50 protein-coding genes and 4 riboswitches (1 of these 54 running past the window's edge) are annotated in these 57,671 nt (G+C 37.6%); of the genes, 41 read left to right on the top strand and 9 right to left on the bottom strand.

The window, feature by feature from the left end:
* The 4 genes from BLR36_RS12600 to BLR36_RS12585 all read right to left on the bottom strand — a co-directional run.
* A protein-coding gene (locus BLR36_RS12600; protein WP_093062104.1) for an SA1320 family protein crosses the window boundary here: on the bottom strand, positions 1-1,101 show its 5' portion. The gene continues 984 nt to the left of window position 1, outside the view; 1,101 of the gene's 2,085 nt are visible here — the first part of the coding sequence; its start codon is at positions 1,099-1,101; the stop codon falls past the left edge of the window.
* Positions 1,102-1,114: 13 nt separating this feature from the next.
* Complete coding sequence (locus tag BLR36_RS12595; protein WP_093062103.1) at positions 1,115-2,065, bottom strand: DUF1672 family protein; 951 nt, start codon at positions 2,063-2,065, stop codon at positions 1,115-1,117.
* A gap of 249 nt (positions 2,066-2,314) precedes the next feature.
* A complete protein-coding gene (locus BLR36_RS12590; RefSeq protein ID WP_093062102.1) occupies positions 2,315-3,262 on the bottom strand; it encodes a DUF1672 family protein in 948 nt (315 codons plus the stop codon).
* 51 nt (positions 3,263-3,313) lie between these two features.
* Positions 3,314-4,258: a DUF1672 family protein gene (locus BLR36_RS12585; protein WP_093062101.1), complete on the bottom strand. Its 945-nt coding sequence runs from the start codon at positions 4,256-4,258 to the stop codon at positions 3,314-3,316.
* Between the two features lie 283 nt (positions 4,259-4,541).
* Between BLR36_RS12585 and BLR36_RS12580 the strand changes: the two genes are divergently transcribed.
* The 21 genes from BLR36_RS12580 to BLR36_RS12480 all read left to right on the top strand — a co-directional run bounded on the left by BLR36_RS12580 (position 4,542) and on the right by BLR36_RS12480 (position 22,052).
* Positions 4,542-5,258, top strand: a complete 717-nt coding sequence (locus BLR36_RS12580; protein ID WP_093062100.1) for a nucleotidyltransferase domain-containing protein — start codon at positions 4,542-4,544, stop codon at positions 5,256-5,258.
* 17 nt (positions 5,259-5,275) lie between these two features.
* Entirely contained in the window at positions 5,276-5,731 is a 456-nt protein-coding gene (locus BLR36_RS12575; RefSeq protein WP_093062099.1) for an SRPBCC family protein, read from the top strand.
* A 231-nt stretch (positions 5,732-5,962) separates the two neighbouring features.
* On the top strand, positions 5,963-6,427 hold the full coding sequence (locus BLR36_RS12570; RefSeq protein ID WP_093062098.1) for a hypothetical protein: 465 nt from the start codon (positions 5,963-5,965) through the stop codon (positions 6,425-6,427).
* Between the two features lie 62 nt (positions 6,428-6,489).
* Complete coding sequence (locus BLR36_RS12565; protein WP_093062097.1) at positions 6,490-7,032, top strand: D-glycero-alpha-D-manno-heptose-1,7-bisphosphate 7-phosphatase; 543 nt, start codon at positions 6,490-6,492, stop codon at positions 7,030-7,032.
* A 26-nt stretch (positions 7,033-7,058) separates the two neighbouring features.
* The gene (locus BLR36_RS12560) at positions 7,059-7,613 is read left to right on the top strand and encodes a maltose acetyltransferase domain-containing protein (RefSeq protein ID WP_093062096.1); all 555 of its coding nucleotides are present in this window, start codon (positions 7,059-7,061) and stop codon (positions 7,611-7,613) included.
* 118 nt (positions 7,614-7,731) lie between these two features.
* Complete coding sequence (locus tag BLR36_RS12555; protein ID WP_093062284.1) at positions 7,732-8,010, top strand: DUF1292 domain-containing protein; 279 nt, start codon at positions 7,732-7,734, stop codon at positions 8,008-8,010.
* A gap of 62 nt (positions 8,011-8,072) precedes the next feature.
* A complete protein-coding gene (locus BLR36_RS12550) occupies positions 8,073-8,372 on the top strand; it encodes a DUF1292 domain-containing protein (RefSeq protein WP_093062095.1) in 300 nt (99 codons plus the stop codon).
* Between the two features lie 344 nt (positions 8,373-8,716).
* Entirely contained in the window at positions 8,717-10,945 is a 2,229-nt protein-coding gene (locus BLR36_RS12545; RefSeq protein ID WP_093062094.1) for an S-layer homology domain-containing protein, read from the top strand.
* Between the two features lie 199 nt (positions 10,946-11,144).
* Positions 11,145-11,627: a PTS sugar transporter subunit IIA gene (locus BLR36_RS12540; protein WP_093062093.1), complete on the top strand. Its 483-nt coding sequence runs from the start codon at positions 11,145-11,147 to the stop codon at positions 11,625-11,627.
* Positions 11,628-11,664: 37 nt separating this feature from the next.
* Entirely contained in the window at positions 11,665-12,489 is an 825-nt protein-coding gene (locus BLR36_RS12535; RefSeq protein WP_093062092.1) for a PRD domain-containing protein, read from the top strand.
* 61 nt (positions 12,490-12,550) lie between these two features.
* A complete protein-coding gene (gene nagE, locus BLR36_RS12530; RefSeq protein WP_093062091.1) occupies positions 12,551-13,993 on the top strand; it encodes an N-acetylglucosamine-specific PTS transporter subunit IIBC in 1,443 nt (480 codons plus the stop codon).
* Positions 13,994-14,086: 93 nt separating this feature from the next.
* The gene (gene nagA / locus BLR36_RS12525) at positions 14,087-15,241 is read left to right on the top strand and encodes an N-acetylglucosamine-6-phosphate deacetylase (RefSeq protein ID WP_093062090.1); all 1,155 of its coding nucleotides are present in this window, start codon (positions 14,087-14,089) and stop codon (positions 15,239-15,241) included.
* 20 nt (positions 15,242-15,261) lie between these two features.
* Positions 15,262-15,981, top strand: coding sequence for a sugar isomerase domain-containing protein (locus BLR36_RS12520; protein ID WP_093062089.1), 720 nt, complete (start codon positions 15,262-15,264; stop codon positions 15,979-15,981).
* A gap of 113 nt (positions 15,982-16,094) precedes the next feature.
* Positions 16,095-16,793: a glucosamine-6-phosphate deaminase gene (locus BLR36_RS12515; RefSeq protein ID WP_093062088.1), complete on the top strand. Its 699-nt coding sequence runs from the start codon at positions 16,095-16,097 to the stop codon at positions 16,791-16,793.
* Between the two features lie 416 nt (positions 16,794-17,209).
* Positions 17,210-17,680 carry a DinB family protein gene (locus tag BLR36_RS12510; RefSeq protein WP_093062087.1) on the top strand — a complete coding sequence of 157 codons (471 nt, stop codon included), beginning with the start codon at positions 17,210-17,212 and terminating at the stop codon, positions 17,678-17,680.
* A 222-nt stretch (positions 17,681-17,902) separates the two neighbouring features.
* A riboswitch (guanidine-I (ykkC/yxkD leader) is annotated at positions 17,903-18,001 on the top strand.
* Positions 18,002-18,062: 61 nt separating this feature from the next.
* Positions 18,063-18,404 carry a DMT family transporter gene (locus BLR36_RS12505; protein ID WP_093062086.1) on the top strand — a complete coding sequence of 114 codons (342 nt, stop codon included), beginning with the start codon at positions 18,063-18,065 and terminating at the stop codon, positions 18,402-18,404.
* Entirely contained in the window at positions 18,404-18,718 is a 315-nt protein-coding gene (locus BLR36_RS12500; protein WP_093062085.1) for a DMT family transporter, read from the top strand. Before BLR36_RS12505 ends, BLR36_RS12500 begins: the two co-directional genes overlap by 1 nt.
* Positions 18,719-18,839: 121 nt before the next feature.
* The gene (gene kynU, locus BLR36_RS12495) at positions 18,840-20,114 is read left to right on the top strand and encodes a kynureninase (protein WP_093062084.1); all 1,275 of its coding nucleotides are present in this window, start codon (positions 18,840-18,842) and stop codon (positions 20,112-20,114) included.
* Positions 20,115-20,129: 15 nt separating this feature from the next.
* The gene (gene kynA / locus BLR36_RS12490) at positions 20,130-20,960 is read left to right on the top strand and encodes a tryptophan 2,3-dioxygenase (RefSeq protein WP_093062083.1); all 831 of its coding nucleotides are present in this window, start codon (positions 20,130-20,132) and stop codon (positions 20,958-20,960) included.
* A gap of 12 nt (positions 20,961-20,972) precedes the next feature.
* Complete coding sequence (gene kynB / locus BLR36_RS12485; protein WP_093062082.1) at positions 20,973-21,602, top strand: arylformamidase; 630 nt, start codon at positions 20,973-20,975, stop codon at positions 21,600-21,602.
* An 18-nt stretch (positions 21,603-21,620) separates the two neighbouring features.
* On the top strand, positions 21,621-22,052 hold the full coding sequence (locus tag BLR36_RS12480) for a hypothetical protein (RefSeq protein WP_093062081.1): 432 nt from the start codon (positions 21,621-21,623) through the stop codon (positions 22,050-22,052).
* A 22-nt stretch (positions 22,053-22,074) separates the two neighbouring features.
* On the opposite strand, the gene BLR36_RS12475 is transcribed toward BLR36_RS12480, so the two are convergent.
* Positions 22,075-22,605 (bottom strand): helix-turn-helix domain-containing protein, encoded by a 531-nt coding sequence (locus BLR36_RS12475; RefSeq protein WP_093062080.1) that lies wholly within the window; start codon positions 22,603-22,605, stop codon positions 22,075-22,077.
* Between the two features lie 159 nt (positions 22,606-22,764).
* Positions 22,765-23,031, bottom strand: coding sequence for a hypothetical protein (locus tag BLR36_RS12470; RefSeq protein ID WP_093062079.1), 267 nt, complete (start codon positions 23,029-23,031; stop codon positions 22,765-22,767).
* Between the two features lie 161 nt (positions 23,032-23,192).
* On the opposite strand from BLR36_RS12470, the gene BLR36_RS12465 reads away from it, so the two are divergent.
* The 4 genes from BLR36_RS12465 (at position 23,193) to metH (ending at position 31,337) form a co-directional block, all read left to right on the top strand.
* The gene (locus tag BLR36_RS12465) at positions 23,193-24,584 is read left to right on the top strand and encodes a protoporphyrinogen oxidase (protein WP_093062078.1); all 1,392 of its coding nucleotides are present in this window, start codon (positions 23,193-23,195) and stop codon (positions 24,582-24,584) included.
* Between the two features lie 116 nt (positions 24,585-24,700).
* Positions 24,701-25,651 carry a nuclease-related domain-containing protein gene (locus BLR36_RS12460; protein WP_175454072.1) on the top strand — a complete coding sequence of 317 codons (951 nt, stop codon included), beginning with the start codon at positions 24,701-24,703 and terminating at the stop codon, positions 25,649-25,651.
* A gap of 225 nt (positions 25,652-25,876) precedes the next feature.
* Positions 25,877-25,983, top strand: a riboswitch (SAM riboswitch).
* 73 nt (positions 25,984-26,056) lie between these two features.
* Positions 26,057-27,916, top strand: a complete 1,860-nt coding sequence (locus BLR36_RS12455) for a bifunctional homocysteine S-methyltransferase/methylenetetrahydrofolate reductase (RefSeq protein WP_093062283.1) — start codon at positions 26,057-26,059, stop codon at positions 27,914-27,916.
* Positions 27,897-31,337 (top strand): methionine synthase, encoded by a 3,441-nt coding sequence (gene metH, locus BLR36_RS12450; RefSeq protein WP_093062076.1) that lies wholly within the window; start codon positions 27,897-27,899, stop codon positions 31,335-31,337. Before BLR36_RS12455 ends, metH begins: the two co-directional genes overlap by 20 nt.
* 175 nt (positions 31,338-31,512) lie before the next feature.
* On the opposite strand, the gene BLR36_RS12445 is transcribed toward metH, so the two are convergent.
* Both BLR36_RS12445 and tatA read right to left on the bottom strand, forming a co-directional pair.
* Entirely contained in the window at positions 31,513-32,277 is a 765-nt protein-coding gene (locus tag BLR36_RS12445) for a DUF817 domain-containing protein (protein ID WP_093062075.1), read from the bottom strand.
* Between the two features lie 128 nt (positions 32,278-32,405).
* The gene (tatA, locus tag BLR36_RS12440) at positions 32,406-32,609 is read right to left on the bottom strand and encodes a twin-arginine translocase TatA/TatE family subunit (RefSeq protein WP_093062074.1); all 204 of its coding nucleotides are present in this window, start codon (positions 32,607-32,609) and stop codon (positions 32,406-32,408) included.
* 184 nt (positions 32,610-32,793) lie between these two features.
* Here tatA and BLR36_RS12435 point away from each other — a divergent pair, with 184 nt between their 5' ends.
* The 4 genes from BLR36_RS12435 to BLR36_RS12420 all read left to right on the top strand — a co-directional run bounded on the left by BLR36_RS12435 (position 32,794) and on the right by BLR36_RS12420 (position 37,577).
* Entirely contained in the window at positions 32,794-33,390 is a 597-nt protein-coding gene (locus tag BLR36_RS12435) for a hypothetical protein (RefSeq protein ID WP_175454071.1), read from the top strand.
* A gap of 78 nt (positions 33,391-33,468) precedes the next feature.
* On the top strand, positions 33,469-35,052 hold the full coding sequence (locus BLR36_RS12430) for a catalase (protein WP_093062073.1): 1,584 nt from the start codon (positions 33,469-33,471) through the stop codon (positions 35,050-35,052).
* A gap of 114 nt (positions 35,053-35,166) precedes the next feature.
* Positions 35,167-36,108, top strand: coding sequence for an ATP-grasp domain-containing protein (locus tag BLR36_RS12425; RefSeq protein WP_093062072.1), 942 nt, complete (start codon positions 35,167-35,169; stop codon positions 36,106-36,108).
* 113 nt (positions 36,109-36,221) lie between these two features.
* On the top strand, positions 36,222-37,577 hold the full coding sequence (locus tag BLR36_RS12420; RefSeq protein WP_093062071.1) for an FAD-containing oxidoreductase: 1,356 nt from the start codon (positions 36,222-36,224) through the stop codon (positions 37,575-37,577).
* A 317-nt stretch (positions 37,578-37,894) separates the two neighbouring features.
* Here BLR36_RS12420 and BLR36_RS12415 read toward each other — a convergent pair whose 3' ends face one another.
* Positions 37,895-38,734, bottom strand: a complete 840-nt coding sequence (locus tag BLR36_RS12415) for a DUF1206 domain-containing protein (RefSeq protein WP_093062070.1) — start codon at positions 38,732-38,734, stop codon at positions 37,895-37,897.
* A gap of 237 nt (positions 38,735-38,971) precedes the next feature.
* Between BLR36_RS12415 and BLR36_RS12410 the strand changes: the two genes are divergently transcribed.
* The 12 genes from BLR36_RS12410 to BLR36_RS12355 all read left to right on the top strand — a co-directional run bounded on the left by BLR36_RS12410 (position 38,972) and on the right by BLR36_RS12355 (position 57,102).
* Positions 38,972-39,724: an exodeoxyribonuclease III gene (locus BLR36_RS12410; RefSeq protein ID WP_093062069.1), complete on the top strand. Its 753-nt coding sequence runs from the start codon at positions 38,972-38,974 to the stop codon at positions 39,722-39,724.
* A 97-nt stretch (positions 39,725-39,821) separates the two neighbouring features.
* Positions 39,822-41,102 carry an aminotransferase class I/II-fold pyridoxal phosphate-dependent enzyme gene (locus BLR36_RS12405; protein WP_093062068.1) on the top strand — a complete coding sequence of 427 codons (1,281 nt, stop codon included), beginning with the start codon at positions 39,822-39,824 and terminating at the stop codon, positions 41,100-41,102.
* Positions 41,103-41,247: 145 nt separating this feature from the next.
* Positions 41,248-43,467: an outer membrane protein assembly factor BamB family protein gene (locus tag BLR36_RS12400; RefSeq protein ID WP_254771406.1), complete on the top strand. Its 2,220-nt coding sequence runs from the start codon at positions 41,248-41,250 to the stop codon at positions 43,465-43,467.
* 273 nt (positions 43,468-43,740) lie between these two features.
* A complete protein-coding gene (locus tag BLR36_RS12395; RefSeq protein ID WP_093062067.1) occupies positions 43,741-45,936 on the top strand; it encodes an outer membrane protein assembly factor BamB family protein in 2,196 nt (731 codons plus the stop codon).
* Positions 45,937-46,196: 260 nt separating this feature from the next.
* Entirely contained in the window at positions 46,197-47,678 is a 1,482-nt protein-coding gene (locus BLR36_RS12390) for a nicotinate phosphoribosyltransferase (protein ID WP_093062066.1), read from the top strand.
* Positions 47,679-47,680: 2 nt separating this feature from the next.
* Positions 47,681-48,508 carry an ammonia-dependent NAD(+) synthetase gene (gene nadE / locus BLR36_RS12385; protein ID WP_093062065.1) on the top strand — a complete coding sequence of 276 codons (828 nt, stop codon included), beginning with the start codon at positions 47,681-47,683 and terminating at the stop codon, positions 48,506-48,508.
* A gap of 151 nt (positions 48,509-48,659) precedes the next feature.
* The gene (locus BLR36_RS12380) at positions 48,660-49,610 is read left to right on the top strand and encodes an AAA family ATPase (RefSeq protein ID WP_093062064.1); all 951 of its coding nucleotides are present in this window, start codon (positions 48,660-48,662) and stop codon (positions 49,608-49,610) included.
* On the top strand, positions 49,607-50,812 hold the full coding sequence (locus BLR36_RS12375) for a DUF58 domain-containing protein (protein ID WP_093062063.1): 1,206 nt from the start codon (positions 49,607-49,609) through the stop codon (positions 50,810-50,812). Before BLR36_RS12380 ends, BLR36_RS12375 begins: the two co-directional genes overlap by 4 nt.
* Positions 50,809-53,013: a DUF4129 domain-containing transglutaminase family protein gene (locus tag BLR36_RS12370; RefSeq protein WP_093062062.1), complete on the top strand. Its 2,205-nt coding sequence runs from the start codon at positions 50,809-50,811 to the stop codon at positions 53,011-53,013. Before BLR36_RS12375 ends, BLR36_RS12370 begins: the two co-directional genes overlap by 4 nt.
* A gap of 34 nt (positions 53,014-53,047) precedes the next feature.
* A riboswitch (purine riboswitch) is annotated at positions 53,048-53,149 on the top strand.
* A gap of 141 nt (positions 53,150-53,290) precedes the next feature.
* Positions 53,291-54,844 (top strand): glutamine-hydrolyzing GMP synthase, encoded by a 1,554-nt coding sequence (guaA, locus tag BLR36_RS12365; RefSeq protein WP_093062061.1) that lies wholly within the window; start codon positions 53,291-53,293, stop codon positions 54,842-54,844.
* A 362-nt stretch (positions 54,845-55,206) separates the two neighbouring features.
* Positions 55,207-55,344, top strand: coding sequence for a hypothetical protein (locus BLR36_RS18840; RefSeq protein ID WP_175454070.1), 138 nt, complete (start codon positions 55,207-55,209; stop codon positions 55,342-55,344).
* Positions 55,345-55,572: 228 nt separating this feature from the next.
* Positions 55,573-55,674: riboswitch (purine riboswitch) on the top strand.
* A 96-nt stretch (positions 55,675-55,770) separates the two neighbouring features.
* Complete coding sequence (locus tag BLR36_RS12355) at positions 55,771-57,102, top strand: NCS2 family permease (protein ID WP_093062060.1); 1,332 nt, start codon at positions 55,771-55,773, stop codon at positions 57,100-57,102.
* The last annotated feature ends 569 nt before the right edge of the window (positions 57,103-57,671 follow it).

The raw sequence follows: 57,671 nt of genomic DNA, 5'->3' as shown, positions 1-57,671 counted from the left end.
TTCTGCAGGCTTTGAGTTTAAGATAGAGTTTAGTATTCTGCATTTAGCTTCAGCGGCATCTAATAGAGCAATTAAGTGGTCGATACATCCTTTGATAAGCGTACCAGTGTTGGATATCCCGTTAAATAAAGGATCTCCCGCAGTTTCATCAAACATCATTTGAAAGGTTTGCTGTAAGGTCGTTACACGATTGCTAAACTGCATACTTTCATCTAAGACAATACTTACGGAGTTGTTTAGATAATTTTGGACATTCGTAATTCTACCTTTTACCTGATCTTGAATCCCGTTTGATAGCAGTAGCAAATTTTCTTTGTTTAAAACAATTTTTTCTGTTTGACCACCATATAAAGGGGAACCAGTCCAAAGGCTCGTGACGATATGATCATCTGCACCAATATAGATAAATCCATGCCCAGGTTGACCTTTTATCCCTACTTCAATTTTAAATTCACCATTCTCATCCGCCTTTACATAGCCGGTGTGATTAGAACCAAGCATCGAAAAGAGAGGAACGCCATTATTTATCCCAAATTTGTTTCCAGGAATCCTTGCACCTAAACCAAGCGATTCCTCCGTCCCTGTGAGGAAATCATACTGACTATAGTAATTTGTAATATTAGCATACTCTTTAGTAGGATCAACCATCCCATGAGGAAGAATAGCAGGATTAAGCGTCACTGCTTTTACTTGAGGATTCTCAATCGCAACTGCGTTTGTTAAAGCACCAGCAAGTGAATTTCCAGAGACAGAAGAAATTTCTCCATATTTATTATTCATTTGTTGGAAATAGATCTTGGCATCTAAAATTTGCTGTGGTGGAACTTTGCCTATTAGCTTTGTATTCGTTTCCAGCCAGTCTTTATCTAATTGTTGACTTCCTACGAAGACAACGGAAATTTCATTCGTTTCAAAATTTTGAACGGTTATTGCATCGAGTCCTGAGGAAGTATTGTAAAGTGTATTGATAACATAAAAATCTTTGTCATTAACTTGTAGTTTATCTTTAACATTGTATTTTTGGTAGGCATGATAGCCTGCTAGTTCAACTAAATCTTTGTCATTAGTATTCGGACTAGTTACGTTATTTATAGTAGTCATAGGTTATCTTCTCCTATTCCTTCATAATTTCATTAATAGTAGTTTCCTCAATACTGTTGTTTTTTGAACCACTTCCGTATTTACTATCAATTAAGTTATCGTGTAAAAGTAGAGTATAAGCACCTCTTGGCAAACCTTCCGTGCTTTCAATTTCAGAAACAATTTTTGAATACGTTTCTTTATCAGGTTCTACGTTCGATTCTTTCATGAAGAGGTTTATCGTAATCTTTACAGCTTCAGGCTCAAATTTATTTTCATCTAGAAAGCTTCTAAGCTGTTCCTTACTAATTTTTTGGTTTTCTAGATACTTAGAGTTAAGTTGATCGAAAACATCTGTAAAAAAGTTTAGATAATAATAAGGAGTAGAGTAACCAGAATCTGTCTTATCTACTGCTTCTTTGGTTTTCCCCACAACCGGATAATCTTTAGCTATTTTATTTACAAAACTATCTAAGGTAGTCATTTCTTTTTCATAAGCCATAGCGAATAAGCCACCTGAAAGTGCGTTTTCTACCTGTCCTTCTTGTGACCATACACTATCTGTTTTCACTGTTTTGCTTTTCACATCAATTGGTACAATTGCAAAGGCGTGGAAATGTGGTTCTCCTACTGATTCTACAAATACCGATACACCGTCTACAGCACCTACTAAATTATGAACAATTACTTCCGTTTTATATTTTTCGCTAAAGAATTTTTTTACGGCAACTTCTATTTCTTCGCGATTATCCTCAGCAATTTTATCCGTTTCTTCTCCGTCTCGTAATGCATAGCCTTCTCCGTTATAATCTTGTACACTAACTAGATTTTCGGTATTCATAGAAATTTCTTGTTCTTCACCTGCTTGTGCTACTGTTTCAGTTTCCGTTTCTGTATTTTTTACATTATCCGTCCCCATATTACATCCTCCTAACAAAACTGTTATGCCTAAACCAAATGCCAAGACTTTTTCGTTCTTATGCATATGAAGATCCTCCTTATGTGGATGTTAAAACCTTTTAATATAAATATCCTATATTTACTAATTGTATTAAAACGAGAAGAGATATGAAAATATAATCTAGAATTTTTGTTTGAATTTTTAAAAAACAGGAGAAAGGGTATGATTTAATAATACTAAATAAGGACTTTTGTTTTAGGTGAAAGGACTAAACTGCTAGACGTACTTTATAAATTGTGACTTACTTTAGCGTAAATAAGATAGCAAGAAAATCTATTCTTTCATGATCTCGTTCAGTGCATGTTTATTAATAGTGTTTCCTTTCGAGCCGCTTCCATATTTACTGTTGATTAAGTTATCATGCATTAGGAGAGAGTAGGAGCCTCTAGGAAATCCTTCAGATGTTTCAATCATATTGGAAATTTCATCGTAAACTTTTTCATCTGGCTCTGTATTGCCGTCTTTCATAAAAACGTTAAAAACGATGTTCACATCATCCGGATTGAACTTGCTATAATCCAAAATACTTCTTAGCTCTTTTCTATCTACATTTTGATTTTCTAGATACAAAGAGTTAATCTTATCGAAGGTTTCACCTATAGAACTAATGAAATAAAAAGGAGTTAAAAATCCGGTTCCGCCTACATTTTGAATAGCTTCTTTATTTTTTCCTATTAAGGAATAATCTTTTGATATTTGCTCTACAAAGTTATTTAAATTTTCTATTTCCTCTTCGTATGCCATTGCGTATAGTCCACTGGCTAGCGCATCTTCTACTTGACCGGCTTGGGTAAACATTTTGTCTGTTTCAATTGTGTTATTATTTACATCAATTGGTACAATTGCAACAGCATGAAAATGTGGTTCTCCCACTGATTCCACAAATACCGTAACACCATCCTTATTACCTACTAGATTGTGTACAAGTACATCTGTTTTATATTTGTCCATAAAGAATTTTTTCACAGCAACCTCAATATCTTCCCGGTTATCTTCTGCAATTTTATCTGTTTTTTCGCCATTTCTTAGGGCATAACCTTCCCCGTTATACTCTTGCACTCTTACTAAATTTTCTGTGTTTAACGTAATTCCATCTTTTTGATTTGTTCGGACTGACATTTCAATGTCAGTCCTTTTAGCAATATCTTTCTCGATATTACATCCGCCTAACAAAACTGTTATGAGTAAACCGAATGCCATAACTTTTTTGTTCTTAAGCATATGAAAATCCCCCTAACATGTATTTTGGAGTTGGTCAGAGACGTTAGATTCCTATTCCTTCATTATTTGATTTAAAGGGTTTTTATTTATTGTGTTATCGTTTGTATTAGTCCCATATTTACTGTTTATTGTGTTGTCATTTAATATCAAAGCATAGGAGCCTCTTGGTAACCCATCTGTAGTTTTAATCTTATTATATATCTCATCGTAAGCTTCCTCGTTTGGTTCAGTGTTTGCTTCCTTCATGAAAAAATTAAGGGTTACATTCACTCCATCTGGATTAAATTTACTTTCATCTAGAGTGTTTCTCAACTCTTCTTTACTAACATTTTGGTTCTTTAAATACAGGTTGTTAAGCTCGTCGAATACATCATCGAATATACTAATATAGTAGTGGGGGGTAGAGTGTCCTGAAGCAGTATTGTTGACAGCTTCTATATTTTTACCTATAACAGGATAATTCGTAATTACTTGATTTACAAAGTTATCTAAATTATTCATTTCTTCTTCATAAGCCATTGCATACAAGCCACCTGATAGGGCGTTTTCTACTTGACCTTCTTGTGACCATACACCATCAGTTTTCACTGTTTTGCTTTTCACATCAATTGGTACAATTGCAATAGCGTGAAAATGTGGTTCTCCTACTGATTCTACAAAGACCGAAACACCATTCACAGCACCAACTAGGTTATGAACAATTACGTCCGTTTTAAATTTTTCACTAAAGAATTTTTTCACGGCAACTTCAATTTCCTCCCGGTTATCTTCTGCTATTTTATCTGTTTTTTCACCATTTCTTAACGCGTAGCCTTCTCCGTTATAATCCTGAACTCTGACAAAGTTTTTGGTGTTGATGGAAATTTTTTGTTCTTCACCTGAAGATACTGCTGTTTCTGTTTCGGTACTTTTTGTATTATCATTTCCTAGGCTACATCCTCCGAATATTACTGATATTCCTAGACCGAATGCCAACATTCTCCTGTTTTTTTGCATTGAAAAAATCCTCCTTCTTTCGAAATTAACTAAAAACAAATTCCCTATTTTTACTAATTGTATTAAAAATCCAAGAGATAGGAAAATAAATCCTTTGAATTTTTCAAATACAGGTGAAAGGGTACGACCATTAATTTAAAAATCAGGACTATTGTTTTACAGAAAAGGACTAGTCTATACTTTGAGAAATATAACATGAGCGAAAAAAGGATTTATATTTTATGTATTTTCCGATTTAATAAAGGTATTTCTTCCTTATCATAGAAATTATTAAGGTAGGGGGATGATAGACGTGAAAAAAGATATTCCAATTAAGGTAGCTCAAAAATTTATAGAAAAATATTTTCCGAGTTGTAATGGTGCTTTGCTAGCAGGAAGTGTCATCAGGGGAGAGGCAACGGATACCTCTGACTTAGACATTGTGATTTTTGATGAGTCAGTTCCGTCTTCGTATCGTGAGTCATTTATAGAATTCGATTGGCCAATTGAAGTGTTTATACATAATGGAAGTTCCTATAAGGAGTTTTTTGAGAGTGACCGAGAACGTGCTAGACCATCTCTACCTAGAATGGTGTCGGAGGGAATTGTTCTAAAGGACGATGGAATAATTGAACCTATAAAAAAAGAAGCAGAGGATCTGTTGATGGAAGGTCCAGACATATGGTCAGAAGAAACTGTGCAAATTAAACGGTATTTCCTTACAGATGCACTAGATGATTTTATAGGTTGTTCCAATAGAGCCGAGGAAATATTCATCGCAAACAACTTAGCAGAACTTTTAAGTGAATTTGTTTTAAGGACTAACCGTCGTTGGATAGGAACTTCAAAATGGATTGTTCGCTCTTTAAAGGCATTTGATGAAGACTTCACCAATCAATTTGTCAAAGCATTTGATACCTATTACAAAACGGATGATAAAAGAAAGGTAATTAAGTTAGTAGAGTTAGTGATGGAACCTTTTGGAGGGCGATTGCTAGAAGGCTTTTCGTTAGGGAAATAAATGAAGGGGGTTAATAGTTGCCTAAAATTGTGCATAAACAAATCATAAATGCCCCGATAGAGATATGTTTTGATCTTGCCAGAAACGTAGAAGTACATACAAAAACAACCACTAAAACAAATGAAAAAGCAGTAGCTGGGGTGACGACAGGTTTACTAAAGGAAGGTGATACAGTCACTTGGGAAGCAACACATTTCAGTATTCGACAAAAACTTACTGCTAAAATAGTATGCATGGATAGACCAAATCAATTTAAAGATACGATGATAAAGGGCGCATTTCATTCGTTCATTCATACACATGATTTTATAGAAGTACCTGAGGGGACATTAATGATTGACACATTTGACTATAAGTCTCCTTTAGGAATTTTAGGAGTATTGGCAGATAAATTATTTTTAGAAAGATATATGAGGGAGTTTATTATATCCCGATCAATTGAACTTAAGAAAATAGCGGAACAAGAAAGATAAATTAATTTCTTAACTTTTTATTCTAGTGCTACTTCTAATAGCAATAGGCAGTCAGCTGTTTATAAAGTCGAATCACTGAAAGCCCTCCATTATGCTAGTACACAGGGGCAGCTAGGCAAAGTAATGCTGTTATAATAGTTGAAAATCAGCAGTGCTGATACCCAACTTTTTTTACTAAAAATGTAACGTTATTCTGTATTTATAGTCTAATCCTTACAAGGGGGTTATGTTATGAAACGTGTTTTTGCGATAACTTTACTAGGATTATCACTACTACTGCCAGCTTGTTCTTCGGAGTTAAGTAAGCAGGGAAGAGAAAATGAATTTCCTCCTACAATGACAGCAACTATAGAAGTAAATGGACAGTCATATGAAATGATGAAAGGGAATTATAGTTGGGAACGAAAACAAGGAATGGAAACACAGGTTATTCAAGCGGATACAGCTTCACCCTATCAAATTGCAGAAAATTATGATGCGATTGAAATTGATCAGAGCAAGACCATTCATATTAAAATAGAAGATGAACCAACATTAACTGCATATTTGTGGGATGCAAATAGCAGGCAACAAGAGGTACCCGTAAATGATAACCAAATAGAGGTGCCAAAAAGTGCTGGTAAGTATGTGTACGAGGTGCTTGCACAATGGGCAAATGGGGAAGTTTCTTATACATTTGTAATAGATAAGAAATAAGTGCAGTTAGTTTAGGGAATAACTATAGGCAGTAGTTGAAATTTTGACAGGGGTGTATTGACATGAAGACTGCCATATTCTTGGACCGTGATGGTGTTATAAATGAGGTGCTAACAGAAAGAGTTAAATTTGTGAACAAGCCAGAGGAACTTTACTTTTTACAAGGTGTCCCCGAAGCGATTAAGAAATTGAATGTATTTTTCGATCATATTTTTGTCGTTACTAATCAAGGAGGAGTTGGTTTGGGATTTATGAAGGAATCCCAACTGCAAAAAATCCATGACCATATGATTGCAACTTTAAAAAAGGAGGATGCCACTATTCATGAAGTGGTGTACTGTCCTCATAAGCCAAAATCTGGCTGTGCATGTCGTAAGCCAAACAGTAAATTAATTGTAGATCTTGGGAAAAAATATAATATCGATTTGTCTAAATCCTATATGGTAGGTGATACCGACACAGATATTATTGCGGGGAAGAGGGCAGGTACTAAGGGAGTTTTCTTAGGTAAAAGCGATCCATTAGCGGATGCTGTTTTTCCAGATTTATTAAGCGCAGCGGAATGGATAATAGAAGATGCCAAAACAAGTTTATATGATAATTAAGCTTTTCCAATTAAGGGGGAATTTATATGACATCAGAAAAAGAGAAGATGTTAAATGGGGAACTATATAATCCAGCTGATCCTGAATTATTTGAGGGAAGAATGAATGCAAGGCGTTTAACGAGATTGTATAATGAAACACTCGAAACAGAAGACGATAAACGTACAGATCTGATACATGAACTTTTTGGTTCCACAAATGGTGCTTTTTATGTGGAACCAACGTTTCGTTGTGATTATGGCTACAATATTCATGTAGGTGAAAATTTTTATGCTAACTTTGACTGCGTCTTTCTAGATGTATGTGAGATTAGAATTGGGGATAACTGCTTTATCGCCCCTGGTGTTCATTTATATACTGCGACGCACCCATTAAATGCACAAGAAAGAATAGCAGGTACAGAGTATGGTAAGCCTATACATATTGGGCATAATGTCTGGATAGGTGGTCGAGCAGTGATAAATCCTGGCGTGAAAATAGGGAACAATGTAGTGGTAGCTTCGGGAGCAATCGTTACAAAGGATATCCCAGATAATGTAATGGTTGGTGGAAATCCAGCCAGGGTAATAAAAGAAATATAATCGTTCATATTAAAGGTAGGATTTTGCTATAGGCTAACGAATATGAGATGATTTGAATAAGCAGGGAACTATGAATAATACTATTAAATAAAAGGAGGAATTTTGAATGGAAGAAAAAATGGGAAGCATTGAAGTGGGAGAAATTCTTACGGTATTAGATGAAGATGATCGTGAGCAAGAAATCGAAGTAATCGGGCTTTTAACGATTGAAGATAAAGAGTATGCAGCTGTTGCATTCGCAGATGATACGCAAGAGGAAACAGACGAAGACATGGACGTATTCTTTTTCCAAGTTATTGAGGGAGAAGACTTAGCGGAAATAGAAACAGATGAAGAATTTGAAAAAGTGTCAGCAGCATTTCTGGAAGCGGAAGAATCAGAAGATGATGCAGAATAGTTAGTTTGAGAATGAGAGGATGATTCCTCTTTTTTTCAATTTAAAGGTAGGAGGAAAAGGGAATGTTACAAAATGATGATAAACTGGAAGTTGGCGGGACGTTCAAGGTATTAGATGAAAATGACCAAGAACAGGAGATGAAAGTTTTAGGTTATCTTCGTGTTGAAAATACAGAATATGTAGCAGTTAGTTTTATAGAAGATATACAGCAAGACTCAGAAGAAGATATAGGTATTTTCTTTTTCAAAGTAGCCGAAGACAATAGCTTTGTCATGATGGAAAGTGAAGAAGAGTTTGAGAATGTGTCTGCAGCCTATATCAAGCTAGAGAAAAATAACTTTACTAAACAGAAAAAAAGATAATAACTTCTAAACTGGAGCATGGTACCTACACAAAAGGTACTGTGCTTTTTCAATAGCACACCACTGAGTATATTTAAAATATGAATGTTTACTTAATATCGATTTTTATAAGTTATATAAAAAGTGGATTTTGTTGATTGTAGCGCAGGACGGCGACTCCTGTGGGACAGCGCGAGGGAGAGACTACAGGCTCGAGCCGTGCCCACGGAAAGCGTCCGGCCGCAGCGGAAATCAACATTGGATTTCATTTCTATATACTTCAGTAAGGTTTACTAAAAAATAATTGGCATTTTCTTTCATCTGCAATCATAGAATTCAAAGACTGCAAATGAAGGAGAGATTTTATGGGTTTAAAACATGTTGGTATAATACTAGGAGCTTCTGCATTATCACTTGGACTATTTTCAACGAACGTGAATGCAACAACGACTTTAAACGAACAACCACCTGTGCAAATTCAAGCTGCATCCACTGAAAATGTGTTCACGAAGGATGACCTAATCAAGAAGTTCCGGGAATTTTTTCCGAAGCAATTCGATTTTTTAACAAAAGCTGATTTTCAAATGAATGGTGGATATTATTATCCTGGTGAGGAAACAATGCGTTATGATTTATACTTCACAAAAACAATCAATGGAAAACAATTATATGGGAATGTTTCATTTGTAGGGAAGGATTTACAAATAGAAAACTTCTATTATCAACCGGCAAATGTAAAGGATGCTCTATTTCCTGCTAAAGTTTCCAAAGTGGATGCACAGAAAATTGCAGGAGCTTTTATGAAAAAATATTTGGATGGCGGAGAGTACCAATTAGAAACAGACTCATATGGCTATTATCCAACTCAATTACTAACGGAGCCGATTCGATATTCATTTTCTTACAGTCGTTTGAAAAACAAGGTTCCCATTGCTGATCAACGCATAGAAGTCTCTGTTTTAGGGAACGGGGAGATTGTGGGTTTTTATAGAAATGCAGAAGCTAACAAGGCATTTACCTTTGACGATGTAAAAAAAGTAAAGGCAAAGGATGCTATCTTAAAAACAGTGAAAGAAAATATATTTGTTGAAAAGCAATATCAAGTAGAAATAGACTATCAAACTGGTGAACGTCAAGTTCGCCTGATATATCAGCCATCTCCAAGCTTACTTGGTGTTCATGCAACTACTGGAAAATATTTAACTTTAAATGGTTACTCTGCGAATTTTCCTAAGAAAACGAGCCTGTCTATGATTACTTCAAAACCTTTGCCGTCAAAGAATGTGGCTGGGACTACTGTAGAAGAGGTAAAGAAAAAGGTAGAGAAACTACTGAAGGTCGATATAAAGGACGTTAAATTGAACATCGAGTCCATTAGTGAAACAAAAAATTATAACGGGCAGCAAGTAATTAGTGTTCAATATATGTATAGCTTTCCAAATGGTGGTTTAGGAGCAAGCCTAGAAGTCAATAAAAAAACAGGCGAAATCATCCAGTACTATAATATGAAAAATCAGATTCTAGAACAGCTAGGAAAGAAACCGAGCGATGCAAAACCTATTTCAGAGAAAAAAGCGCTAGAAAAAGCGATTGAACATATGAAAAATTGGGCTCCATCTTATTTACATCATTATGCAAAGCCAACGGAGGCAGCATATGTAGACGACATGCAAAAAAGCTATATGTTTAATTTTCCGAGAGTTGTAAATGGCATTATTGTTGCGGGTGATTATATTAGCGTAGGAGTTGCGAAGGATGGTTCGTTAAATAATCTTTATGTGAATTATCAAGAGGTAGAAAATTGGCCATCACCAGCGAAAGCAATTGCTGAAAAAAAGGCGAAGGAAATTATCGGGAATTCATTAAGTTTAAAACTCAATTATATGAAGGCCAACTATAAACCAGATAATACTCACTATGAGCTTGTCTATTCTCCATTATATAATGATAGATCTTACAATACTTTAAACGCTCTAACTGGTGAGTGGATGGCTTTAGATGGAAACGGTAATCCGACTGTAGTATCTCATCCTTGGGCAGAGGAAGAGCTTAACTATTTTATAAATGCTAAAATTCTCGACGTAAAGGATCCAAAGAAATTTAACGGTGATGCTGCTATTGCGAAAGGGGAAGCCCTCCAAGTTCTAATGAAATCTCTGACATATATGTATGCAGATTACTATTATCCGGAACAAGAAAATAACAAACAATCATTCGATAATATCGGTCCAAAGCATCCGTTATACCAATCTGTAGAGCGGGCAGTTGAAATGGGTATTATAATACCTGATACGAAGAACTTTGCAATAGATGAACCTATTAGTAAAGAACAGCTATCAGTATGGTATATCCGTGCATTAGGACTTGACCAGGCAGCTAAGCAATCTACAATTTATAAGCTTCCATTTTCAGACGCTGATAAAGTACAACAAGAACTAATGGGGTATGTTGCTTTAGCTAACGCATTAGAACTATTAGAGGTGGATCATGGGGCATTCAATCCTAAAAAAGAAGTTTCTTATGCAGAGTTAGCAGTTTCAACTATTCGACTTGCCCACAAAATTTCAGAAAAAGGAAGGTCATTTCCTTACTAAGAACTTTGCATTGCAATTTTTAAGTTTTGATGATATTATCTGAATATAAGCACAAGCATATTGGTCACATGTTACTGAACTTTGCAGGCATGGTGGTAAACTGAGAGAGAATATTATTATTCTTTTCATTTGCCCCATGCCTTTTTATGTTCTTAACGATTAGATCCATTAATATATTTTATACAAAGGAGTTAAAACAATGTTTGCTAAATTTAAGAAAAAAAATATCGTACAAGTCTTCGCGCCACTAAATGGTCAGGTCGTTCCTTTGGAGCAAGTTCCAGATCCAGTATTCAGTCAAAAAATGATGGGTGAAGGAGTAGCTATAATGCCTACAGGAGGAAATGTAGTTGCGCCAATAGATGGAACGGTGGTGCTAATTTCCGAAACAAAGCATGCTATTGGTATTCGTACAAAGGATGAAACCGAGGTTCTTATTCACGTCGGGTTGGAAACTGTCGCACTAAAGGGTGAAGGGTTTTCTGTGTTTGTAAATGAAGGCGATAAGGTTTCTGTTGGACAAAAACTGATGGAAGTGGAATGGGAGCTTATTAAAGATAAAGTTCCGAGTATTATCACACCAATCATCATCACCAATAGTGCAGAGAGAACTGTAGAATATGTGGACGCTACAACTAGTACTGCGGGCGAATCGTTAGTAATGACAGTTTCTAAAAAATAAGTACTTGTGGGAAGTATGTGAAAGGAGCTGACTTTCCATTAAGATTACCAAAATACTTAATAATAATGCTGTGATTGTCCTACAAGATGGACGAGAAAAAATAGCAATTGGTTCGGGGATAGCTTTTCAAAAGAAACGAAATGATATAATCATCGGTTCCAAAATTGAAAAGATTTTTGTCATGCAAGAAAATGACAAGCTAGTGCAATTATTAAGTCGCATTCCTGAAGAGCATTTTACGATCTCAGAGGAAATAATCACTTACGCAGAGACGTATTTAAATACTAGATTAAATGAGCATATTCATATTGCTTTAACTGACCATATTTCTTTTGCTATTGAACGGGCTAAGGATGGCATTAATCTAAATAACAGACTACTCCATGAGATTCGCGTTCTATATAGAGCAGAATTTGAAATCGGTCTTTGGGCAATCCAGCATATAAATAATACGTGTCAGGTAGAAATGCCTGTTGATGAAGCGGCTTACATAGCGCTTCACATACATACGATGAAAATTCAGGGGGGGGATTTACATCAGACCATAAGACAAACGAATATTATCAAAGGTATGGTTTCATCGATTAAACAATACTTGAACATTGAGATTGATGAAAACGATATTTCCTATCACCGATTAATCACCCATTTACGTTTTGCATTAACAAGGTTAAATCAGTCTGAGCTTCACATGATGGATGAAGAAATGCTAGTGATGATTCAAAAGAAATTCCCAGTTGGCTATAGCTGCGCAACCCAACTGGCAAAAGAACTGAAGGATGCGCATGGAATTGAGTTTCCAGAAGAAGAGTTAGGCTACATTGCATTGCATATAGAACGTTTAAGAACACAAGTTTCGTAAATTGGCATTATTTTATACTATTATATTTTAATTATGACAGGAAAAAGGAGATGAATGAGTTATGATGAAATTTTTACAAAAGCTGGGACGTTCTTTAATGCTTCCAGTAGCTGTATTACCGGCAGCTGCAATACTTATGGGTATTGGATACTGGATTGACCCGACTGGTTGGGGATCTGGTAACGTACTTGCAGCCTTTCTGATAAAAGCTGGTGCCTCTATTATCGATAATATTCCTATTCTATTTGCAGTAGGGGTAGCGATAGGAATGTCCAAGGAAAAGGATGGAGCCTCTGCTTTAAGTGGGTTGGTAGCTTTCTTAGTTGTGACAACGATGCTTTCCAGTGGAACAGTTTCCTTGTTACAAGGAATTGATGTAGAGAATGTGGATCCGGCATTTGGAAAAATTAATAATGCTTTTATAGGTATTCTATCTGGTATTATTGCTGCATTAATGTATAACCGCTTTAGTCACGTAAAACTACCTGATTTCTTAGCATTCTTTAGTGGAAAACGTCTAGTACCTATTATGTCAGCAGTTGCTATGTTAGTTGCTTCTGCAGCATTATTTTATATTTGGCCAATCGTTTTTGGTGGTCTAGTTAACTTTGGTGAAGCAATTAGTAGTATGGGTGCTGCAGGTGCAGGTCTTTACGGATTCTTTAATAGACTTCTAATACCAACAGGCTTACATCATGCACTAAACGCAGTATTTTGGTTTGATACAATTGGTATTAATGATATCGGTAAATTCTGGGCAAGTGAAGGTGTTAAAGGTGTAACTGGTATGTATCAAGCTGGATTCTTCCCAATTATGATGTTCGGATTACCAGCAGCAGCTCTAGCAATGTATCATACAGCTAAAACAAAACGTAAAAAACAAGCAGCTTCTCTTATGCTTGCAGCTGGTTTTGCAGCATTCTTTACAGGTGTTACAGAGCCACTTGAATTTTCGTTCATGTTCTTAGCTCCAGCACTTTATGTTGTTCATGCAGCATTAACTGGTTTATCATTGTTCATTGCAGCTTCCTTTAACTGGACAGCAGGCTTTGGATTTAGCGCAGGGTTTGTCGATTACGTATTAAGTTTACGTATTCCTATTGCAAATATGCCGCTGATGCTATTACTTCAAGGATTAGTATTTGCAGTTATTTACTATTTCTTATTCCGTTTCTTAATCGTGAAGTTTAACTTAAAAACTCCAGGTAGAGAAGACGACACAGATGAGAATGAAGATACAGTTGTAGTTTCATCCGATTATAAGTTTTCAAATATGGCAACTAGAATCTATGATGGTCTAGGTGGAGATGCGAATGTGGCATCTGTAGATCACTGTACAACTCGTTTAAGAGTAGAAGTATTAGATATGGATAAAGTCGATCAAAAGAAAATTAAAGACACTGGCGTACCAGGTATTAATGTAGTAGGACCGAAAAGTATTCAAGTTATTGTTGGCACAAGTGTACAATTTGTTGCTGATGAAATTGAAAAAATTCGTAAATAGTTATTAATTGAAAAGCTGTTTAATCTGGGATTCCATATTAAACAGCTTTTCTTTATTATATGTATAGATAAGTAAACTACGGAGGTGCTGTAAATGAACAGAACTATACTTATATCGAATGTTACTATAGTGAATTATGATCAGGAGAGTAATGGGGATATATTTATCCGGGACGGTAAGATTGAACAAATGGGGCAAGCTTTAACAGTAGAGTCTGATATCTATTTAGATGGAGCTTCAAAGAATTGGATAGTTATGCCAGGGTTTATTGATATGCATATTCACGGTTCTGCTGGATTTGACATGATGGATGCCACGGAAGAAGCACTTAGAGGAATGGCGCGCTCATTAGTTAAAGAGGGTACTACTAGCTATTTGCCGACTACGATTACGCAACAGGTCGATGCAATTGAAGCAGCACTCAAAAATGTAGGCAAATTTGTTAATAAGGAAGATGAAGCAGAGATTTTGGGCATCCATGTAGAAGGTCCTTATATTTCAACTAAATGGGCTGGAGCACAGCCAGTAGAGCATATAACTGAGCCCTCTATTGAGCAATTTCAAAATTGGCAAAAGCTGAGTGGCAACCGTATTAAACAAGTGACAGTGGCTCCAGAAGTAGCTGGTGGCTTTGAATTTGTGCAAGCTATGAGTAAGGAAGGGATTGTCGTTTCAATCGGACATTCAGATGCCACTTCAGAAGAGGTAGAAAAGGCAGTTCAATTAGGAGCTAGACAGGCGACCCATTTATATAACCAAATGCGACCGTTTCACCATCGCGAACCAGGTATAGTCGGATCTGTCTTAATGGAAGACAGAATGCAAGTGGAAATTATCGTCGATTATATACATAGTCATACAAAGGCTGTAAATTTTGCATATCGTTTAAAAGGTGCAGAAGGAATTATATTGATAACAGATGCGATGCGTGCCAAGGGATTAGCGTATGGGGAGTATGATCTTGGTGGTCAAACGGTACATGTCACAGAAAAGGGTGCTCATCTATCTAGTGGAGCGTTAGCTGGTAGCATACTGACAATGGATCAGGCGGTGCGCAATATGAAACAGTCGACTGATTGTTCGTTGAAGGAACTCGTGATGATGTCTTCTACAAATGCTGCGAAGCAATTGAGATTATCGCATAAAGGCTATATTGGTGAAGGATTCGATGCAGATTTGGTTATATTAGATATGGGATTGAATGTCCAAAAAACAATCTGTCGGGGAAATATCGTATTTGAAAATTAAAAGAAAAGGGTGGTGATCAAATGCAGTCTTATTGGAAGGAAATAAATACTTTGCTGGAGCAGGTTGCAGAACACGAAAAAGAAAATATAGCAAATGCTTCTAAATTAATTGCTGACCGTATTAAAAAGGGTGGAATACTCCAATTGTTTGGATGTGGACATTCGCATCTTTTGGCTCAGGAAGCCTACTATCGTGCAGGTGGGCTCGTACCAGTTGCTCCTATTACCCTAGAGCCTTTAATGCTACATAAAGGTGCACTGACATCTTCACAAAATGAAAAAGATCCGACTTTTATCGACCGAAATAAGGACCAAATAAGCTTTGAGCCAAATGATATTCTAATTGTCATTTCTACTTCAGGTCGGAACCCAGCGCCAATAGATATGGCTTTCTTAGGAAAAGAAGCAGGAATCTTAGTCCTTTCGCTGCAATCGTTACTATACAAGGACCAGGAGGGACGTCATTCAAGTGGTAAACGACTTGAGCAAGTAGTGGATATTGCTTTAAACACACATGTTCCAGTTGGTGATGGCCTGTTAAGTAACAAGGGACTGCAATATGGACCGGCGTCCACGGTTGTTGGTGCCGCACTACTCAACGCTCTTTTATGCGAAGTAATTGAAGAGATAAGTAAGGAGACAGAGGAACTGCCTGTTTTCAAAAGCGCCAATTTATCCGATAGTCATCTCCATAACGAAGCGATGATGGAAAAATACAAAAAAAGAATAGATTTTGAATAGCGTCTCTGTACCCACAAGTTTGGTTATTGCATGAAATGTCCAAATTGAATATAATGATAATTTCACCAACTAATAATCTATTTAAGCAAAGAATAAAAAAGGTGGGTTAACGAATGACTATAAATTTAGAAGTATGGGAAGATAAAGCTGCGCTATACAATCGTGCAGTAGAAATAATTGCAAACCAATTAAAAAATGGTGCTACAACATTTGGATTAGCAACGGGTGGAACGATGGAACCATTATATGAAAAACTACGAAATAGTTCATTGGATTTTTCCCATTGTACAAGTGTAAATTTAGACGAGTATGTAGGACTGTCTAAAACACATCCAGAAAGCTATTACACTTTTATGCAACAGCATCTTTTTGATGCCAAACCCTTTAAAGCTACAAATGTCCCGAATGGAGAAGCGGAAGATGTACATGCTGAGGCAATACGCTATGAAAATCTCTTGAAATCACTAACGCTCGACATGCAATTATTAGGTGTTGGCGTGAACGGTCATATAGGATTCAATGAACCAGGTACGTCCTTTGAAAGTGAAACAGCTGTTGTAAAGTTAACAGATTCCACAAGATCCGCTAACGCAAGATTTTTTGACAGTATTGATGAAGTCCCTGAGGAAGCAATAACGATGGGTATTTCTTCAATAATGAGAGCAAAATTCATTCTTTTAATAGCAGTTGGAGAAACAAAAAGAGCTGCTATAGAAGCGTTGTTAAATGGAGATGTAACGGAGGAAATTCCAGTTACAAAACTTCGTGATCACCCAAATGTTATTGTATTAACCGATTTGAAGATGAATTAAAGATTATCGGAGTAATTGCCTTTATGGTGATTACTCTTTTTGTTTGGTCATGTTAAAGTTATTGTTTGATTTCGAAAAAATCATCCATTTTCTAAATGGCATGCCTATAAAGTGCTTTGATACGATTTAAAAAATACCTACTTCTACCTCAACTCACCTGACCCATTAGAAGAAATAAACTTCACTTCTTCTTGAAGTAAAATTACTTCTCTTATTAAACTAACCTGCTTCGTTAGTTTAATAGGAAAAAAATTTTACTACTTATTGAAGAAAGTATCCGTTAGTTGAATAAGCAACTTCACTTTTATTACACATTATGGTCGAGCTATGACGAATGTTTTAATCACAATCTCTCTCTTTTATTTGAAAGTTCATTCATGTATATTTAAATCATATCAATTAAAGGAGCATAAATTATGAACTCAATTGATTTAATTCTTTTAAATTTTAACGAGGTACGAAGAAGAAGTACTAAGGTTTGGAAATCTATTCCCCCAGAAAAACTAGATTGGAAACCTGATGACGAAGCAATGACTTGCATAGAGATGGTTAGGCATGTTCTAGAAAGTGAATATTATTACCATCTAGCTATCCAAAATCAAGGCAGTCTGGCAGTCTTTGATTCTCCTTTCGAAAAACAACCTTTTTCTTCTGTAAATGCAGAATTGAAATTTGCAGAACCATATAGAAATGACTTCATAAAAACTATTAATTCATATTCTGAAGAGGATTTAATAAGTATTAAAATTGATCGTTCTGATTCAGGTTACATAAGAAGCTTGGGAGACATGTTGCTAAGAATCGCCTATCATGAATCTGTCCATACCGGCCAATTGCTAGATTACTTAAGAATGGCAGGGGTTCCTAGAGTTCGTGTTTGGGATTAATTAATCTTTCAGGTGTAATCACTTAGGTGATTCGCCTTATGTGGAGTAGGTTTCAGCATCCAATTTTTCGATGTGTCTACCTTTCTGAAGCATAGCCTTTTGTCTTTACAGGAGTTATTCACTAGACCATACAACTAATTAATACAATCCTCACGTTACTCTGAATGTTTTTATTTGAAATTATTTAAAGTATATGTGTATAATCTCAAGTAACTGCATATCAAAAATGTTTTCTAGGGTTCCGCAACCATTGGTGTTGGTCTGGTCCGAGAGAAAACTCGCAGCTCTGCTGTGTCACGGAAGGATAAAAGCCTGGGAGAAACTGTTTAACAGTTTTCTTCCAGGCTTTTTTATATATATTCAAATAGGAGGTATTATTACGATGAAAATCGAGTGGTTGAAGGTATATGTAGCAGCATTTTTTGAAGTTTTTTGGGTAATTGGCTTAAAACATGCCGATGACGGTTGGGCTTGGGCAGCAACGATTCTTGCAATAATTATTAGTTTTTACCTCATGATTATGGCTGGACGGAAACTACCTGTAGGTACTGTTTATGCTGTCTTTGTGGGAATGGGTACAGGCGGGACGGTTTTATCCGAAATTATCTTTTTTGGGGAATCCTTTCAAGTAGCTAAGATCTTGATGATTTTAATTTTATTGGCAGGAGTAATAGGTTTGAAATTAGTGACAGATGATAAGCAGGAAATAGTAGGGGGATCTTGATGGCATGGATTTCTTTAATTATTGCAGGGGTGTTTGAAATGTTCGGAGTTGCAATGATAAACAGGTTGCATAAGAATCGGAACTGGCAATCTTTCGTTTTACTATTAATTGGTTTTGGAGCTAGCTTTTGCTTTCTCACCTATGCGATGAAGACGCTACCCATGGGGACTGCTTATGCAATTTGGACGGGAATCGGTGCTTCTGGAGGCGCTATCCTAGGAATGCTTTTTTACAATGAATCAAAAGACTGGAAGCGTATTATTTTTATAGCAATGGTGTTAGGGGCTGCAGTAGGATTAAAGGCGGTTTCATAGCATTTATTCAATGTTTGTTACAATGCTCTTTCTATCATTCATTGACACTCGTTCTCTTAAAACATATGATTTATGTAAATAGAAAGAAAATTTTGATTTTTAAGAGGCTGGTGAGTTTTAGATGCAGAGTATTATGTTGGAATATGCCAAAAAATTAGACGAGCAAGATGCTTTGGGAATGTATAGAGATGAATTTTATGTTCATCCAGATGTCATTTATATGGATGGGAACTCTCTCGGATTACTTTCAAAGCGAGCAGAAAAGTCAGTATTGTCGTTACTAGATTCATGGAAACAATATGGAATAGACGGATGGACAAAAGGGGAGCATCCATGGTTTTATTTTCCTGAAACATTGAGTGAGATGTGTGCTCCGTTAGTTGGAGCTAAAAAGAATGAAGTTATTATAACAGGCTCTACAACTGCAAACTTACATCAATTAGTTGCTAGTTTTTATCAACCAGTAGGAAAGCGAACGAAAATAGTAGCAGACGAACTAAACTTTCCATCCGATTTATACGCAATTAGTAGTCAGCTGTTCTTGCATGGTTTTGACTCGAAGGAACATATGATACTAGTGAAAAGTCGAGATGGCTATACGTTACACGAAGCAGATATTATAAATGCGATGACCGAGGAAGTTGCTTTAATCGTACTACCTAGTGTGCTATATCGAAGTGGTCAAATACTAGACATCCAGATGCTTACTGAAGCAGCACATAAGCGCAATATTATAATTGGTTTCGATTTATGTCATTCTATTGGGTCTGTCCCACACGAGCTAAATAAGTGGGGAGTGGATTTTGCTTTTTGGTGTAACTACAAGCATGTAAATGGCGGACCAGGAGCAACTGGTGGCATTTACGTGAATCGTAAGCATTTTGGGGGAAAACCTGGACTTGCAGGTTGGTTCGGATCCGATAAAGAGAAGCAATTCGATTTATCCAATCAGATGATTCCAGCTGCTGATGCTGGTGCCTATCAAATTGGTACGCCGCATATTTTAAGCAGTGCACCGTTATATGGATCGTTAGAAATGTTCGCAGAAGTTGGAATCGATGCTATTCGCGAGAAATCATTAAAGCTGACCAATTATATGATGATGCTAATGGAACAAGAGTTGGCGGATTATCATTTTGTCATTGCCAATCCTCGTGAATCGACGAAACGAGGTGGTCATATCTTTTTAGTTCATGAAGAGGCGGCCCGTATATGCAAAGCATTAAAAGTACAGCAAGTTATTCCTGATTTTCGCTCGCCTAATGGCATTCGTCTTGCACCAGTTGCGTTGTATAACTCCTTTGAGGATGTGTGGAGAACTGTACAAATTTTAAAAAAGATTATGAAGGAAGAGCTTTATAAAAAATATGAAAATAAACGTGATGTCATTGCCTAATTTAGGAGGGATTGCATGCCAGATGACAAGAAGGAAAGTGGAATTCATACTGATTTTAGCGAGGATATGACATATGGGGAATACTTGAAGTTGGATAATTTATTGACCAGTCAAAATAGATTATCAGGGCATCACGATGAAATGCTTTTCATCATTATCCACCAGGTTAGTGAGCTTTGGATGAAGCTGATCCTGCATGAACTAACTAGTGCCATTCAAGCGATTCAAGCAGATAAAATGCAATCAGCCTTTAAAATGCTAGCACGAGTGACTAAAATTCAAACGCAAATTATTCAGGCATGGGATGTTCTTTCGACACTAACACCTGCCGAGTATTTAGAGTTTCGGGATAAGCTTGGCAAGGCTTCTGGCTTTCAATCCTTTCAATATCGCAAAATCGAATTTGCCCTTGGCTATAAGACGAAACATATACTGAAGATTTATGAACAGGAAAAAGAGTTGTATGAGGATTTGAAGGGTGCTTTTCAGGCTCCAAGTATTTATGATGTGTCAATCCAAGCTTTGGCTCGAGCAGGTTTTGCGATAAATTCTTCGTTGTTGAATCGAGATTACTCGATTACATATTCGGGCGATGAATCGGTTGCAAAGGCATGGGAGGAAGTTTATCGGAACGTCGATCGATACTGGAATTTGTATCAGTTAGCAGAAAAGCTAGTAGACGTGGAAGATTGGCTTCAGCAGTGGCGCTTTCGCCATATGAAAACGGTGGAACGAATAATAGGTTTTAAAAAGGGCACTGGAGGTTCATCAGGTGTGAATTATTTACGACATGTATTGGACCATCGTTTCTTCCCAGAGCTTTGGAATTTACGTACAACTTTATAGGAGGTTATAGAAATGGGAAATGAATGGATTGATATTACACAAACAATCTCCACTCGAATCGCAACTTGGCCAGGAGATACTCCTTTTGAATATGAACTAACCGCTACAAAGAAAGAAGGGGGTGCTGCAAATGTCGGGACGATTAAAGCAAGTCTGCATACTGGAACTCATGCAGATGCACCATTCCATTATGCTAGTGAAGGCGAAACAGCAGATATGCTTGACGTAAATCTGTATATTGGTCGCGCAAAAGTGGTAAGTGTCGTTGGCGCTTCTGAAATTGGCAGAGAGGAATTAAAAGGCTTTGATTTGACGGGTGTTGAGCGCTTGCTGTTGAAAACGACGAACACGTCAACCCCTGAAAAATTTCCTGACAGGATTAATACATTACGAGAAAATATTGGCCCGTTTTTAAAGGAAAAAGGTATTTTTCTAATAGGTACGGACCAACCGTCTGTGGATAGTATAGAAAGTAAAGAGCTGTTGGCTCACCATTCACTGTTTAAACATAATATATATATTATAGAAAATCTCTTGCTGGATAATGTGGAGCCAGGTGATTATGATTTAATCGCGCTGCCCTTGAAAATAGAGGGAGCAGATGGAAGTCCGATTCGTGCGGTGTTGAGAAAAGTGGAGTAAGAGGAAGGGAGAGTATGAATGCAAAGATTTTTATTTATCTTCAGTTCCACAATTGTAATTGGATTTATCTGTTATGTTGGGATGAAATATCAAATGGAATTAAGAGAAAAATCGGCAATCATTTTTGATATGAAACCTTATATAACATTTGCCAGTATTTTTCCGATATTTATCGGATTACTGTTGCGATTGCCAAAATTAATTATAGAAATTAATGATAAAAAGAGATGGTCGTTTGACTGGATGAAGGTCATTGTAATTGGAATCCCATCTCTTTATATAGCAATCATTCCACTTCTAGCAATTGTTATCGGACCGAATTGGTTATTTACAAAAACGTTTCTGCTGTTAGGTGACATGTCATTTACAGCAATAGCTGGTGTAATATTTGGGTATGTTTTGTTGGATAGCTTGAAAAGTAACGATACTCCCGCAAGAAAGGTGCTTTAGAAAAAGCCCAGTATCCCAAAAGTTAATAATCTAATTGACGCAAGTACAATAGTAGTTCATTTTCATTAATTCTATTAATCTTATACTTGCGGATTTGGCTTTCAATTTTCTTTTGCTCAGCATCTTTATCGCTGAATAGGTTTGCTATTTGAAGTATTGCTTCTGTTAAAATGGTAACTATTCCCTCAGAACCTAATTGCAATCCTAAAGTTGCTGTTTCTGACAGTTGTGATTCAGCAAATTTATCTATTTCCTTTTTATATTCACCCTTGATGACAATATAATTTTCTTTGTTTTTAAAAGCTAATAGTAAATCTTCTATATTAAATGCTTCAAAATATGGATTTTCTTGTTCTAGCTGTAATAACTCTTCTAAAACAGTACCTTCACTCTTTTCTAGTGTTTTAGCGATCGCTTGTATCGTTTTAACGGAATAACTGCTTACATTTTTATTGTTCACACTCGCAAGCTGTTGCTGACTTGTTCCAGTTTCTTTGAATACATCGTACCGTTTCTTTCCGTTTTTTTGTAGATAAATATCTAAAAGACCCATTTAAGTATCCTCTCTTTACTAAAATATTTTTTACTAAACTATATTTTAGTATATGTAAAAGTTTGCAAAAAGTGCAAGTGAAATTAACTTAAGAGAATAAACATAAAGCTAAAAAGAGAACATACTAAAAAGGACCTTATAATTAGGTCCTTTTTAACTTTAAAAAAATGCCCAAATAGCTAACAACAAACAGAATGCCGAAAGGATAAAAAAGATAATAGAAGTTTGCCGATTTCCTCGTGTTTTAAATCCAAAGACACTAAAAAAGATTGCCGCAGCCAGTTTAGAAATGCTCTCGTAATAGTTATTTTCAGAAAAGTAGGAACTACTAAAAATGATTGAAGCTAGGAAAGTAATTGTGATAACCAATTTAAACCATGCTGGCTGATTTAAAAATAGTTTCCACATGAATTTTATCCTTTGCATGCTTATTATCTCCTCCTATTCATATTTACTACTAAACATTGCCTTTAGAACTAACTTCTCTATTTGTTCATAATTTACCTTCAGACAGTGAGGTAAATCATATCCGATATTTTGAAAAACACTTATACTAGTGGTATGAATTGAAATGAGGAGTGGTAACGGTGAAAAAAGTAGTTGTCATAGGTGGAGGAATAACAGGACTTTCTACGATGCATTATTTGCAAAAGCTTAAAAAGGAAAAGTCTTTAGATTTAGAACTAGTACTAGTTGAAGCAAATGAGTTTTTAGGTGGTAAGATACATACTAAGCATCAAGACAACTTCATCATGGAGGTTGGTGCGGATTCAATCGTTGCGAGGAACGAAGCAATCACACAATTAATAGAAGAGCTGCAGCTTGAGGATGAAAAAGTGTACAACTCAACTGGCATTTCCTATATTTACACAAACAATGAGCTACATGCAATTCCAGCAGACACTGTATTCGGTATCCCTACAAGTATCGAGTCGTTAAATAGCAGTACGCTAGTCTCGGATGCTGGGAAAAAAGAGGCTTTAAAGGATTTGGAATTACCAAATGAAACCTTCACAAAAGAAAGCTCTGTCGGCTCATTTTTAGAATATTTCTTAGGAAAAGAACTAGTGGAAAAACAAATCGTGCCTGTGCTATCAGGTGTTTACTCCGGCGATTTGAACAAGCTTACTATTGCTACAACTCTGCCTTACTTAATTGATTATAAAAATAAATACGGTAGTATTATTAAAGGTCTAGAAGAAAATAAAGCAAAATTTCAAGCTGCCGCAAATAAAAAATTTATTTCCTTTGAAAATGGACTTTCCACACTTATCGACCGGTTAGAGGAAGTGTTGAGCGAATCTACGATTATTAAAGGTGTGGCGACGAAAAAAGTGGAAAAGAAGGATGGTCGATATATAGTTTTATTGGCTAATGGAGAGACGATTGAAGCAGATAGTGTAGTGCTCGCTGCACCTCATCATGTAGCGCAAGAAATTCTTCAGGATGAACAGTTGGATACTGATTTCGATAGATTGAAAAATTCTTCCCTTATTAGCATATATCTTGGTTTTGATATTGCAGATACGCAACTTCCAGCAGAGGGCACAGGTTTTATCGTATCTGAAAATAGCGATGTGAAATGTAATGCGTGCACATGGACAAGCCGAAAATGGACACACACCTCTAAAGGCAACCAATTGTTAGTTCGCATGTTTTATAAGACGGCAAGCCCAGCCTTTGAGAGCATGAAGGATATGACAGAAGACGAGCTAGTAGAAGTCGCACTCCAGGATATTGAAATGAGCCTAAATCTAACGGGCAAGCCTAAAGTAATTGAAGTAACCAAATGGAACGATCAAATGCCAAACTATCATTTAGCACATGGTGACGCGATTCAATCATTAACAGCTAAAATGGCAAATTCAATGCCAAACGTAGTGCTGGCAGGCTGTTCTTATTATGGAGTTGGAATTGTCGCTTGTATTCAGAATGGTAAAGAAACAGCAGAAAATATTATTAATTCAATAATTGAGTAAGTTTTCGGGCCAAAATTCATTTTTGGCCTTTTTTATATAGCAAAAATGGAATAGTCGGTCATTTAGTAAAATTTACATTTCCTTTAGTTGTGATACGATGCTGGTGAGGTGATATGTTGATAGTAAAAACACGTTCGGAAGAGTATAACTATATTGGGTTACAGCTGCTGAATCGTCGATTACCAGAAATACATGAAATGAAGGAATTAATCCGTTCAAAAATGCATATGGCACTGGCCGGAATTAATGGAGAAGTTAGAGTGGACGGAGTATTTAATAAGTATTCATTTCCGTTTGAGTATGTGGTATTGTCTGATGTAAGTTTGGAATCGTTCGGGAAGTTTCAGATTGATACAGTGTTTTTGACACAGTATTTTGCTTTAATTTTAGAGAGTAAAAATATTGGTGGGGAGTTGAGTTTTAAGCTGAATCCCACTCTATTAGAAAGAGTAAATGAGGAAGGGAAAGTGGATGTATTTGAGAGCCCCGAGGTTCAGATAGAAAGGAATATCTATTTACTCGATGAATGGATGAAACAAAGTGGTGTATCGATTCCTATTTACGGAGTAATTGTTTTAACCAACTCAAGAGTTAGAGTTATAGAACCTCCTACAAAATATACTGCAATTCTTCATCAAACAATTCCCGTTTATCTCCGTAATATTCCTCGCGAAAAAAAGTATATAACTACAAAGGAAATACATTTATTGAGTGAAAAAATCATTACGAATCACGAACCTTATTTTCCATACCCTATGTGTAGTCGCTGGGGTATTCATCCAAATGATTTACATTCTGGAGTGTGCTGTGAAAAATGCGGAGTGTTTGGAATGGAGAAAAGAAAGAATGGCTGGAACTGTATATGTTGTGGATACGTAGATAGATTTGCTCATGAGAAGGCCGTTCGAGAGTGGTTTGTTTTAATTGGGGAGACTCTTAATAATCGCCAATGTAGGAAATTCCTTCACTTAGATTCTCCACAATCTGCATTACGAATATTAAACTCAATGAATTTAGTGAGAAGTGGAATTGGTAAAAACACAATATATACGTGGAAGTGGAGGTAAATCTAAGAATCGGTCGAATAAGTGGCAGAATCAGTTGAATGTGAGTGAAAATCGGTCGAATAGTTGCTCACATCGGTCGAATATATAATATAATCGGTCGAATAGCATTCACCATCGGTCGAATCGCTCCCCACCCCTCGAAAATCAATAGAAAATTCAAAACACTCTTGACGCTTTAGTTGAATAAAGGTACGATATGTCTAATTAGAAAATTGAATAGTGAAATTCTTATCAAGAGAAGCCGAGGGACTGGCCCTACGACGCTTCAGCAACCAGCCATTTTGGTCAGGTGCTAAATCCAGCAGACTTTGCAAAAGTTTGGTAGATGAGAAGGTAGTATCTTGCATACACGTAAAGCCTTCTTTTTAAAGAAGGCTTTTTTATATGGGAAAGGGTGGATATTGGATGGGTTTATTAGAAAAATTGGAGACGTCCATATTGACGGCGGATGGAGCGATGGGAACGCTGCTCTATTCGTACGGCATTGACTATTGCAATGAGGAATTGAATATTCAGAAGCCGGAAATTATTGAGAAGATTCATCAGGACTATATTGCGGCTGGAGCAGATATTATTCAAACGAATACATATGGAGCAAATGCCATTAAACTGGCGCGCTATGGATTAGAAAATCAAGTAAAAGAAATAAATGAAGCAGCCATTCAAATTGCGAAAAGAGCTGCAGCACCGGGCAATCAATTTGTCCTTGGTACAATCGGAGGTATTCGAGGGATACGAAAAAGTGATGCAACACTGCAGGAAATTATCCATTCACTTGACCAGCAGGCACTCAACTTATTAGCGGGTGATCCAGATGGACTATTACTCGAAACCTATTATGATTTGGAAGAATTAAAGACGACTGTGACTCATCTACGTAAACTAACGGATATCCCAATCATTGCTCAAGTATCTATGCATGATCCTGGTATTTTGCAAAATGGCTTATCGCTGAATGAAGCACTACATCAGCTAGAAGCAATTGGAGCGAACATTGTGGGAGTCAATTGTCGACTCGGTCCCCATCATACCATTCAAGCGTTTGAAGGAGTAAAGCTTCCGGAAAAAGCATTCCTATCTGCTTATCCGAATGCCAGTCTGCTTGATATAGATGAAGGAAAGATTGTCTATGAGTCTGACGCAGATTATTTTGGGAAGGCTGCATTATATTTGAGGGATGCAGGGGTCCGATTAATAGGGGGCTGCTGTGGGACGACACCAAAGCATATTGAAGCAGTGAAAAAACATATTGGTCATTTAACACCTATCACAAATAAAGTAGTAACGAAGAAAAAGCCAATCATTATTCAAGATGCTAAGCCGACTAACACAAAACCGTTACATGAAAAGGCGAAGACAGAACGAACGATTATCGTAGAATTAGATACTCCACGTCACCTTGATACAACTACATTTATGGAAGGTGCGGAAAAGCTTTATGCGGCTGGAATTGATGCCGTGACGATGGCAGATAATTCACTCGCTTCTCCACGAATTAGCAATATGGCAATGGGTTCGATGCTAAAGTATGAAAATAATATTCGTCCACTTGCCCATATTACATGTCGTGACCGTAATTTAATCGGTCTCCAATCTCATCTTATGGGGCTGGATGCACTTGGCATTCATGATATTCTTGCGGTAACTGGAGATCCAACCAAAATAGGTGATTTCCCAGGTGCCACGAGTGTATATGATGTATCTAGTTTAGAACTACTTCAGCTGATCAAACAATTAAACGAAGGAATTTCTTTCTCAGGAAAGTCACTTCGTAAAAAAGCGAACTTCTCTGTAGCCGCTGCATTTAATCCAAATGTTCGTGTGCTTGATCGTGCAGTTAAGCGATTAGAGAAGAAAATAGAATGTGGAGCAGATTATTTTATCACCCAGCCTGTTTATTCAAAAGAAAAAATGCATGAAATATATGAAGCCACAAAACATTTATCGACGCCAATTTTTATCGGAATTATGCCATTAACCAATAGTCGGAATTCTGAATTCCTCCATAATGAAGTGCCGGGCATCAAATTATCCGAGGAAGTGCTAGAGCGTATGCGTTTATGTGGTGAGGATAGAGAACGTGCTACTGCAGAAGGTATTCAAATTTCGAAGGAATTAATCGATACTGCAGCAGAATTATTTAATGGAATATATATTATTACGCCATTTTTCCGATACGACATGTCTCTTGAATTAATTCATTATATTAAAGAGATTGACCGAAAGAAAGAGAGAGGTTTCAGCTATGTCCAAACATCTAATTGAGCAGCAACTCCAAAAAAGAATATTAATAATTGATGGTGCAATGGGAACGATGATTCAAAATGCGGATCTTAGTCCCGAAGATTTCGGAGGGGAAGAATACGACGGCTGTAATGAGTACTTAAATATCGTCAAGCCGGATGTTATAGAACATGTCCACCGTGCATATTTAGAGGCTGGAGCAGATATCATTTGTACAAATACATTTGGCGGTACGCCGGTTGTGTTAAATGAATATGATTTAGGTGAACAGGCGCATGATATTAACTTTCGTGCTGCCAAACTTGCGAAGGCCTGTGCAGAGGAATATTCTACGTCTGACTGGCCACGATTTGTTGCAGGGGCGATTGGACCAACAACAAAAACGTTGTCAGTCACGGGTGGTATTACTTTTGATGAACTTACAAACGATTTTTACGTGCAAGCAAAGGCTTTAGTAGAAGGCGGAGTAGATGTTATCTTATTGGAAACTAGCCAGGATATGCTGAACGTAAAAGCTGCAACAATTGGTATAAAACAGGCTTTTGAGGAACTGGAAAAAGAGCTACCAATTATGATTTCTGGAACGATTGAGCCAATGGGTACGACACTTGCAGGGCAAAGTATTGAAGCATTTTATATTTCCATCGAGCATATTAAGCCACTTTCTGTCGGCTTGAATTGTGCCACGGGTCCTGAATTTATGACGGACCACATTCGTTCACTATCGGAGCTATCAGATGGCTACATAAGCTGTTACCCAAATGCCGGGCTACCTGACGAGGAAGGACATTATCATGAATCGCCGGAATCACTATCTAAAAAGCTCCGTGGTTTTGCAGAAAAAGGCTGGTTAAATGTCGTTGGTGGATGCTGTGGAACTACACCAGCTCATATACAAGCAGTACGTGAGGCAGTAAAGGACTTAGCACCCCGTAAGCCTACAGAGACAGCGCGCCAAGGACATGTCGTATCTGGCATCGAACCTCTTCAATATGACGAATCCATGCGTCCGTTGTTCATAGGAGAAAGAACAAATGTAATAGGCTCTCGCAAATTCAAACGTTTGATCGTGGATGAAAAGTTTGAAGAAGCCTCTGAAATTGCACGAGCACAGGTTAAAGGTGGAGCTCATGTTATCGATATTTGCCTAGCGAATCCTGACCGTGATGAGCTGGAGGATATGACTAACTTCATGAAAGAAGTAGTGAAAAAAGTGAAAGTTCCTCTTGTTATAGATTCGACGGATGAGAAAGTAATAGAAGCAGCACTTAAGTATTCGCAAGGAAAAACAATCATCAACTCTATTAACTTGGAGGATGGCGAAGAACGCTTTGAAGCCGTAATGCCTTTAGTGAAAAAATACGGTGCAGCAGTAGTAGTTGGTACCATCGATGAAACTGGAATGGCGGTAACACGAGAGCGGAAGTTAGAAATTGCAGAGCGTTCTTATGATCTATTAGTAAATAAATGGGGACTTGCACCAGAGGATATCATATTTGATCCACTTGTATTCCCGGTCGGAACAGGGGATCAGCAATACATTGGATCAGCAGTAGAAACGATTGAGGGCATCCGTCTAATAAAAGAAAAAATGCCACGAGCATTGACTGTTTTAGGAGTTAGTAATGTATCCTTTGGTCTTCCACCAGTTGGTCGCGAAGTATTGAATGCTGTCTACTTATACAACTGTACGCAAGCAGGATTAGACTATGCCATTGTAAATACGGAGAAGCTTGAAAGATATGCTTCTATTCCTAAACAGGAAATCGATATGGCCAATGAGCTATTATTTACAACAACCGATCAAACACTTGCTGATTTCACTGATTTTTACCGTGATAAAAAGAAAGAGAAAACCGAGGCTGATATTCCAAAAACAGTACCAGAACGTCTTGCCTATTATGTTATTGAAGGTACGAAAGAAGGGCTAATCCCAGACTTAGAGGCTGCACTTCAAATGTATGACGCTCCGCTAGATGTCATTAATGGTCCATTGATGAAGGGGATGGCCGAGGTAGGGCGTCTGTTTAATGACAATCAGCTAATAGTTGCAGAGGTGCTTCAAAGTGCTGGTGTGATGAAGGCATCTGTTGCCTATTTGGAGCAGTTTATGGAGAAAAAAGAGGATGATTCTGGTAAGGGTAAAATTGTTCTTGCGACTGTTAAAGGCGATGTGCATGACATCGGAAAAAACCTTGTTGATATTATACTGAGCAACAATGGATATAAAGTAATTGATGTAGGTATCAAAGTAACTCCAGCTACTTTGATAGAGGTTATACGGAAGGAAAAGCCTGATATGATTGGACTTTCTGGACTACTTGTCAAATCAGCACAGCAAATGGTCATCACTGCTCAGGATTTTAAAGAAGCAGGTATTGACGTACCTATACTTGTAGGGGGAGCGGCACTTTCCCGCCGTTTTACAGAAACGAAGATATCGGCTGAATACGATGGTCCAGTCCTATATGCGAAAGATGCCATGCAGGGACTAGACCTTGCCAATCGTTTGCAAAATGAAGAGGATAAAGTGACTTTGTTGGGAGAGCTAGAAGTTCAGCAAGAAAAACGAAAAATAGCAGAAGCCAATCGAGCGAACAAACAAGCGGTTGCCGTTTTAGAAAAACCAGTGAAAACTGTTCGAGAAGATGTTCAGGTATACGTACCTAAGGATGTTCGACGCCATCTCTTAAAAGATTATTCGGTTTCCCACTTACATCCATATGTGAATATGCGGACACTAATAGGTCATCATTTAGGGTTAAAAGGGTATAGCGATAAATTATTAATAGAAGGTGACGAGCGTGCAACTGGATTGCATGAATTAGTCACAGAGTACTTAAAATCCGACATTTTGAAACCACAGGGCATGTATCAATTTTTCCCTGCACAATCGGATGGCGACGATGTAATAATTTATGATCCAGTGGATGCGAAAACAGAAATTGAGCGATTCACATTCCCTCGCCAATCTGTCGAACCATTCCTATGCTTAGCCGATTATTTAAAATCGGTGGATAGTGGAGAAATGGACTACGTAGCATTCATGCTAGTAACTGCAGGACACGGAGTTCGTGCAGCGGCAGCAGAACTAAAAGAACAAGGGAAATTTTTAGAAAGCCATGCATTGCAAGCAACCGCGCTTGAATTAGCAGAAGGATTTGCTGAGCGCATACATCAAGAAATTCGAGACCAATGGGGATTCCCTGACGCAACGGATTTCACAATGCGCGACCGGTTTGCTGCTAAATACCAAGGTCAACGCTTCTCCTTCGGCTATCCAGCATGTCCAAATTTAGATGACCAAGCAAAACTATTTGGTCTGATCAAACCCGAAGATATTGGAGTACAGCTAACGGAGGAATTCATGATGGAACCAGAAGCATCTGTTTCTGCCATGGTATTTGCACATCCAGACGCACGATATTTTGTCGTAGATTAATAAGAGAGCACTGCCATCATCTTGGCAGTGCTTTTTCGCTTTGAAATGGTTGAATCGATTGATGGTTGGGGATAATCGCTCGATGCACCAATATAATCGATCAATCCCGACCAATAATCGATCGATGAAGCAAGAAAATCGATCAATCCCGACTAAAAATCGATCAACAAGTCAATCACTCGACCAAAGATGTACCATGCTTTACACGTTTTAATGAAGCAACGATAATCACACTAATAATCACAAGCAAAAACCACGAGCTAATTTTCCCAATATGGACAAGCGACCAAGCCTCCGCCTGATTCGGGTATTGCCATGCGCCTAAAAAAGTCACGATATTCTCCGCAATCCAGATAAAAAATCCAATCAATACAAAAGCAACAATCATTGGCATTTTAAATGTTTTTTCCCTCAACTCGAAAGTCACTACTGTTCGCCAAAAAATTATTAAAAGTAAGCATTTAAGAATCCAGCGAATATCGTAGGTGAAATGATGAGTGAAAAAATTGAAATAAATTAACACGCTAATTCCAACGGCCCAAATTGGTTTTGGCCAATTATACATATTCAATTTCATCCTTCGCCAGCTCTGACAAATATAGCTGGCAACACTCGCATACATAAACCCACTATATAAAGGCACTCCACCGATCTTGCTAATTGCCTCCTCTGGGTAAGCCCATGAGCCCATATGCACTTTATATAATTCTAACCCTAGACCAATAACGTGAAATAAACAAATAACCTTGAATTCATCCCATGTCTCTAATTTGGAAACGAGCATATAAACTTGCCCTAGTACACAAATAAGCAAAATAAAATCATACCTCGGTATATACGGAATACTGACAAATTTAGAAAGGGCTAGGGCAGTGAATATAATTACAGGGAATATACAACATAGCGCCTGTAAATACGCAAATAGTAGAAGGTTACGCATAGGAGTACTCCTTTAAATAGATATACAATTATGGACGAAAGTAAATGATATTGGTTCAATCTTCTAACATGAAATGTTATCTGAACATAAAAAAAGCTGGTCGTGACGGATGTCAGGACCAACCAAAATTATTTCTTGTCTACATTTACTTCAGATGCTTCGACTTTCTTATCATCTTTTTCATCATCATTTATAATATCTCGAGTCGAGGTTTTGAATTCTTTTAACGTTTGTCCAACTGCTTTGCCAAGCTGAGGTAACTTAGACGGACCAAAGATTATCAAAGCAATAATTAATACAAGAATTAAACCGGGTATTCCTATGTTTGGCATAGAATCTCCTCCTTCTATATGTAGAATCGTTCTTAATATACCACATTTCGAGAATAAAAGAGAGGTCTACGCCTTAGGTCTTAGTCATTTTCCACCTTAAGGACGTATGGATTAATCACTGAATAGAGGATGATTAACCTAATAGTCATGAGATGAAAATGTCTTTTGAGAACGGGGTGGAAAGATGGGAAAAAAGATTTATATTATTCTTAGTAATACAGGTACATTATTTTCAAAGGCAATTGGTATGTATACAAAAAAAGAGTTAAACCATGCCTCCATTGCATTTGATGAAGAATTAAAGGAAATGTATAGTTTCGGAAGGAAAAGTAGTCATAATCCATTCAATGGAGGATTCGTGAAAGAAAATCCAGTGGAGGGATTATTCCAAAGAGCTACCTGTGCTATTTATGAGTGCGAGGTTACTGATTCGGAATATGTACGGATGAAACGAAAAATTCATCAAATGGAACAGCAAAAACAACTATACAGATATAACTTAATAGGTTTATTATTCATTGCGATAAATATTGAAATGGAACGTGAAAATGCATTCTTTTGTTCGCAATTTGTTGCAACGATTATGAAAGAATGTCCATCTTCGCAGCTACAGATTGCACCTCCTTTGGCGCAGCCACATCACTTTGAACAGCAATCAGCATTGACTTTAAAATTTAAAGGAGATTTACAAACATATGTAAGCAGTAAAAGGAAAGTAGAGCAATCATTTCATGTGTCTAGCTGGAAGAAGTATGCATTTTCTAAGGTGAGTTTTATGTAATATTGGGTTATTAATTCTCCATTTTGGACAGTATAGAGAAGAATGTAAATTCTATCTTAAGGTCTAGGAGGATGAAGTGTGACAGAAGAACAACCAAATTACGAGACAAATGTGGAAGATGAGGATACGCTCACGAATAGACAGGGCCACCCTGTAACGAATAATCAGCATATTAGGACGGTTGGAAACAGAGGACCTGCCACTTTAGAAAACTATGATTTTATTGAAAAGATTAGTCACTTTGACAGAGAACGAATACCTGAGAGAGTCGTACATGCAAGAGGTGCCGGCGCACATGGATATTTCGAAGCGTATGGTGCTGTCGGGGACGAGAAAGTTTCTAAATATACGCGAGCTAAATTGTTTCAGGAAAAGGGAAAGAAAACTCCTGTATTTGTTCGGTTTTCTTCTGTTATTCATGGAGGACATTCTCCCGAAACATTACGTGATCCTCGTGGATTTGCTGTAAAGTTTTATACAGAGGATGGAAACTGGGACTTAGTAGGAAACAATCTAAAAATATTTTTTATTCGTGATGCGATAAAGTTTCCAGATATGATTCATGCGTTCAAACCGGATCCTGTAACTAATATTCAGGATTCCGAGCGCTTTTTTGATTTTTGTGCGAGTTCACCTGAATCATTCCATATGGTCACTTTCGTTTATTCGCCTTGGGGGATACCTGCAAATTATCGGATGATGCAGGGGTCAGGTGTGAATACGTACAAATGGGTAAACAATGAAGGAAAAGCGGTACTCGTAAAATATCACTGGGAGCCAAAGCAAGGAATTCGTAATTTAACTCAAAAGGAAGCAGAGGAAATCCAGGCGAAAAACTTTAATCATGCAACGCAGGATTTGTATGACGCAATTGAGAAAGGCGATTTTCCTGAATGGGAGTTACTAGTCCAAACAATGAGTGATGATGATCATCCTGAGCTAGACTTCGATCCGTTAGATGATACAAAGCTGTGGCCGGAAGATTTATTTCCTTGGAAGGCCGTTGGGAAAATGGTATTAGATCGAAACCCAGAGGATTATTTTACGGAAGTGGAGCAGGCAGCATTCGGTACGGGCGTGCTCGTAGATGGACTGGACTTTTCAGACGATAAAATGCTGCAAGGTCGCACATTTTCGTATTCCGATACACAACGTCATCGTGTCGGAGCGAACTATTTACAGCTTCCGATCAATGCACCGAAAAAACGTGTCGCAACCAACCAAAGCGGTGGTCAAATGGCCTACCGATTAGACCGAGGACCTTTTCAAAATCCGCATATCAACTACGAACCTTCTATTTTAGATGGCTTAAAGGAAGCGACTCAGGTAGGTAAAGAGTACACACCGATGATAAAAGGAAATTTAGTCCGTGAATCAATTGATCGCCAAAGTAACACAAAGCAAGCAGGAGAAACGTATCGACAATTTGAACAATGGGAAAAAACAGAGCTCATCGCTAATCTTGTAAATGATTTATCTGCTTGTGATCCACGAATTCAAGAAAAGATGATTGCCCTAGCGGAGGAAGCGGATGAAGACTATGGTAGACATTTAAGAGATGGACTTGCTCACGCCAAAAATAGTGGCTCCTCTCAAAAACCGTTAGGAAATAAAGCACCAGATCAAGAAGTCAATAAAGGTCATGAAGCTGAACCGTATTAATAGTAATCGCCCTGCTCTACTTGGAGCAGGGTTTTCTATTGGTGACTCCAACTTAACTGGTATATAATAATACAAATTAGATTAATAGGAATAGTAAGTTGAGGAGTGATTAGTATGTCTAAAATATATATAATCCATGAAAATGATGAGTGGACGGTACACTTAACAAAACGATTAGAGGAATTGAATCTTCCTTTTGAGTCATGGCATTTAGATCAAGGTATTGTAGATTTAACCGCTGTGCCTCCGGAAGGTGTTTTTTATAATAGAATGAGTGCTTCTTCACATACACGTGGTCATAGATACGCACCTGAACTAGCCGGAGGAGTATTGTCTTGGCTTGAGTTTCATGGAAGAACTGTGTTTAATGGAACAAAAGCGTTAAGTTTAGAGCTAAGTAAAATTAACCAATACACGGCATTAGAAGCAAGTGGAATAAAAACGCCAAAAACGATTGCGGCTGTAGGTAATGAACAAATCATATTAGCTGCTCAAAAACTAGGGAAAACACCATTTATCACAAAACATAATCGTGCAGGTAAAGGGCTAGGTGTACAATTATTTCAAACAGTAGAAGCATTAGAGGCTTATGTGAATGGACCGGCATTTGAAGAACCAGTAGATGGAATTACGCTTATACAAGAATATATTCAATCACCAGATTCTTATATTACGAGAGCAGAGTTTATCGGTGGAAAGTATTTATATGCCGTGAGAGTTGATACGTCTGAAGGGTTCGAATTATGTCCTGCTGACTCTTGTCAAATTGGGGATGCGTTCTGTCCTGTTGGAGAAGAACCCGCTATGAAATTTGAGGTTAAAGAAGATATTAGCGCAGCATGGATCGAGCGTTACGAAGCTTTCCTGAAAGCTAGTAAAATTGATGTGGCAGGCATTGAATTTATTCGTGATGCAAATGGTGAAGTATACACGTATGACGTGAACACAAATACGAACTACAATGCGGATGCGGAAGCTAAAGCAGAGAAATACGGCATGCTAGAGCTTGCTAAGTTTTTAGGAACGGCTTTAGAAAAAAATAAAGTAAACGTTTAGATAGTAAAGACTGTCTTTTTGGTTGATTGATAGACCAGGGAGGCAGTCCTTTTTATGGAACAGAGTTTATATAAAACGGAAGAAGGAAATAGTCTAGAGAGGAGGTATTTAACATGAAAAAATTTGATGCAGTTATAATTGGCTTTGGAAAGGGTGGTAAAACATTAGCTACCGAGTTCGCAAAAAACGGTAAGAAGGTTGCGGTGATTGAGAAATCCTCCAAAATGTATGGGGGAACTTGTATAAATATTGCATGCATACCAACCAAATCGCTAGTTCATTCAGCCGACAACAGAAAATATTCCAGTACATCTAAAGAGGAATTTTATACAAATGCGATTCATCGAAAAGATGAGCTGACTTCTGTATTGCGAGATAAAAACTTTCATATGTTAGCTGATCAAGAGCACATTACAGTGATTACTGGAGAAGCAACTTTCTTGAGTGATGATAAAATACAGGTGAAAACTGCAGAGGAACAATTTGAAGTTACAGCAGAACAGTTTTTCATTAACACTGGTGCCTCACCAGTTGTGCCGCCGATCGACGGCTTGGAAGAAGCTAATTTCATATACAATTCTACAACCTTACAAGCGTTGGAGCAGCTTCCTGAAAAACTAATTATTATTGGTGGTGGGTACATAGGATTAGAGTTTGCTTCCATGTATGCAAATTTCGGGTCAGAAGTGACTGTCATAGATAGCAATGAAGAGTTTCTACCGAATGAAGATAGGGATATTGCACAAGAAGCAAAAAAAGTTTTAGAAGCAAAAAATATTAAAATTGTACCAAATAGTAAAGTAGAATCCGTGAAAAATCAAGACGGAGGAGTAGTTGTCACTTATAAAAAAGGAGATACAGCTAGGGAAGTTTATGGGAATGCTGTACTTCTGGCAACTGGGAGAAAGCCAAACACGGAAAACCTAGGATTAGAAAATACTTCCGTAGAAGTGAATGATCGTGGAGCTATTGTAGTGGATGACTCATTAAAAACGAAAGCAAAAAATATTTGGGCGTTAGGTGACGTTAATGGAGGTCCACAGTTTACATATATCTCACTAGATGACTTCCGTATTGTAAAGGATCAGCTTTTTGGAGAGGGGTCCTATACTAAAAAAGAACGGACTAACATACCATACTCCGTTTTCATCGACCCTATATTGTCTCATGTGGGACTTAATGAAAGAATGGCAAAGGAAAAAGAAATTGAATATAAGGTATTATCAATGCCAGCAGCAGGAATTCCACGCGCTCGAATATTGGAGAAAACAGATGGACTGTTAAAGGCTTTGATTGACCCAAAAACGAATGAAATATTAGGATGCACACTTTTTTGTGCGGAATCCAGTGAAATGATTAATGTAGTAAAAGTGGCAATGGAGGCGAAATTACCATACACATTTTTACGTGACACGATCTTCACCCATCCAACGATGAGTGAATCCTTGAATGATCTATTTAAAGGATGAATGCGGAGCTCGTAAAGGTCGAGCGTTCAACAAACTATCTTCGTACTATTACGTTTTGCACTTTAAGCTGTGGCCTCCTTGTGTAACTCCTATAAAGAAATATAATAAAGGAATAGTAGCAACTAAGGGGGTATACATATGAGCTTACTTGCATTTGGAGCTATTTCACTAGTTATTTTGTTTGGATTATTTGCGTTAGCCATTGCCATATTCGTATTGTTGAAGATGACAAAAAAATAACACATGAAAAAGGACTATCAAACGCTGGGCTTTTGATAGTCCTTTTTTAGGTTATATTTTCACTTAAGAAATCCGTTCTATCCAAAATTCATACGTTGGTAGCGTCCGCGTATAATTTGGTAGACACCATATAAAATTAGTCCAATCGCTACTATAGCTAGTAAAAACTTTCCGAAGGGCTGGCTTGCTAACTCTGTTAAAGCGCCGCCAAGTCCTTTGGATTCATCTGGGTTATTTGTGTATGCTGTGCGGATAAAGAAAAATCCGATCATACCTAATACAATCCCTCTAGAAATCAGACCGATTTTCCCTGCTGTTCTTGCCACTTTTCGTTCCGTATCATTCATTTCATAGGTTTTGAATTCAGACATGAATTTCTCCTTAATACCACTATAAAGTTCGTAAGCACCATATCCCATAATTATTACTCCAATTAAACCAACTAACCATACTCCCAAAGGCTGTTCCATTAACTTAGCTGAGATTGTTTTCTCTGCATTGCCACCACCAGCACTTCCCGAATGGCTCGCTAGTTTTAAAGCGACATATGCTAAATTTATATAAATGACCCCGCTAATGAAATAACCTGTTCTTTTAATCAGTCCCTTCGCATCAGTTCCGACATTATCAGGATCCTTAATTGCTTTAATAAGATCCCATATGATATATCCGAATAAACCGATTCCTATAATCCATAAGGTAACTTCTCCAAATGGCATTTCGGCGATTGATTGAAGAACACCAGATGTTCCAGTCATTTCGCCACCGGTTCCGAATGCCGCTAATGCTGCAAGAACGCCAATCATTCCATACACAATACCTTTCGTCATATAACCAAAACGGGCAAATCGCCGAACCCATGGTTTCGCTTCGCTCATTTTGTTTTTTACATCGGATGTATTTGACGGTGAATGCATATATTCGACACTTCCTCTACTAGTCTCTTTTAATTGAACTTCCCCTTTCCCATCTAAAAGAAACCATTATGCCACAACCAATATTTGCTAGATTGACAGACAGTAGTTTGTCTAACTATTTGCACCTTCACCTGTGCACTTTTTTACTGCTCTATCCACAATTTTTCATTTAATCAAAGGATTTGATATGATTAACATAAAACAAGTTACATAGGTTTCTATTTTGGAGGAAATAAAATGAAGTTGGTTTCATGGAATGTGAATGGCATACGAGCCTGCGCGAAAAAAGGATTTATAGAATATTTTAAGGAAGTAAATGCGGATATTTTTTGTTTGCAGGAAACGAAGCTGCAAGCAGGTCAAATAGAGCTTGCTTTAGATGGATATGAACAATATTGGAATTATGCTTTGAAAAAAGGTTATTCTGGAACAGCGGTATTTACAAAGGTAAAGCCACTGACCGTAAAATATGGTGTTGGAGATCGGGATTCAGAGGACGAAGGAAGAATTATTACGCTTGAGTTTGATGAGTTTTATTTGGTAAACGTCTATACTCCAAATGCAAAACGAGATTTAACGAGACTTTCTTATCGACTTGAATGGGAAGATGAAATGCGTGCTTATTTGAAAGCACTTGATGCTATCAAGCCTGTCATTATGTGCGGAGATTTAAATGTTGCTCATGCGGAAATAGACTTGAAAAATGCTAAGTCTAATAGTGGAAACTCTGGATTTACAGATGTAGAACGCAGCAAAATGACGGATTTACTTGCAGAGGGATTTGTCGATACATTTCGTTATTTTTATCCGGATACAGAAGGTGCCTATAGTTGGTGGTCCTACATGAGTAAGGTAAGAGAACGCAATATTGGTTGGCGAATTGATTATTTTATTGCCTCTGAAAGACTTGTACCACTATTAAAGAATGCTTCGATTGATTCTCATGTACTTGGAAGTGATCATTGCCCTGTGATTTTAGAGTTAATGTAGGATTGTGGTTACGACTTAATTTAACGAAAGGGTATAATACTTTAGTCAAATGGAGTACAATATTTTTAAATCAAATATATTATGGAGGTACCAATAGATGAATGCTTTAGCAACGCAATTAAACGAGAAAATACAAAATGAAAATCCAGCAATTTACGATATGCTATCAGATTTAGGTAAAAACTTGTACTATCCAAAAGGAATTTTAAGTCAAAGTGCAGAAGCAGGGAAAAAAGCACATCGTTTTAATGCTACTATTGGAATAGCAACGGAGAATGGTGAGCCGATGCATTTCCGCCATATTCAAGAAAAATTAGATTATAAACCAAGTGATATATATCCATATGCAGCCCCTCAAGGTAAAGAAGCTTTACGTTCTATATGGAAAGAGAAGCTATTAGTTGATAACCCATCGATGAAAGGTAAATCGATTGGTACACCGATTGTAACTAGTGCCCTAACGCATGGTTTGAGCATCGCAGCTGATTTGTTTATGGACGCAGGTGATGTGTTAATAACACCAGTTCAATATTGGGGTAATTACAATACGGTATTCCAAGTAAGAAGAGGCGGACGTGTGGAAACATTCCCTCTATTCAATGAAGCTGGTAGTTTCCATGTGGAAGCTTTCCGTGAAACACTTGCGAAGCAATCAGAAAAAGCGATTGTTTTGTTAAACTTCCCTAATAACCCTACTGGCTATACTCCTTCAGTAGAAGAAGCAGAAGCAATCGTCCAGGTTTTGAAGGATACTGCTGAGAGTGGGATTAAATTAGTTGTTCTATTGGACGACGCATATTTCGGTTTATTCTATGAGGACTCTATTAAAGAATCATTATTTGGTTTATTAGCTGATAGCCATGACAATATTTTACCTGTAAAAATCGATGGTGCGACAAAAGAAAACTATGTGTGGGGATTGCGGGTTGGGTTCATAACATACGCAGCAGCTCCTGACACACTAGATGCTTTAGAACAGAAAACGAAGGGTATCATTCGTGGGACTGTTTCAAGTGGATCTCATATTTCGCAGACAATTCTTTTAGAATCCCTGCAATCGGAAGAGTATTTACAAGAAAAAGAAGAAAAGTTCCAAATTATGCAAGGCCGAGCTATTAAAACGAAGCAGGTTCTAGCGGATGAAAAATATGCACCTTACTGGACATACTATCCATTTAACTCTGGTTACTTCATGTGCTTGAAGTTAAATTCAGTGGATGCTGAAACATTACGACTACATTTACTCGATCAATACGGTGTAGGGGTAATCGCAAGCAATAAAACAGACATCCGTGTCGCTTTCTCCTGTGTAGAAGAAAACGATATTCAAGAGCTATTCGATTTAATCTATGAAGGATGCAAAGACTTAACAAAATAAAATTATAGTAAGGGAAACTGTCCAAGAGTAGAAACTCTTGGACAGTTTTTTATTTGTTTTGAATTTGAAAGTGACGGCATTTCTTTCAAATTCGAAACATAAACTATTGAATAAGTGCATTTCAATAGTTTGAAGGGGGAGTTAGATGCGAAGTAGAGGATTATCGGTATCCGCACTAATCTTTATAGGCTCATTAATCACTGTAGTTGCTTTATTTATGATCTATCTCGTAGTAAATTTTGAAAACTCGGATAAAGGAAACGAAGAAGTTCCTTATGCCAGCATAACAGTAAAAGAAGAGCCAGAGAAAGAAGAAGAGAAAGAAAAATCAGAGGAAGAAGGACCAGTGAAAGAAACAAAAGTTGCACCTAGTCCATCAAATCCAGATGAAAAAGTAGAATATGCACAAACAGAATGGACAACACATGGTGGAGATTACTACAACAGACGTTATTCTATGCTAAACCAAATTACTACAGAAAATATTGGAGATTTAAAACCTACTTGGGTTAGTAGTTTAGGAGGGTCCGGGGCTGAGGCAAAATACTCTGGTGAAGCAACTCCATTAGTAGTGAATGGTGTTATGTATATTGCAACTGGGGCAAATGATGTATTTGCAATAGACGCAAAAACGGGAGAACAGATCTGGGCATATAAACCAGATATTCCACAAGAGATGGATACAGTATGCTGCGGGTGGACAACTCGTGGAGTTGCAGTCGGTGATGGTAAAGTGTTTGTGGGATTACTCGATGCTCGTTTAATAGCACTTGATCAAAAAACTGGAGAAGTCTTATGGGAAACTAAAGTAGCGGAGTGGGAAGAGGGTTATACCATTACCAGTGCCCCACTTTATTATAATGGTAAAGTCTACACAGGGGTTTCTGGAGGAGAGTATGGAATTCGTGGCCGTGTGATGGCATATGATTCTGATTTAGGATTTGAGGTGTGGCGTTTTTATACAATACCAGGTCCAGGAGATATTGATGGGGATACGTGGCCCTCTGATAATGATGCTTGGTTAACTGGTGGTGGACCAGTATGGAATACACCCGCAGTAGATCCAGAGCTTGGTTATATTTATTTTGCCACCGGAAATACAGGACCCGACTTAGATGGTAGCAGCCGTGAAGGGGATAACTTATACGCCAACTCAGTAGTTGCAGTGAATGCGGAAAATGGGGATTATGTATGGCATTTCCAGGAAGTGCATCATGATATATGGGATATGGATCCTACTAACCCAGTTATTTTATTTGATGTAAAAATAGACGGAGATATGCGTAAAGGTCTTGGGCAAGCGGGTAAAACTGGTTGGGTTTATCTCTTAGATCGCAGAGATGGAACACCATTAGTTGGGATAGAGGAAAAACCAGTGCCACAAGATGACCGTCAAAAAACAGCCGCTACTCAACCGTTTCCGACCGGCGATGCATTTGTTCCGCAAGGTATAACGGAAGAAGATGTGAAAAGAGATTTAGAATCATCATTTACGGGTGAAATAGGGAGTATTTTTACACCGTTTTGGGATGTACCAATAACAATTAAACCGGGACCATTTGGAGGGGCAAACTGGCCACCTTCCGCATACAACCCTGATACGGAGTATTTTTATGTATTAGGTAATGATCACTATATGTCATTTGAAAGAAATGAATTAAGTGAATTTAAGGAAGGTGACGCTTATTTTGGGAGCGTTTTCGGACCGGTTCAAAATGCGCCAACAAGAGGAACGGTGACTGCAATTGATGTGAAAACGGATAAAATTGCTTGGCAGCAAAAATGGGATACGCTAGCTTATAGTGGTGTATTAACTACCGCTGGAAATCTAGTATTTGTTGGACATAATGATGGCCGCTTAATCGCATTCGATGCTAAAACTGGTGATCAAGTGTGGGAATATATGATGGATGCAGGTGCAAATGCTCCATCGGTCACTTATGAAATTGATGGTGAACAGTATATTTCTATTTATGCCGCAGGGAATGCACTTGCAGGTAGTAAACACGGAGATAAAATATATACGTTTAAATTAGGTGGAAATTTACCTGAAGGTCAAGTTATTGATGCTTCAGTTAAAGACAAAGCGCCTGAAGAAGAAAAAGGAGAAACAGTAAGTGCCGATGCTGGGCTTACTGAATATAAAAATAGCTGTATAGCTTGTCATGGAGATCAAGGTGCAAACGGTCATAACGGTCCAAATTTACAAAATAGCAAAGTAGCAGAAAATAAAGAAGAAGTAATTGACCGCATTACAAATGGTAAAGGTGCAATGCCATCATTCAAAGATACACTTTCAGCAGAAGAAATAGATGCAATAGCAGAATACGTAGCAACTGTCATATCCCCTTTGGGCGCTGAATAATAAAACCAAAGAGAGTGGGAAAAAAACTAACTTGAAAACTGAAAAGCCCCGGAAATTTTACGAACAGTAAAACTTCCGGGGCTTTGTTTTATTAGGTTTTATAAACTCATCGATTGAAGCTACTTCTGTCCAACCTCTTTTATTTTCCCTCAGAAATATAATCGTCAATATTTATTTTTTAAACTAGTATTATTTATCTTGATATTGAGAATTTAGTAGGAGTATAATAGTTATGTAAAATGTGTCTAAAGTGTGAAGTAGGGGGAAGAAAGTATGAAGAGAGAAAGTTCGGTCTGGAAACAAATTTTTATTGGTTCTATTATTACTCTTGTAATAATCTTCGGTTTATATTTTTTAGCTCATGAAGATGAAAAGGAAGTAGCGGATACTGGAGTATCAGATACGGGAGAAGTAACAAAAGTTGAACCATCAGGAGATACAACAAAACCTGAAGGCAAAGGTGTACCAAGTCCAGCTAATCCGGATGAAAAAGTAGAATATGCTTCCAAAGAATGGACTACTTATGGTGGAGATTACTATAACAGACGTTATTCTCAATTAAATCAAATAACGTCTGAAAACATTGGAGAGTTAAAACCGACTTGGGTCACTAGTCTTGGTTCCGGAGATCAAGGGAAACACTCTGGTGAAGCGACTCCACTCGTAGTAGATGGCGTAATGTATATCGCTACTGGAGCTAATGACGTATTTGCGATTGATGCTAAAACTGGTGAACAGGTTTGGGCTTACCATCCTGATATTCCACAAGATATGGATACCGTATGTTGTGGATGGACAACTCGTGGTGTTGCAATTGGAGACGGGAAAGTGTATGTGGGATTATTAGATGCTCGTTTAATTGCACTTGACCAAAAAACAGGTGAATTAGTTTGGGAATCAAAAGTAGCAGAATGGGAAGAAGGATTTACAATCACTAGTGCACCGCTGTATTACAACGGTAAAGTGTATACAGGTGTAGCTGGAGGAGAATACGGTATTAGAGGCAAAATGATGGCATATGATTCCGAATACGGAATTGAAGTATGGCAATTCAATACGATTCCAGGACCAGGAGATCTCCATGGTGATACTTGGCCAGCAGACAATAGTGCTTGGAAAACAGGTGGAGCTCCAGTGTGGAATACACCAGCGGTAGATCCGGAGCTTGGTTATATTTATTTTGCAACAGGTAATGCAGCACCAGACGTAGATGGTAGTAACCGTGAAGGGGATAATCTATACAATAACTCTGTATTAGCGTTAAATGCTGAAAACGGTGATTATGTATGGCATTTCCAAGAGGTACATCATGATATTTGGGATATGGATCCAGCTAACCCAGTTATTTTGTATGATGTAGAAATGGATGGGAAGATGCGTAAAGGACTTGGACAAGCTGGAAAAACTGGTTGGATTTACTTCTTAGACCGTACGGATGGAACGCCATTGGTAGGTATCGAAGAAAAACCAGTACCGCAAGACGATCGTCAAAAAACAGCTGCAACTCAGCCGTTTCCAATTGGAGATGCGTTTGTGCCACAAGGTGTAACGGAAGAAGATGTGAAAAAGGATTTAGGACCTGAATTTACAGGTGAGATTGGAGATATTTTTACACCGTTTTGGGATGTGCCAATCACACTTAAACCGGGTACGTTTGGTGGAGCAAACTGGCCACCTTCCGCTTATAATCCTGATACGGAGTATTATTATGTATTAGGTGCAGATAATTACTTCTCTTTTGAAAGAAGAGAGTTAACGGAATTCCAAGAGGGCGATATGTATTTAGGAAGTATATTTGGTCCAGTACTTGATGCACCAGCAAGAGGAACAGTTACTGCAATTGATGTAAAAACGAACAAAATTGCTTGGCAACATAATTGGGATTCTATCGCATACAGTGGTGTCTTAACAACTGCAGGAAATCTTGTTTTTGTAGGCCATAATGATGGTCGTCTTATTGCATACAATGCAAAAACGGGAGACCAAGTATGGGAATATATGATGGATGCAGGTGCGAATGCTCCTTCTGTAACTTATGAAATTGATGGAGAACAATATCTATCTATCTATGCAGCGGGTAATTCATTAGCAGGATCTAAACATGGCGATAAAATTTACACATTCAAAATCGGTGGAACTTTACCTGAAGGACAGGTAATTGATGCTTCTATGAAAGTTGAAGATAAACCGAAAGAAGAGGCGACAGCTGGTGAAACAGTTAGTGTAGCAGACGTTGGTTTAGAGGAATATAGAAATAGCTGTATCGCTTGTCATGGAGATCAAGGCGCTAACGGTCATAATGGCCCGAATCTACAAAACAGCAAAGTAGCGGAAAACAAACAAGAAACAATTGATCGTATTACAAATGGAGGAGCATCAATGCCGCCATTTAAAGATACACTTTCAGCGGAAGAAATTGATGCAATAGCAGAATACGTTGTTACTGTCATTTCTCCGTTAGGCGATTAATAGTAAAACAAAACCAGTCATCCTTTGATGACTGGTTTTATTTGTGATAACCCGCAACATCTGGTCGTGTATGCACAACATTGGAATGGTTACACACAACATTCAATCCCATATACGCAACATTATCAGAGTCGTTCACTGCATTTCCAAGTAAGTGTCTTCCAGATAGATTGACACACACTTCACGTAATGGATTACTTGCCAAGAAAAAGGGTAAATAGTGTATACTTAGTTCAATAGTTATGGAGAAGGGGATTTTTATGAAAAAAAATTATCCAGATGACGGTTTAGCCTTACATACAGACTTATATCAAATTAACATGGTGGAGGCCTATTGGGCAGATAATATGCATGAACGCAAAGCTGTGTTTGAATTGTTTTTCCGCAAGCTACCGTTTGGTAATGGATATGGAATTTTTGCAGGGCTAGAGAGATGTCTAAATTATTTACAGAATTTTCACTTTAGCGATAGTGATTTGGAATATTTGCAGGAAGAGCTTGGGTACAGAGAAGACTTTATTGCGTATTTGCGTACTGTTCGTTTTACTGGGAATGTATATTCCATGGTAGAAGGGGAGCTAGTATTTCCGAATGAACCAATTATTCGCATTGAATCTACACTTGCAGAAGCGCAACTAGTAGAAACTGCTCTGCTTAATATTGTCAATTATCAAACGCTAATCGCAACTAAAGGGTCTCGGATAAAACAAGTGATTAAAGATGAAATTGCGATGGAGTTTGGTTCTAGACGTGCACAAGAGATGGATGCAGCAATCTGGGGAACGCGGGCTGCATATATAGGTGGTATAGACGGAACAAGTAATGTGCGAGCAGGGAAAAAGTTCGGGATTCCTGTTTCCGGCACACATGCCCACTCATTAGTGCAAGCATATAAAGATGAGTATGAAGCTTTCCATTCCTATGCAAAGCGTCATAAGGATTGTGTATTTTTAGTGGATACATATAATACACTGAAAACGGGAGTGCCAACAGCTATAAAAGTAGCAAAAGAGCTGGGAGATACAATTAACTTTATCGGGATTCGTCTAGACTCAGGTGATATTTCATTCCTTTCAAAGGAAGCAAGAAAGATGTTGGATGAAGCTGGTTTCCCTGATGCAAAAATTGTTGTATCCAATGATTTAGATGAATATACGATTCTTAACTTAAAAGCACAGGGAGCCAAGGTGGATAGCTGGGGTATTGGAACAAAGCTAATCACAGCGTATGACCAACCGGCACTTGGAGCTGTTTATAAAATTGTTTCCATTGAAAATGAAGCTGGAGTAATGGAGGATACGATTAAGATTTCTTCCACTACTGAAAAAGTTACAACTCCTGGTCAGAAAAAACTTTATCGAATTATCGATAAAGAAAATGGTAAGGCAGAAGGAGACTATATTACAATGCATGATGAAGATCCAACACATGAGGAACGACTAAAGATGTTCCACCCTGTGCATACATTTGTCTCCAAATTTGTGACGAATTTTGAGGCAAAGGATTTACATCAAAAAGTGATTGAAAATGGTCAACTAATATATGAAATTCCGGAGCTATCGAAGGTTCGTGAATATGCGCATGAAAATCTTGATTTGTTATGGGATGAGTACAAACGCTCTCTAAACCCTGAGGAATATCCAGTAGATTTAAGCCAAAAATGCTGGGATAACAAAATGCGTAATATTCAAGAGGTTAAGGAGATGGAGCATAATTTTATTGAACAAAATGGAGGTAGATAATAATGTCAGCTAAACAACAAGAAATAATTGCAGCATTAAAGGTAAAACCGACCATTGATATTCAACAGGAAATACGTATTAGTATCGATTTTATGAAGGACTATTTAAAGAAGCACACATTTCTAAAAAGTATGGTATTAGGTATTTCAGGTGGGCAGGATTCTACACTAGTTGGTAAACTCGCACAGCTTGCGGTAGATGAGTTAAATAATGAGCTAGGCGAGGAGAAGTATTCCTTTATAGCTGTAAGTTTGCCGTACGGTATTCAATTTGATGAAAAGGATCGCCAGGATGCACTCGATTTTATTAAGCCGAGTAAACGTTTGACGATTAATATTAAAGGTGCGGTGGACGCAAGTAAAAAGGCTTTAGATGAAGCAGGAATCACTCTTTCTGATTTTGCTAAAGGCAATGAAAAGGCACGTGAGCGGATGAAAGCTCAATACTCTGTCGCTGCTATGTATAATGGGATTGTTCTTGGTACTGATCACGCAGCAGAGGCTGTCACTGGTTTTTATACAAAATACGGAGATGGTGGGGTAGATATTACCCCGATCTTTCGCTTAAATAAGCGTCAGGGCAAGCAGTTATTAAAGGAATTGGGCTGTCCTGAGCATCTGTACACGAAAATTCCTACAGCAGATTTAGAAGAAAATAGACCTGCTTTACCAGATGAAGTAGCGCTAGGAGTCACATATGAAGTTATTGATGATTATCTAGAGGGTAAAAAGGTCTCTACGGAAGCACAAGAGAAAATTGAAGGCTTTTATAATAGATCTATGCATAAGCGTCATTTACCAGTCACAGTTTTTGATGACTTTTGGAAATAACATCATATAAAGATAAGTCGAGCTGTCGATTAAAAGACAGCTCGATTTTTTGTTTTCTATTTGTACTGTAGGCAAATTTTGGGTATGCTTATATTGTATTGTATAAATTTTCACACAAATCTATTTATAGGGGACCTGAGGGGGAAAATGGATGAGAGAAAGAGAACAGATAGAAGCGATCATTGAAAACATAGAAAAGGTAATGATCGGTAAAAAGGATATAGCACAGCTTGCTGTTGTTGCTTTATTGGCCCAGGGGCATGTGTTATTAGAGGATGTACCAGGGGTAGGGAAAACGATGATGGTACGTGCGCTTGCTAAATCAATCGGAGCTGATTTCAAAAGAATCCAGTTCACACCGGATTTGTTGCCTTCTGATGTATTAGGTGTATCTATTTACAATCCAAAGGAAATGGAATTTGAGTTTAGACCTGGACCGATATTAGGGAATATTGTACTTGCGGACGAGATCAATCGTACATCCCCTAAAACGCAATCAGCGCTACTAGAAGGGATGGAAGAGGCATCCGTTACAATTGATGGAGTCACGATTCCAATTCCGAAGCCATTTTTTGTTATGGCAACGCAAAATCCGATTGAACATGAAGGAACCTATCCGCTACCAGAAGCACAGCTAGACCGCTTTTTATTGAAATTAAAGATGGGTTATCCACATCCGAGCGAGGAAATTGAAGTATTAAATAGATTAGAGCACGCATCACCGATTGATACATTATTGCCAGTCATCTCCCTCGAGGAATTAATCGAGCTACAAAAACAAGTGAAACAAGTAAAGGTAGATGGAACGATGAAGAGCTATATTGTAGATTTGGCCAATCGTACAAGACAAGATACTTATATTTATCTCGGGGTTAGCCCGCGTGCATCTATTGCATTGATGCGTGCATCGCAGGGACTTGCCATGCTTCACGGCAGAGATTATGTTACTCCAGATGATATACAGTATTTGATGCCCTATGTATTCGGACACCGGGTCATTTTACGTCCCGAAGCACGATACGATGGTATTTCATCAGAAGAGGTGCTAGCTCGAATTGTGAAACGTACACCGGTCCCGATTAAGAGGGCTGTAAGTCAATGAAGCTATTGTTTAATCGGTGGAGGAGGGTTCGAGGAGTAGTAGGCGTACTATTTCTGCTAGTAGTAGCATTTGTATACGCCATGTTTCAAGGCGGCTTTGTTAGCTGGTTTTTGTTTTATTTAGTCATTCCAATTTCTTTGTATTCAATACTGTTATATATGAATTCGTTATCGGATATTACTGTTGTGCGAATAATTGAAACGCGCAAAGTGCAAAGCGGAGGAAGATTCTCAGCAACTATTCATGTAAATAGAAAAAGTCGTTTTCCGCTAATGTATGTTCAGCTGGAGGAGAAGGTGAGTCCTTCTCTTGCCTCACAAACGTCATGGAAACAGCTTATTTTTTGGGGCATGAGAAAGGAGTTTTCATGGACCTATGAAATAGAACATATTCCACGAGGGGAGCATGTTTTAGTAGGGACGAGCATGCAAGTAAGTGATATGTTTGGATGGGTGAAAAAGGAAGTATTTATTACCAATCCTAAAACTATTCTAGTGTTTCCTAATTTGACCGAGATGGTCTATATTCCGATTGAAACGAGATATGACCAAGGGGCAGCTGCTTCTAGAATTCAAGCGATGAAAGATACATCGATGGCGACTGGCGTCAGATCCTACCAGCCGGGGGATAGAGTATCGTGGATTCACTGGAAATCATTTGCTAGAACACAGACATTAAAAACAAAGGAATTTGAAGATCGCCAATCACAGGATATGTTCGTAGTGATTGACCGAACTCCTTCTCCATTGTTTGAAGAAGTGGTCGATTTAACGGCATCAATTATGCAAGCGATTGTCAGACACCAAGCATCCTCTGCATTTCTGTCAGTCGGTTCTGAACGAATGTTTTTACCAGAGGTACAGACAGACCAGCATTTGCAACGAGTGCTGTACCACTTAACAAAAGTTCAAGATGACTTAACAAAACCACTGGATCAGGTCTTTTTGCATGACAAATCTCTGTCTAATGCAACAACACTTTTATATATTACTAGTAACCTAACGTATGAATGGATGGATAGTGTACAAAAAAATGCAACAAATCTCCGTGCATGTACTTGTTTTGTTATCAATTCCAAAACGGAAAAAACGACAAGAGAGCAGAATGCTATGTACAAGTATGCGGCAAGTAGAGGATTTCAGGTACAAACCATTACGAAGGATCGTTTTGCCCAAGCCTTTTTGGAGGTGAAACGCACATGAGTAAAAAAACAAAGGAATACTTCCTATCCGGATTTATTTATTTGTTCGTTTTTATCCTAATGTTGGAGTGGTTAAAGCCAGTCATTGTACTTACTGATACCGATTATTTAAATTTATTTGGTTGGTATTTGGTTATCTCCTTTGTGTTTTATCTTTTGAAATGGAAATGGCTATACGTATTTCCAATTAAGTTAGTATATATTTGTTGGGTAATCGTACATATCTATACAGATTATTCTTTCTTATCGTTAGAGAGTTTTAGATTACTAGTGGAGATGTTCATAGACAATATTACTTCTATGTTAGGGAGAGACTGGTCTGATGTAACGGATCCCTTCCGTACATTTTTGTTTTTTATTTTGTTATGGATGACTACTTATTTACTAAACTATTGGATCCGAGTTCGTAAAAACTTAATGCTATTCTTTCTTTTCACGGTTTTATTTATAACGATTTTGGATACGTTTAGTCCATATAGTGGAGAGAAAAGTATCATTATTGTACTAATGGCTGGATTTATCATATTAGGACTGTTATATGCTCAAAAAATGATGCATGAGCAAGAAGGCAGGCTTCATGGTGCATTTTTAGCAGTTAGTATTGGAAGCTTGTTAACTGTAGTCGTAATTAGTAGTGCGTTTGCCTATGTATTACCAAAAGCAGGTCCAAGTTGGCCAGATCCAGTGCCTTTTCTACTCTCAACTAGCCCAAATGCATCGAACGGTGATGCTGGAAAAGGCGTTGGTGGAGCTACTCAAAAAGTGGGTTATGGAGAAAACGATGAGCGGTTAGGGGGAGCATTTGCGAACGATAATACCCCTGTATTTTATGCGGCTACACCAACAAAGCAATATTGGAAGATTGAAACGAAGGATACGTACACTTCTAAAGGATGGGTGAATTCAGCAATAGAGTCTCCAATCTGGAAGAGTTTTGAGCTTGGAGAGCCGATTGAATCTGACATACTTCCTGCTATGGAAGGTGAATTTTTAGTAGCGAGCATTTACATGTCCCAAGCTTATCCTTTTATCATGCAACCCTATGGAATTAAACAAGTAAATTCAGGGGTGCCATTTAGTTTATCAATGGATGTAAGCACCCAAAAACTATATACCATCGATGGGGGCAATGAGACGCCTATATCCATGTATGATGTAACGTACAATGAGCCAGTTTATAGCTTAAAAGAACTCAGAGAGGTAGTGCCGAAAAACTTAGAGGGATTATCCAGTGACTTCGATCGCTATTTACAGCTTCCTGATACATTACCAACCAGAGTAAAAGAATTGGCAACTTCTATCACTTCAAAAAGTGAAAGTTTATATGACAAAGCAAAATCAATTGAACGGTATTTCCAGTTAAATGGTTTCAGTTATAACCAGGATTTGGCTGCGATTCCAGAAGGCAATACGGATTACGTGGATCAGTTTTTATTTGATACAAAGATAGGTTATTGTGATAACTTCTCAACCTCGATGGTTGTGCTATTACGGTCAGAAGGGATTCCTGCACGTTGGGTGAAGGGCTTTGCACCAGGTGAGGTTGTTGATCGCGAAAACGGACTTCCTGTTTACGAGGTGACAAATAATAACGCTCACTCATGGGTAGAAGCTTATTTTCCGAATGTCGGATGGGTGACGTTTGAACCAACTATTGGGTTTTCAAATGCAATCAATCTAAATTATGATGTAGATTCTGAAAAAGATGAATTGGAAACACCTGAAAATACTCCTGAGAAAACTCCTGAAAAACCTCAAGGTGACAAAGAAGAGAAGGAAGTTTCTAAAGGATTTACAGAAATCATGAGTAACATTGCTAAATGGTTATCTGATCATAAGGCACTTATTTTTTGGACGATAGTCGGTTTGGCATTACTCTCTATGCTTGCATATCATTATCGTAGAAAGTGGTTAGTAAAAGTATTAATACCGGTTAACCGCATGCGTAAAAACGATTGGGATACGTTTGAAAAAATGTATCTTCAGTTATTAAAACAGTTGGATGCATATGGAATAACAAGAGAACCAGGACAAACGTTATCTGCATATGCAAAATACGTAGATGCAAGTTTTGGAGAAACACATATGAGCAAGTTAACGGCAGCCTACGAAAAAGGTTTATATGGTAATAGTAAAGACGGTATAAATTATGTATCAATGAGAGAAAGTTGGGAAAATTTAATCAATCAGCTTAGCGGTTGATTTTGAGGGCAACTACCTGTAAACTAAAGTCAAATAAAATGACCAATGTTGCCCTCGTATATGTCCGATGATATGGTTCGGATGTTTCTACCAAGTTGCCATTAACAACTTGACTATGAAGGTGAATGCAGTCATGTCTTTTTCAGACATATGCATTCACCTTTTTGATGTAGAGAACATAAACGCGTAGAAAGAGGTATGCTTTCTGACGCGTTTTTTTATCATATAAGGTTATTGAGGATAAAAGTTGGATTACTTAAAAGAAGAGGTGGAGCTAATGTCTTTAACACCATTGTTAAAAGAACAAGAAAAGATTGTCGTTCTAGATTTCGGAAGTCAATACAACCAACTAATCACCCGTCGTATTCGTGAGTTTGGCGTATATAGCGAACTGCTTCCACATACAGTAACTGCTGAAGAATTGAAAAAAGTGAATGCAACTGGAATCATTTTCTCAGGTGGACCAAACTCAGTTTATGATGAAAATGCATTTCATATAGACTCTGCTATTTATGACTTAGGTGTGCCGATATTAGGAATATGCTATGGTATGCAGCTGATGTCTCAACATTTCGGTGGGAAAGTAGAAAAAGCTTCTCATAGAGAATATGGTAAAGCTGAGATTAATGTGAAAAATCCAACGCCTTTATTTGGACAACTTCCAGAAAACCAAGTGGTTTGGATGAGTCATGGAGATCATGTAACAGTGGCACCTGAAGGCTTTGAAGTAATTGCAACAAGTCCATCCTGTGAAGTAGCTGCAATGGCGAATGAAGCGAAAAACCTTTATGCAGTACAATTCCACCCTGAAGTTAGACATTCTATTTATGGAATTGAGTTAATACGTCAATTCGTATTTGATGTTTGTCATGCTAAAGGCGACTGGTCTATGGAAAGTTTTGTGGAAATGCAACTTCAAAATATTCGCCAAGAAGTTGGAGATAAAAAGGTTCTTTGTGCATTAAGTGGTGGAGTGGATTCCTCAGTTGTTGCGGTTTTAATCCATAAAGCAATCGGTGACCAACTAACTTGTATGTTTGTAGATCATAACTTAAACCGTAAAGGTGAAGTGGAACAAGTTATGAAGACTTTCACAGAAGGTTTTAATATGAACGTTATCAAAATCGATGCTCGTGAACGCTTCATGAATAAATTAGCTGGTGTTTCAGATCCAGAGAAAAAACGTAAAATTATCGGGAATGAATTTATTTATGTATTCGATGAAGAAGCTGCTAAGCTAGACGGAATGGACTTCTTGGCACAAGGTACTCTTTATACAGATATAATAGAGTCTGGAACTGCCACAGCCCAAACGATTAAATCTCACCATAACGTTGGTGGACTTCCTGAAGATATGCAGTTCAAACTAATTGAGCCGCTAAAAACTTTGTTCAAAGATGAAGTGCGCGCTTTAGGATTAGAACTTGGTCTTGACGAAAAAATCGTTTGGCGTCAACCTTTCCCAGGTCCTGGTCTAGGAATTCGTGTATTAGGTGAAATTACAGAAGAAAAATTAGAAATCGTTCGTGAATCTGATTTCATCCTTCGTGAAGAAATAGCAAAAGCTGGCCTTGACCGTGATATTTGGCAGTACTTCACAGTGCTTCCAGACATCCGTAGTGTAGGAGTAATGGGCGATGCACGCACATACGATTACGCAATCGGTATCCGTGCAGTAACTTCTATCGACGGAATGACTTCTGACTGGGCACGTATCCCATGGGATGTCCTAGAAAAAGTTAGTGTACGTTTGGTAAATGAAGTTCCACACATTAACCGCGTAGTGTATGACATTACGAGTAAACCACCAGCTACTATCGAGTGGGAATAGGACTGTTCAGTCAATGTCTACCGTAGTTTGTTAAGATCTAAATCATTGAATAACATACACCTATTTAAATTACAAAAATTAAACTCTCTTTTAGTTATTTATAACAAATAACTGAAAGAGTTTTTTTGTTTTAGTTAAATTTAGCGACTTGATTGATGACTCTAATGGTAACTAAAGATAAGTATAATGAATACCATTTGGCTATGAAATATTTTGCTAACTTTTTGGGGATATACGCAAGGTTAGGCAGTACACTAATAAAGTAAAAAGATTTACTTTAGTAAAATAAGGTATATTATATTTGCTGAACAGATTCTCTTTAAAGACAAGAAAAGTAGGTGAACAAACTGGGGAAATACCAATTGGATACCAAAGGTCAGGTTGCTGTGTCGAAGTATCATGAAAAACACAAGCCAGCCAAATTTGATAAAAAGCAGCAACTTGAAAAAATACGTGCAGAGTATTTGAAAAAAAAGCAAAAACAAACAGATGAACAATAGAAATTAAAAAAGCGTTCACTAGCAACAATTGTTTAACTGGGAATCCCGTTTTAAAAAATAACTAGAAACTCATTTGGATCAAGGTAGAGGAATGTGCTGTACAATATCACTTCTAAGCCACCAGCACCGAATGAGTGGGTATAGAAATAAAAGCGAACTATTATCAAATAAATTTATATAATGTTCGGATTTGGTATTGATTTTCTAAAATAATGATGTTATATTACATACATAATTTAATTATGTCGTCGTATAACGTTGGGAATAAGGCCCAAAAGTCTCTACCGAATCACCGTAAATGATTCGACTACGATTAAGAGGAAGAAGGATAATTCTTTTCTTCCCTTACTTGAGATATTAAAGCATACGACTGATTTACTAGTTGTATGCTTTTTTCTGTTATACAGACAATAACTGGAGGAAATTATGAAAAAGTATTTTCAGTTTGATGAACTAGGCACTAACTACCGTAGTGAAATAATTGGTGGTTTAACAACATTCCTTGCGATGGCTTATATCCTTGTAGTAAACCCGATGATTCTATCACTTGAGGGTGTAGAAGGATTACCTGATTTTATGCACATGGATAAAGGAGCGGTATTTACAGCAACTGCTTTAGCAGCAGGTCTTGGCTCCATACTAATGGGAGTATTAGCGAAATACCCAATCGCATTAGCACCAGGAATGGGATTAAATGCATTCTTTGCTTTTACAGTAGTACTAGACTTTGGGATTTCGTGGCAAATTGCTTTAACTGGTGTTTTTGTGGCAGGAGTTATTTTTATTCTTCTTTCTTTAACTGGAATTCGTGAAACAATCATAAATGCAATCCCGACTGAGTTGAAATATGCGGTTGGTGCTGGGATTGGTTTGTTCATAACTTTCGTTGGTCTGCAAAATTCTAAGATTATCGTAAGTAATCCTTCTGTAATCGTAGGACTTGGAGACTTAACGGACCCTAATATCCTATTAACAATTTTTGGTCTCGTTATTACAGTAATTATGATGGTAAAAGGCATTAAAGGTGGAATCTTCTACGGGATGTTGATTACTGCTATCGTTGGGATGATCTTCAGCCTGGTACCACTACCAACTGGAATAGTAAGTAGTATTCCTGATATAAGCCCAACTTTTGGAGCTGCACTTGATCCGATTTTTAATGATCCATCTTCTTTAATGACAACTCAATTTTTAGTTGTAGTGCTTACTTTCTTATTCGTAAACTTCTTTGATACTGCTGGGACATTGATTTCAGTAGCAAACCAAGCTGGATTAATGAAGGGCGAGAAATTACCACGTGCGGGTAAAGCTTTGTTGGCAGATGCGATCGCTACAACTGCTGGAGCAGTTGCGGGAACTTCAACTACAACTAGTTACGTAGAATCAACTGCAGGTGTTGCAGCGGGAGCACGTTCAGGATTTGCAGCAGTAGTAACAGGAGTACTAATGTTATTAGCATTATTCTTCTATCCAATCTTAAGTGTAGTTACTTCATATGTGACTGCGCCGGCGCTAATTATAGTCGGGGTATTAATGGTATCTTCTTTAGGAAGCATAGAATGGAGAAAATTCGAAGTTGCAGTGCCTGCTTTCTTCGTAATTATTGCAATGCCTTTAACTTATTCAATTGCAACTGGTATTGCGATCGGATTCCTATTCTATCCAATTACAATGATCGTTGCAGGTAGAATAAAAGAAATTCACCCAATCATGTATGGTTTATGGGTTATATTCCTTTGTTACTTTATCTTCCTATAAGATTTCTAAGAGGGGCATCTTGCCTCTCTTATTTTTATTTGTTCTATATAGAAGTATTAAGTAATTATGAAATTCATCGAATTAGAGTTTTAATTCGAAAATTGAGAGAGAATAATATAGTAGAAGTTATATAGTAGTTAAAGTTATATTCATAAAATCAAATGAAATTTAAGAAATTTAGATAGATTTGAGTTAAGAAATAAACTCATCACATTGGGATAAAGTCAGTGTTTTAGGGGGAATGAATCAATTCTCTTTAATTGTTGCATTTGTCAGAATAAAATGTTATCATATTTTACACACATTCTTTATGAAAAGGTGTTGACGAAGTCGTCAAAAGGATGTTAAGATACAAAGGTCGCTGAAACAAGACGACAACTTAAACAACATGAACATTGAAAACTGAACATGCAAAACGTTAAGAAATATAGCTTGAAAGATTAACTTGATTATTCTGATAGCAAAACAATTTTTGACATCATTTAATGATGATGCCAGCAAAACAAAATGAGCTTTTTAAGTTCTCTATTATGGAGAGTTTGATCCTGGCTCAGGACGAACGCTGGCGG

This window comes from Psychrobacillus sp. OK028 (assembly GCF_900103605.1).
Lineage (GTDB): Bacteria > Bacillota > Bacilli > Bacillales_A > Planococcaceae > Psychrobacillus.
Note: the sequence above shows the minus strand (reverse complement) of the source record. Positions and strands in the feature narration are given on the sequence as shown.

Bases quoted from the DNA above. Each gene is read 5' to 3' on its own strand.
- BLR36_RS12425 (WP_093062072.1), top strand. From the start codon at position 35,167: ATGTCTAAAATATATATAATCCATGAAAATGATGAGTGGACGGTACAC.
- BLR36_RS12380 (WP_093062064.1), top strand. From the start codon at position 48,660: ATGAGAGAAAGAGAACAGATAGAAGCGATCATTGAAAACATAGAAAAG.
- guaA (WP_093062061.1), top strand. From the start codon at position 53,291: ATGTCTTTAACACCATTGTTAAAAGAACAAGAAAAGATTGTCGTTCTA.
- metH (WP_093062076.1), top strand. From the start codon at position 27,897: ATGTCCAAACATCTAATTGAGCAGCAACTCCAAAAAAGAATATTAATA.
- BLR36_RS12500 (WP_093062085.1), top strand. From the start codon at position 18,404: ATGGCATGGATTTCTTTAATTATTGCAGGGGTGTTTGAAATGTTCGGA.
- BLR36_RS12480 (WP_093062081.1), top strand. From the start codon at position 21,621: ATGCAAAGATTTTTATTTATCTTCAGTTCCACAATTGTAATTGGATTT.
- BLR36_RS12540 (WP_093062093.1), top strand. From the start codon at position 11,145: ATGTTTGCTAAATTTAAGAAAAAAAATATCGTACAAGTCTTCGCGCCA.
- BLR36_RS12395 (WP_093062067.1), top strand. From the start codon at position 43,741: ATGAAGAGAGAAAGTTCGGTCTGGAAACAAATTTTTATTGGTTCTATT.
- kynB (WP_093062082.1), top strand. From the start codon at position 20,973: ATGGGAAATGAATGGATTGATATTACACAAACAATCTCCACTCGAATC.
- nagA (WP_093062090.1), top strand. From the start codon at position 14,087: ATGAACAGAACTATACTTATATCGAATGTTACTATAGTGAATTATGAT.
- BLR36_RS12545 (WP_093062094.1), top strand. From the start codon at position 8,717: ATGGGTTTAAAACATGTTGGTATAATACTAGGAGCTTCTGCATTATCA.
- BLR36_RS12570 (WP_093062098.1), top strand. From the start codon at position 5,963: ATGAAACGTGTTTTTGCGATAACTTTACTAGGATTATCACTACTACTG.
- BLR36_RS12455 (WP_093062283.1), top strand. From the start codon at position 26,057: ATGGGTTTATTAGAAAAATTGGAGACGTCCATATTGACGGCGGATGGA.
- BLR36_RS12390 (WP_093062066.1), top strand. From the start codon at position 46,197: ATGAAAAAAAATTATCCAGATGACGGTTTAGCCTTACATACAGACTTA.
- BLR36_RS12410 (WP_093062069.1), top strand. From the start codon at position 38,972: ATGAAGTTGGTTTCATGGAATGTGAATGGCATACGAGCCTGCGCGAAA.
- BLR36_RS12400 (WP_254771406.1), top strand. From the start codon at position 41,248: ATGCGAAGTAGAGGATTATCGGTATCCGCACTAATCTTTATAGGCTCA.
- BLR36_RS12580 (WP_093062100.1), top strand. From the start codon at position 4,542: ATGATAGACGTGAAAAAAGATATTCCAATTAAGGTAGCTCAAAAATTT.
- BLR36_RS12435 (WP_175454071.1), top strand. From the start codon at position 32,794: ATGGGAAAAAAGATTTATATTATTCTTAGTAATACAGGTACATTATTT.
- BLR36_RS12555 (WP_093062284.1), top strand. From the start codon at position 7,732: ATGGGAAGCATTGAAGTGGGAGAAATTCTTACGGTATTAGATGAAGAT.
- BLR36_RS12375 (WP_093062063.1), top strand. From the start codon at position 49,607: ATGAAGCTATTGTTTAATCGGTGGAGGAGGGTTCGAGGAGTAGTAGGC.
- BLR36_RS12405 (WP_093062068.1), top strand. From the start codon at position 39,822: ATGAATGCTTTAGCAACGCAATTAAACGAGAAAATACAAAATGAAAAT.
- BLR36_RS12585 (WP_093062101.1), bottom strand. From the start codon at position 4,258: ATGCAAAAAAACAGGAGAATGTTGGCATTCGGTCTAGGAATATCAGTA.
- tatA (WP_093062074.1), bottom strand. From the start codon at position 32,609: ATGCCAAACATAGGAATACCCGGTTTAATTCTTGTATTAATTATTGCT.
- BLR36_RS12420 (WP_093062071.1), top strand. From the start codon at position 36,222: ATGAAAAAATTTGATGCAGTTATAATTGGCTTTGGAAAGGGTGGTAAA.
- BLR36_RS12520 (WP_093062089.1), top strand. From the start codon at position 15,262: ATGCAGTCTTATTGGAAGGAAATAAATACTTTGCTGGAGCAGGTTGCA.
- BLR36_RS12595 (WP_093062103.1), bottom strand. From the start codon at position 2,065: ATGCATAAGAACGAAAAAGTCTTGGCATTTGGTTTAGGCATAACAGTT.
- BLR36_RS12475 (WP_093062080.1), bottom strand. From the start codon at position 22,605: ATGGGTCTTTTAGATATTTATCTACAAAAAAACGGAAAGAAACGGTAC.
- kynA (WP_093062083.1), top strand. From the start codon at position 20,130: ATGCCAGATGACAAGAAGGAAAGTGGAATTCATACTGATTTTAGCGAG.
- BLR36_RS12415 (WP_093062070.1), bottom strand. From the start codon at position 38,734: ATGCATTCACCGTCAAATACATCCGATGTAAAAAACAAAATGAGCGAA.
- BLR36_RS12510 (WP_093062087.1), top strand. From the start codon at position 17,210: ATGAACTCAATTGATTTAATTCTTTTAAATTTTAACGAGGTACGAAGA.
- BLR36_RS12550 (WP_093062095.1), top strand. From the start codon at position 8,073: ATGTTACAAAATGATGATAAACTGGAAGTTGGCGGGACGTTCAAGGTA.
- BLR36_RS12370 (WP_093062062.1), top strand. From the start codon at position 50,809: ATGAGTAAAAAAACAAAGGAATACTTCCTATCCGGATTTATTTATTTG.
- nadE (WP_093062065.1), top strand. From the start codon at position 47,681: ATGTCAGCTAAACAACAAGAAATAATTGCAGCATTAAAGGTAAAACCG.
- BLR36_RS12565 (WP_093062097.1), top strand. From the start codon at position 6,490: ATGAAGACTGCCATATTCTTGGACCGTGATGGTGTTATAAATGAGGTG.
- BLR36_RS12505 (WP_093062086.1), top strand. From the start codon at position 18,063: ATGAAAATCGAGTGGTTGAAGGTATATGTAGCAGCATTTTTTGAAGTT.
- BLR36_RS12515 (WP_093062088.1), top strand. From the start codon at position 16,095: ATGACTATAAATTTAGAAGTATGGGAAGATAAAGCTGCGCTATACAAT.
- BLR36_RS12560 (WP_093062096.1), top strand. From the start codon at position 7,059: ATGACATCAGAAAAAGAGAAGATGTTAAATGGGGAACTATATAATCCA.
- kynU (WP_093062084.1), top strand. From the start codon at position 18,840: ATGCAGAGTATTATGTTGGAATATGCCAAAAAATTAGACGAGCAAGAT.
- nagE (WP_093062091.1), top strand. From the start codon at position 12,551: ATGATGAAATTTTTACAAAAGCTGGGACGTTCTTTAATGCTTCCAGTA.
- BLR36_RS12355 (WP_093062060.1), top strand. From the start codon at position 55,771: ATGAAAAAGTATTTTCAGTTTGATGAACTAGGCACTAACTACCGTAGT.
- BLR36_RS12470 (WP_093062079.1), bottom strand. From the start codon at position 23,031: ATGCAAAGGATAAAATTCATGTGGAAACTATTTTTAAATCAGCCAGCA.
- BLR36_RS12590 (WP_093062102.1), bottom strand. From the start codon at position 3,262: ATGCTTAAGAACAAAAAAGTTATGGCATTCGGTTTACTCATAACAGTT.
- BLR36_RS12445 (WP_093062075.1), bottom strand. From the start codon at position 32,277: ATGCGTAACCTTCTACTATTTGCGTATTTACAGGCGCTATGTTGTATA.